Source organism: [Collinsella] massiliensis, assembly GCF_002161605.1.
In the GTDB taxonomy this organism is placed as follows: domain Bacteria; phylum Actinomycetota; class Coriobacteriia; order Coriobacteriales; family Coriobacteriaceae; genus Enorma.
The window spans coordinates 1-57,671 of sequence record NZ_NFIE01000002.1 but is presented as its reverse complement, the minus strand read 5'-3'; the positions used below and the strand labels follow the sequence as shown (position 1 = coordinate 57,671).

General features: G+C 65.6%; 51 protein-coding genes and 2 tRNA genes (1 of these 53 running past the window's edge). 33 read left to right on the top strand and 20 right to left on the bottom strand.

Going from position 1 to position 57,671, the window contains the following annotated elements:
* Together B5G02_RS01155 and B5G02_RS01150 are read left to right on the top strand one after the other, a co-directional pair.
* Positions 1-269: the final stretch of a SpaA isopeptide-forming pilin-related protein gene (locus tag B5G02_RS01155; RefSeq protein ID WP_094334850.1), read on the top strand. It extends 3,745 nt beyond the left edge of the window; only the last 269 of its 4,014 coding nucleotides appear in the window; its start codon lies off the left edge, out of view; it ends in the stop codon at positions 267-269.
* On the top strand, positions 269-1,078 hold the full coding sequence (locus B5G02_RS01150) for a class B sortase (protein WP_094334849.1): 810 nt from the start codon (positions 269-271) through the stop codon (positions 1,076-1,078). The genes B5G02_RS01155 and B5G02_RS01150 overlap by 1 nt, the downstream gene beginning before the upstream one ends.
* Here the strand turns inward: B5G02_RS01150 and B5G02_RS10110 are convergent.
* Together B5G02_RS10110 and B5G02_RS01145 are read right to left on the bottom strand one after the other, a co-directional pair.
* Positions 1,055-1,207, bottom strand: a complete 153-nt coding sequence (locus B5G02_RS10110; protein ID WP_164476328.1) for a hypothetical protein — start codon at positions 1,205-1,207, stop codon at positions 1,055-1,057. The two genes, B5G02_RS01150 and B5G02_RS10110, sit on opposite strands and share 24 nt — an antisense overlap.
* A gap of 80 nt (positions 1,208-1,287) precedes the next feature.
* Positions 1,288-4,341, bottom strand: a complete 3,054-nt coding sequence (locus B5G02_RS01145; RefSeq protein ID WP_094334848.1) for a hypothetical protein — start codon at positions 4,339-4,341, stop codon at positions 1,288-1,290.
* Between the two features lie 206 nt (positions 4,342-4,547).
* On the opposite strand from B5G02_RS01145, the gene B5G02_RS01140 reads away from it, so the two are divergent.
* Positions 4,548-5,573 (top strand): helix-turn-helix transcriptional regulator, encoded by a 1,026-nt coding sequence (locus B5G02_RS01140; RefSeq protein WP_094334847.1) that lies wholly within the window; start codon positions 4,548-4,550, stop codon positions 5,571-5,573.
* Positions 5,560-6,477 carry a helix-turn-helix transcriptional regulator gene (locus B5G02_RS01135; RefSeq protein ID WP_094334846.1) on the top strand — a complete coding sequence of 306 codons (918 nt, stop codon included), beginning with the start codon at positions 5,560-5,562 and terminating at the stop codon, positions 6,475-6,477. Before B5G02_RS01140 ends, B5G02_RS01135 begins: the two co-directional genes overlap by 14 nt.
* A 38-nt stretch (positions 6,478-6,515) precedes the next feature.
* Here B5G02_RS01135 and B5G02_RS01130 read toward each other — a convergent pair whose 3' ends face one another.
* Both B5G02_RS01130 and B5G02_RS01125 read right to left on the bottom strand, forming a co-directional pair.
* Positions 6,516-9,425, bottom strand: coding sequence for a helicase C-terminal domain-containing protein (locus tag B5G02_RS01130; protein ID WP_094334845.1), 2,910 nt, complete (start codon positions 9,423-9,425; stop codon positions 6,516-6,518).
* Positions 9,426-10,379, bottom strand: coding sequence for a D-alanine--D-alanine ligase family protein (locus tag B5G02_RS01125; RefSeq protein WP_241146111.1), 954 nt, complete (start codon positions 10,377-10,379; stop codon positions 9,426-9,428). It lies immediately after the preceding gene.
* Positions 10,380-10,509: 130 nt separating this feature from the next.
* Between B5G02_RS01125 and rlmN the strand changes: the two genes are divergently transcribed.
* On the top strand, positions 10,510-11,562 hold the full coding sequence (gene rlmN / locus B5G02_RS01120; RefSeq protein ID WP_019240123.1) for a 23S rRNA (adenine(2503)-C(2))-methyltransferase RlmN: 1,053 nt from the start codon (positions 10,510-10,512) through the stop codon (positions 11,560-11,562).
* A gap of 162 nt (positions 11,563-11,724) precedes the next feature.
* Here the strand turns inward: rlmN and B5G02_RS01115 are convergent, their stop codons facing one another.
* The 9 genes from B5G02_RS01115 to rpmH form a co-directional block, all read right to left on the bottom strand.
* Positions 11,725-11,988 carry a hypothetical protein gene (locus tag B5G02_RS01115; RefSeq protein ID WP_094334843.1) on the bottom strand — a complete coding sequence of 88 codons (264 nt, stop codon included), beginning with the start codon at positions 11,986-11,988 and terminating at the stop codon, positions 11,725-11,727.
* Positions 11,985-12,800: a ParB/RepB/Spo0J family partition protein gene (locus tag B5G02_RS01110; RefSeq protein WP_019240121.1), complete on the bottom strand. Its 816-nt coding sequence runs from the start codon at positions 12,798-12,800 to the stop codon at positions 11,985-11,987. The genes B5G02_RS01115 and B5G02_RS01110 overlap by 4 nt, the downstream gene beginning before the upstream one ends.
* Positions 12,801-12,837: 37 nt before the next feature.
* Positions 12,838-13,641 carry a ParA family protein gene (locus B5G02_RS01105; protein ID WP_019240120.1) on the bottom strand — a complete coding sequence of 268 codons (804 nt, stop codon included), beginning with the start codon at positions 13,639-13,641 and terminating at the stop codon, positions 12,838-12,840.
* Between the two features lie 191 nt (positions 13,642-13,832).
* Positions 13,833-14,567 carry a 16S rRNA (guanine(527)-N(7))-methyltransferase RsmG gene (rsmG, locus tag B5G02_RS01100; RefSeq protein WP_019240119.1) on the bottom strand — a complete coding sequence of 245 codons (735 nt, stop codon included), beginning with the start codon at positions 14,565-14,567 and terminating at the stop codon, positions 13,833-13,835.
* 102 nt (positions 14,568-14,669) lie between these two features.
* Entirely contained in the window at positions 14,670-15,266 is a 597-nt protein-coding gene (locus tag B5G02_RS01095; protein ID WP_019240118.1) for a protein jag, read from the bottom strand.
* Between the two features lie 66 nt (positions 15,267-15,332).
* Positions 15,333-16,103 carry a YidC/Oxa1 family membrane protein insertase gene (locus B5G02_RS01090; RefSeq protein WP_094334842.1) on the bottom strand — a complete coding sequence of 257 codons (771 nt, stop codon included), beginning with the start codon at positions 16,101-16,103 and terminating at the stop codon, positions 15,333-15,335.
* 26 nt (positions 16,104-16,129) lie between these two features.
* The gene (yidD, locus tag B5G02_RS01085) at positions 16,130-16,360 is read right to left on the bottom strand and encodes a membrane protein insertion efficiency factor YidD (protein WP_071784279.1); all 231 of its coding nucleotides are present in this window, start codon (positions 16,358-16,360) and stop codon (positions 16,130-16,132) included.
* Positions 16,353-16,685, bottom strand: a complete 333-nt coding sequence (rnpA, locus tag B5G02_RS01080; RefSeq protein ID WP_094334841.1) for a ribonuclease P protein component — start codon at positions 16,683-16,685, stop codon at positions 16,353-16,355. Before rnpA ends, yidD begins: the two co-directional genes overlap by 8 nt.
* Before the next feature lie 20 nt (positions 16,686-16,705).
* Positions 16,706-16,840, bottom strand: a complete 135-nt coding sequence (gene rpmH / locus B5G02_RS01075) for a 50S ribosomal protein L34 (RefSeq protein ID WP_019240115.1) — start codon at positions 16,838-16,840, stop codon at positions 16,706-16,708.
* Positions 16,841-17,162: 322 nt separating this feature from the next.
* Here rpmH and B5G02_RS01070 point away from each other — a divergent pair, with 322 nt between their 5' ends.
* The 7 genes from B5G02_RS01070 (at position 17,163) to gyrA (ending at position 28,485) form a co-directional block, all read left to right on the top strand.
* Positions 17,163-18,521, top strand: coding sequence for an ATP-binding protein (locus B5G02_RS01070; protein ID WP_019240114.1), 1,359 nt, complete (start codon positions 17,163-17,165; stop codon positions 18,519-18,521).
* A 42-nt stretch (positions 18,522-18,563) separates the two neighbouring features.
* Positions 18,564-20,252 (top strand): DnaA ATPase domain-containing protein, encoded by a 1,689-nt coding sequence (locus tag B5G02_RS01065; protein ID WP_094334840.1) that lies wholly within the window; start codon positions 18,564-18,566, stop codon positions 20,250-20,252.
* A gap of 375 nt (positions 20,253-20,627) precedes the next feature.
* On the top strand, positions 20,628-21,734 hold the full coding sequence (gene dnaN / locus B5G02_RS01060; RefSeq protein ID WP_019240112.1) for a DNA polymerase III subunit beta: 1,107 nt from the start codon (positions 20,628-20,630) through the stop codon (positions 21,732-21,734).
* A gap of 3 nt (positions 21,735-21,737) precedes the next feature.
* A complete protein-coding gene (gene recF, locus B5G02_RS01055) occupies positions 21,738-22,871 on the top strand; it encodes a DNA replication/repair protein RecF (RefSeq protein WP_094334839.1) in 1,134 nt (377 codons plus the stop codon).
* Entirely contained in the window at positions 22,858-23,427 is a 570-nt protein-coding gene (locus B5G02_RS01050) for a DciA family protein (protein WP_094334838.1), read from the top strand. The genes recF and B5G02_RS01050 overlap by 14 nt, the downstream gene beginning before the upstream one ends.
* Positions 23,428-23,553: 126 nt before the next feature.
* On the top strand, positions 23,554-25,575 hold the full coding sequence (gene gyrB, locus B5G02_RS01045) for a DNA topoisomerase (ATP-hydrolyzing) subunit B (protein WP_094334837.1): 2,022 nt from the start codon (positions 23,554-23,556) through the stop codon (positions 25,573-25,575).
* Positions 25,576-25,737: 162 nt separating this feature from the next.
* On the top strand, positions 25,738-28,485 hold the full coding sequence (gene gyrA / locus B5G02_RS01040; protein WP_094334836.1) for a DNA gyrase subunit A: 2,748 nt from the start codon (positions 25,738-25,740) through the stop codon (positions 28,483-28,485).
* A gap of 110 nt (positions 28,486-28,595) precedes the next feature.
* Here gyrA and B5G02_RS01035 read toward each other — a convergent pair whose 3' ends face one another.
* Positions 28,596-29,627, bottom strand: a complete 1,032-nt coding sequence (locus tag B5G02_RS01035; protein WP_094334835.1) for a hypothetical protein — start codon at positions 29,625-29,627, stop codon at positions 28,596-28,598.
* 78 nt (positions 29,628-29,705) lie between these two features.
* Positions 29,706-30,218: a bifunctional nuclease family protein gene (locus B5G02_RS01030; protein WP_094334834.1), complete on the bottom strand. Its 513-nt coding sequence runs from the start codon at positions 30,216-30,218 to the stop codon at positions 29,706-29,708.
* Between the two features lie 166 nt (positions 30,219-30,384).
* Between B5G02_RS01030 and purE the strand changes: the two genes are divergently transcribed.
* Positions 30,385-30,855, top strand: coding sequence for a 5-(carboxyamino)imidazole ribonucleotide mutase (gene purE, locus B5G02_RS01025; protein ID WP_094334833.1), 471 nt, complete (start codon positions 30,385-30,387; stop codon positions 30,853-30,855).
* A gap of 71 nt (positions 30,856-30,926) precedes the next feature.
* On the opposite strand, the gene B5G02_RS01020 is transcribed toward purE, so the two are convergent.
* Positions 30,927-31,001 (bottom strand) — tRNA-Gly (locus B5G02_RS01020).
* 231 nt (positions 31,002-31,232) lie between these two features.
* On the opposite strand from B5G02_RS01020, the gene B5G02_RS01015 reads away from it, so the two are divergent.
* From B5G02_RS01015 to B5G02_RS00995, 5 genes are all read left to right on the top strand, one after another.
* Complete coding sequence (locus B5G02_RS01015; protein ID WP_094334832.1) at positions 31,233-31,445, top strand: type II toxin-antitoxin system Y4mF family antitoxin; 213 nt, start codon at positions 31,233-31,235, stop codon at positions 31,443-31,445.
* On the top strand, positions 31,445-32,737 hold the full coding sequence (locus B5G02_RS01010; protein WP_094334831.1) for a HipA domain-containing protein: 1,293 nt from the start codon (positions 31,445-31,447) through the stop codon (positions 32,735-32,737). Before B5G02_RS01015 ends, B5G02_RS01010 begins: the two co-directional genes overlap by 1 nt.
* A gap of 179 nt (positions 32,738-32,916) precedes the next feature.
* Positions 32,917-34,263: an adenylosuccinate lyase gene (gene purB / locus B5G02_RS01005; RefSeq protein WP_094334830.1), complete on the top strand. Its 1,347-nt coding sequence runs from the start codon at positions 32,917-32,919 to the stop codon at positions 34,261-34,263.
* 109 nt (positions 34,264-34,372) lie between these two features.
* Positions 34,373-34,645 (top strand): TIGR03905 family TSCPD domain-containing protein, encoded by a 273-nt coding sequence (locus B5G02_RS01000; RefSeq protein ID WP_094334829.1) that lies wholly within the window; start codon positions 34,373-34,375, stop codon positions 34,643-34,645.
* Positions 34,642-35,853, top strand: a complete 1,212-nt coding sequence (locus B5G02_RS00995) for a hypothetical protein (RefSeq protein WP_094334828.1) — start codon at positions 34,642-34,644, stop codon at positions 35,851-35,853. Before B5G02_RS01000 ends, B5G02_RS00995 begins: the two co-directional genes overlap by 4 nt.
* Before the next feature lie 3 nt (positions 35,854-35,856).
* Here B5G02_RS00995 and B5G02_RS00990 read toward each other — a convergent pair whose 3' ends face one another.
* Complete coding sequence (locus tag B5G02_RS00990; RefSeq protein WP_094334827.1) at positions 35,857-36,450, bottom strand: GNAT family N-acetyltransferase; 594 nt, start codon at positions 36,448-36,450, stop codon at positions 35,857-35,859.
* A gap of 157 nt (positions 36,451-36,607) precedes the next feature.
* On the opposite strand from B5G02_RS00990, the gene B5G02_RS00985 reads away from it, so the two are divergent.
* The 6 genes from B5G02_RS00985 to B5G02_RS00960 all read left to right on the top strand — a co-directional run bounded on the left by B5G02_RS00985 (position 36,608) and on the right by B5G02_RS00960 (position 42,770).
* Positions 36,608-37,339 carry a response regulator transcription factor gene (locus B5G02_RS00985; protein WP_019240098.1) on the top strand — a complete coding sequence of 244 codons (732 nt, stop codon included), beginning with the start codon at positions 36,608-36,610 and terminating at the stop codon, positions 37,337-37,339.
* A gap of 9 nt (positions 37,340-37,348) precedes the next feature.
* A complete protein-coding gene (locus B5G02_RS00980) occupies positions 37,349-38,887 on the top strand; it encodes a sensor histidine kinase (protein ID WP_094334826.1) in 1,539 nt (512 codons plus the stop codon).
* Between the two features lie 105 nt (positions 38,888-38,992).
* Positions 38,993-39,871: a phosphoribosylaminoimidazolesuccinocarboxamide synthase gene (locus B5G02_RS00975; RefSeq protein WP_094334825.1), complete on the top strand. Its 879-nt coding sequence runs from the start codon at positions 38,993-38,995 to the stop codon at positions 39,869-39,871.
* Positions 39,872-40,549: a hypothetical protein gene (locus B5G02_RS00970; RefSeq protein WP_206383723.1), complete on the top strand. Its 678-nt coding sequence runs from the start codon at positions 39,872-39,874 to the stop codon at positions 40,547-40,549.
* Positions 40,550-40,679: 130 nt separating this feature from the next.
* Entirely contained in the window at positions 40,680-41,960 is a 1,281-nt protein-coding gene (locus B5G02_RS00965) for an aminopeptidase (RefSeq protein ID WP_094334824.1), read from the top strand.
* A 51-nt stretch (positions 41,961-42,011) separates the two neighbouring features.
* A complete protein-coding gene (locus B5G02_RS00960) occupies positions 42,012-42,770 on the top strand; it encodes a transposase (RefSeq protein ID WP_241146110.1) in 759 nt (252 codons plus the stop codon).
* Positions 42,771-42,879: 109 nt separating this feature from the next.
* On the opposite strand, the gene B5G02_RS00955 is transcribed toward B5G02_RS00960, so the two are convergent.
* Positions 42,880-42,955 (bottom strand) — tRNA-Lys (locus B5G02_RS00955).
* A gap of 208 nt (positions 42,956-43,163) precedes the next feature.
* Here B5G02_RS00955 and B5G02_RS00950 point away from each other — a divergent pair.
* Positions 43,164-44,858, top strand: a complete 1,695-nt coding sequence (locus tag B5G02_RS00950; protein ID WP_094334822.1) for a phospho-sugar mutase — start codon at positions 43,164-43,166, stop codon at positions 44,856-44,858.
* A gap of 160 nt (positions 44,859-45,018) precedes the next feature.
* Here B5G02_RS00950 and B5G02_RS00945 read toward each other — a convergent pair whose 3' ends face one another.
* Entirely contained in the window at positions 45,019-45,456 is a 438-nt protein-coding gene (locus B5G02_RS00945) for a hypothetical protein (protein ID WP_094334821.1), read from the bottom strand.
* 316 nt (positions 45,457-45,772) lie between these two features.
* On the opposite strand from B5G02_RS00945, the gene B5G02_RS00940 reads away from it, so the two are divergent.
* Complete coding sequence (locus tag B5G02_RS00940) at positions 45,773-46,201, top strand: Hsp20/alpha crystallin family protein (RefSeq protein WP_019240090.1); 429 nt, start codon at positions 45,773-45,775, stop codon at positions 46,199-46,201.
* A 134-nt stretch (positions 46,202-46,335) separates the two neighbouring features.
* Here the strand turns inward: B5G02_RS00940 and B5G02_RS00935 are convergent, their stop codons facing one another.
* Positions 46,336-47,154, bottom strand: coding sequence for an MBL fold metallo-hydrolase (locus B5G02_RS00935; protein WP_094334820.1), 819 nt, complete (start codon positions 47,152-47,154; stop codon positions 46,336-46,338).
* 148 nt (positions 47,155-47,302) lie between these two features.
* Here B5G02_RS00935 and tilS point away from each other — a divergent pair, with 148 nt between their 5' ends.
* The 7 genes from tilS (at position 47,303) to B5G02_RS00895 (ending at position 57,429) form a co-directional block, all read left to right on the top strand.
* Positions 47,303-48,868 (top strand): tRNA lysidine(34) synthetase TilS, encoded by a 1,566-nt coding sequence (gene tilS, locus B5G02_RS00930; RefSeq protein ID WP_241146109.1) that lies wholly within the window; start codon positions 47,303-47,305, stop codon positions 48,866-48,868.
* A gap of 34 nt (positions 48,869-48,902) precedes the next feature.
* Positions 48,903-49,469, top strand: coding sequence for a hypoxanthine phosphoribosyltransferase (gene hpt, locus B5G02_RS00925; protein WP_094334818.1), 567 nt, complete (start codon positions 48,903-48,905; stop codon positions 49,467-49,469).
* A 1-nt stretch (position 49,470) separates the two neighbouring features.
* Positions 49,471-51,780, top strand: a complete 2,310-nt coding sequence (gene ftsH, locus B5G02_RS00920) for an ATP-dependent zinc metalloprotease FtsH (protein WP_275080500.1) — start codon at positions 49,471-49,473, stop codon at positions 51,778-51,780.
* 279 nt (positions 51,781-52,059) lie between these two features.
* Positions 52,060-54,126 carry an elongation factor G gene (locus tag B5G02_RS00915; RefSeq protein ID WP_094334817.1) on the top strand — a complete coding sequence of 689 codons (2,067 nt, stop codon included), beginning with the start codon at positions 52,060-52,062 and terminating at the stop codon, positions 54,124-54,126.
* 345 nt (positions 54,127-54,471) lie between these two features.
* On the top strand, positions 54,472-55,401 hold the full coding sequence (locus B5G02_RS00905) for a transporter substrate-binding domain-containing protein (RefSeq protein ID WP_241146108.1): 930 nt from the start codon (positions 54,472-54,474) through the stop codon (positions 55,399-55,401).
* Between the two features lie 123 nt (positions 55,402-55,524).
* A complete protein-coding gene (locus tag B5G02_RS00900; protein WP_019240082.1) occupies positions 55,525-56,676 on the top strand; it encodes an amino acid ABC transporter permease in 1,152 nt (383 codons plus the stop codon).
* A 24-nt stretch (positions 56,677-56,700) separates the two neighbouring features.
* Positions 56,701-57,429, top strand: a complete 729-nt coding sequence (locus B5G02_RS00895; protein ID WP_019240081.1) for an amino acid ABC transporter ATP-binding protein — start codon at positions 56,701-56,703, stop codon at positions 57,427-57,429.
* The last annotated feature ends 242 nt before the right edge of the window (positions 57,430-57,671 follow it).

Here is a 57,671-nt window from a genome sequence, read left to right as displayed (position 1 = left end):
CGCTCGTCCTCCACATGCAGGTGACGGATGAGTACGTGGAGGGTGCACCGCTCCATAACGGCGTGCGCCTCGACCTCTTCAGAAACGGTGGGAACACCGCGGAGACCACCGGTCTCGAAGATCATGATGAAGACGAGGTGGTGCAGGAAGCCCGATCACGCATCGAGCGCCTCGCGCAGACCGGTGCCGCCATCGCCACGCCGACGCTCACGACCGGCGCTTTCGCCCTCATGCTCTTCGCGGCCTGGCGCACCCTGCGGCGGCGGTGATGATGGGGCGGAACGGGGCGGGCGCGCGGGCGTCCGCCCTCGCCCGGGGCGGCGCACTGCTCGTCGGCCTCATCTGCCTGGGGACGACGGGTGCGCTCGAGGCGAGCCGCGCGTTGAGCGCGCATCGATACGACGGGCTCGCCGCCAAGCATGAGGAGGTATCTTCTGGTGCTTTGAATGATGAGCAGCCCACCGTGTCGTACGCCGCATGGCTCACCGTCGAGGGAACCCCGATCGACCTCCCCGTCGCCGTCGTCGCCGACGGCATGCCCGCCGACTTCTACCTCTCGCACGACCTCTGGGGCAATCGCAGCGCGCTCGGTTGCCCCTACCTCGATGAACGCTGCAGTGAGGACGGTATGCACATCCTCGTGTACGGGCATCGCATCGGTTGGACGGACGAGGTCTTCACGCCCCTCGCCGATTGCTATCACCAGCAGCGATTCGACGCGCTCGGTCAGGCGCGCTGGGAATCGTCCGATGGTGCAGCCACGGTATTCCACCCGCTCTGTGCCCTCCGCGTCTCCGCATCCTTTGCGGCCATCCAGCGCTTCAGTTTCGACGACCTCGATGACCTGCGCTCTTGGCTCAACGGTATCGCAGCGCAGGCGGATGCACGGGTCTCGGACTGGGAGGAGCGCATCGCGCGAACGGGGCGCGTGCTCACGCTCGTCACCTGCTCGGAGGCGAACGGCCACAGCGCCACGCGCACCCTGGTCATATTCGTTGCAAATACCCCGGCGAGCACACGGCAAGCAACGGCGCTGCCGCTTTGGGAAACCGGCCTAGAACACCCGGACTGCCGCTGAGGCGGCATCATCGGTCGTGCCGACGGAATACACGAAGTACGCTGCACCGAAACCTATGGTGAGCGCGATGATCGCACCCACGAGGTATGCCTTCCAATGCTGCTTCACGAACGAGATAAAGTCACCCACGAAACCCTCCGGTCACCCTTCGAGTCCAATCAAAAAGCCCCGCCCTCCCGTTCTGCCCGGGAAGGCGGGGTGAGGCGTTGCTACGACCGGCGAATCACCTCGGTCACCACATCGGCGACCATGTTCACATTCTTCGCGTTCACGCGGTACGGCAGGTCGTCCTCGGTGCGGGCGCATGCGAGGCGGCCGTCCTCGACGCCGGCGATCGTGAGGGAGCGCAGGCTCCGTTCCATGGCACGGTACGCGTCGGTGGCCATGTACCCCATCTCGACCTCGCCGAACTCCTCGTGGAACGCACCGGACACGCGGCGCACGAGGTTCATGATGCGCTTGTCGCCCTTGAGCACGCGGCGCTCGCCCTCGGTCGCGAGCATGCACGGCTCGCCCGCGCCGATGCTCTCGAGGTTGATGAGGAACACGCCGCGGAGCTTGTCGCGATGCGTGTCGAGGAACGCGTCGATGCCGGCGTTGTCGAACTCCGATGCGCCCGTCGCCACGAACCAGATGTCGTGCCCGAGCAGCTCGTCGTCGCCCAGCGAGGTCACGGCGTCGCGCATCTCGTCGACGGACACGCCGTCGGCACCCGTGGCGCCACCCTTCCAGTCGTCGCCCTCGAAGTTATCCCACGAGCCGATGTCGCGACCGGACCGCTTGGCATCGAAATCATCCTCGACGCCGAGCCAGTCGCTCATGCTCTCCTCCTGGCGCTTCTTGCGCCCGCCGAACAGCTTGCCGAGCCCCCGCTTGCGCGCAGGAGCCGCAGGCGCCGGGGTGATCGGCGCGTCGGCGCTGATGGTCTCGAAGACGCTCTCGGTCGGCGCAGGCGCATCATACGACACGGGTTCGACCGCATCGTCGGGGCCGATGACGCTGAAGCCACTCGCAGCGGCACGCGACGGCGCGGGCTCCATCGGCGTCGAGACTGACGCGTCCGCAGCCGGGTTCGGCGCGGCGGGGATGGAAGCGAAGGGATCGACCGGCTCCGAAGCGGGATCGGGGAGGTCGAACAGGGACGCGCGGCTCGATGCGTTCACCTGGCTGATCGAGGGGATGGCCGGGTCGGGAACCGAGGTGAAGGTGCGCTGCGGGGCGCGCGGGGGCGTCGCGGGACGCGGCGGGTTGATCTGCGCCATGAGCGAGTCGACCGTCTCTACCTGGTCGGCCGCGGCCTGCGGCTGCTGCACGGGGGGCTGGGCGACCGTGGCGCCAAGATCCACCACGGGCTCCTCCCGCACCGGGGCGCTCGCAGCCAGCTCGGATGCATCGAAGGCGCGCGTCGCGCCCGCAGCCGGCTCCTCAGCCGGAGCCGCATCCTGTGCGGCGGGGTCGGGTTCCGCGGCAGGCTCAGGCTCCGCCACGGGCTCGGCATCGTCGGAAGCCTCGGCCACCGTCTCGGTGACGACGTCGACTTCCTCGACATCGACAGGAGCCTCCGCCACCGCCTCGTCCTGCGGGGTCTCAACATCCTCCGCCGGCTCGACGGCATCGTCCGCATCCTCGGCCTTGGCGGCATCGTGGCTGCTGAGCGAATCGAGCATGTCCTTGCCGCGGCGCTTCATGTCGTTCAGCAGGCGCGCGGCACCCGAGCTCACCGCAGAGAGGGCGCTCGCGAAGCCCGCTTGGGCGGCGGAGTGATGCACGTCGAGGTCGCCCTCATACTCGAACCCCTCGTCGTCGTACTCGTACTCCTCGTCATCCGTCGGCGCGCCACCCAGATAGGAGGCGTCCTCCTCAACCTCGACATCGTCCGCTTCATCCTCGTATGCGGGCTCCGCCGCATCGCGGGAACCCGCGGGGACGGCCTCGTCAGCAACGACAGCCTCGGCCATAGCCTCCGCGTGCGGGGGCTCTTCGACCTCGTACTCGATGACACAGGAATCCGGCAGCATGCCGATGGCGCGGATGACGTCCGCACCGAACCGGTAGTTGCCGTAGGCGTTCACGAGCTGGGGCTCGTCCGCAACAGGCTCCTCGACGACGTCGACGACGGCCTCGTCCTCAGCGTCGGCCGCGCCATCCTCGGCGTCGTCCTCGACCTCTGCGGCCTCGACCTCGGCTTCGGAAGCCTCGTCATCGCGCGCCTTCGCGTCGCCGGTCTCCTCCTCGTCCACCGCATCCGCGATCGCCGAGGTGGCACCGATCACGGTCTCCATGTCCATAGCGGCCGTGGCGCCGAGGTCGACCGAAGCGTCCTCGTCGACGGCGGGCATCGTCGCAGTCCCGCCGAGCGCCTCGTCCTGGACATCCTCAGCGGCCGCCTCGTCTTCGGTAGCTGCCTCGGCATCCTCCGCGGCATCCTCGGCGAGCTCGCCCGAAGCGATCGCGGCGGCGAGCTCCTCTTCCTCGGCACGACGAACCTGCTCGGAGAAATACTCATCGAAGGGAACGTCCCGCGGGAACTCGTTCTCACCCGCATACGGGGCGACCGCGTCCATGACGCCGAGCATCGCGGCGACGGACGACTTGTTGCACACGGAACCCGAGGTGTACGGGAGCACGAAGCGGTTCGCGATCACGCCCACCGCGTGCGCGAGCGGCACGAGGGCGGCGACGATCGCGAGAATCCACAGCACCGCCTTCGCGGCGGGCGGGAACGGGAAGAGCCGGAGCACCGCGAGAATCGCCGGAACGACCATCGCGTACGGCAGGAGCTTCGTGATGATGGGGCGGTACGTCGCGTACGGCAGGTTGGCGAAGAGGTCAGCGCGCGGCGAATCGTAATGCGCCACCACGACCACCGGGCGGTTGCGCGGGGACGCGAGGGGGCCTTCCGCCTTGTGATAGGCGATGACGTTCTGCGACACGCCCGCCCCACCGAAACCGGGCAGCGTGATCTTCCCCATGCGCTCGAGCACGTAGAGCACGGTCATCGCGACGGCGATGAGGGTGCCGATGATGCCCACCGCGCCGCCGATACCCATGAGCACCGCGCCCAGGAACAGGCCGATGCCCAGGACGGCGCGCACGACGCGCGGCATGGGCGAGGCGTTGAACTCCTGCACCTCGGGGTTGAACCCGTGTGCGGTGAAGATCGCCGCGAGATCCTCGGCGGCGGCGCGCTCTTCCTCGCTGCATGCAGGCGTGATGCCTGTGTTCTGCAGCAGGTGGCCAAGGTATTTCCGGGTAGTAGCCATCGGGTATCCTATCCCTGTTCGTATCGAGCATTCGCCCGCGTATGCGTAACGTGCGGTTTCTATTCAGGAAAGTATACCGCTCCTTGGCACATTCTGTCGTGTTGCCGCAGGTTATCTGCATGTCGCATACGAATTGCACCTTTCCGTCCCCGCGCGGACGAAACCGCGCGCTCGGGTAGAATGGGTGCACGGAGGGGGTGAGAGGGATGCCGACGAAACGCGACCGCATCGCGGAGGACGCCACCGCGCAGCGGCTCCTCAACCTCGCCTTCATCTTCAACACCACCACGCGCCCGCTCACCACGGACGAGATCATCTCGGATACCGACCTGGGCTATGGCTCCGGGAACCGGGAATCCGACGTGCGGAAGTTCCGGCGCGACCGTCAGAAGCTCGCGGAACAGTGCTTCGAGATCGTTTGCGCGGATGGCGACGGCACGGCGGAGAACGAGGCGTCCTCGTGGGTGCTCGACCGCGCGCGCACGTTCGCCACGGCCGGCATCATCACCAACGACGACGCATCCATCCTGGCAGACGCCATCGACGAATACCTCTCCGCATCCCTGACGCCGCTGCGCGCGCCGCTCATGCGCGCCCGCGCGAAGATCCTCGAGCTCGTGCGCGCAGGCGACGCTCCGCAGCAGCAGGCCGCCGGCGGCCCCGCGGCGCAGGACGGCGCCGAGCAGACCATGCTCGACATCGTCTGGCTCGCCTTCTCCCTGCGGCGCGCGCTTACGTTCTCGTATACGAACGGGCACGGCGGGCACTCGCGGCGCAGCGTCGCCATCTACGGGATCTTCTCGCATGAGGGCGCGACCTACATCGTCGGCTTCGACGATGCCGCGCAGGCGGTTCGCACGTTCCGCGTCGACCGCATGGAGCGCGCCCTGCGCCCCGGCAAGCGCTACGAGATCCCCGCGTCCTTCGACATCCACACCTACCTCTTCCTCCCCTTCGACTTCGGCGACGGTGAGGCCGTCGAGGCATCGTTCAGCTTGCCCGGCGCGTACCTGCCGGAAAACCTCATGCCCATCACCCATGGACGGGGCGCGCTCACGCGCGCGGAGGACGGCTCGCTCGTGTGGACGGTCTCCGTCCGCGACCTCGATGCCGCCGCGGCGCTCGCGTTCGGCCATGCGCGCGACGGCATGCGGCCGGTGGCGCCCGTGGAGCTCATCGCGCGGTGGAACGCCCTGATCGAGAAGGCGGTGGCGAACCATGTCGCACGATGACCGCGTCGCAAACGGCCTCCTGCTCCTTGAGGCCCTCGCTGCCGCGCCCGGCATGCGCGTGCCGCGGGATCGCGCCCAAGCGCTCCTCGGATGCAGTGATGCCGAGCTCGAGAGCTATGCCGCCCTCCTCTCGACCCTTGCCGACCGCGAGGGCGGTGGCCGCGCGATCGTGACGGTGGACGACCGCGAGGTCGCCCTCCAGGGGGATGCGGCGGCGCTTCGCCCGGTACGGCTCGACCTGGGCGAGAGCCTCGCGCTCGCGCATGTTTTGGGCGCGTTGAGCATCGATCCCGCCGTCGCCGCGCGCGTCGCAGAGGCGCTCCTGCACCGCGACCGCACCGGTGACGACGCCGCCTTTGAGCCCCTCATCGCCACCACGACATCCTACGGTGCCTGCTACCAGGTGCTTTCCGAGGCCATCGAGGACGGTGCTCGTTGTCGCATCACATACCGCGCGCATGACGAAGCCGCGCCCGCACCGCGCCTCGTCGACCCGTACCGCATCGCCGCGACGCCCGAAGCCGCCTACCTCATCGCATGGAACGTGGAGAAGGATGCGGAGCGTCGCTACCGCCTCGACCGCATCGAACGCGTCGAGCTCACCGACGATTCGGTCGTACCCCATGCATGGCGCGCGGCCTCCCCCGCCACGAGCCTCGGCGCCCAGGGCACGCTTGCGACCGTCGCATACACCGCCGATTGCGCGGCGCAGCTCACCTGGGCGGGCATCGCGGGCGCACGCCCCGCTCCCGATGACCCTGAAACGACGCTCGTGGATGTCTACGTGGGGTCTGAGCGCTGGCTCTTCGACGAGGTTCTCGCATCGGCGGGCGCCATGCGCATCACCGCGCCGGACGACATGGTCCGCCGGTTCGTCTCCTATGCGAAGGGGCTCCGCGCCTAGCCCGCGCATCGAGCATCCGCACGGCGCCCCCCATCTCGTCACTCGTGCGAGGCGCGCCAGAGCTCGAGGTAGCGCCCCACCTGCCGCGCGTCCATGCGCTGGTAGGCCTGCGTGGGCAGCGACGACAGAAACTTCTTGCCGTACCCCTTGCTCACGAGGCGGGAATCGGCGAGGACGAGCACGCCGGTGTCGCTCGACGAGCGGATGAGGCGGCCGGCGGCCTGCTTCACCTCGAGCACGGCGTCCGGCAGCGAGTAGCGCGCCCAAGCGCGGTCCTCACGCTGGGAGCGCTCGCAGGAGAGCGGGTCGGTGGGGCTCGCGAAGGGCAGCTTGGGGATGATCACGCAGCGGAGCGTCTCGCCCGAGGCGTCGAACCCCTCCCAAAACGCCTTGAGGGCGAAGAGCGACGAGGTGCGCTCCTGGATGAAGTGGTCGCGCAGGCGGCGCGCGGAACTCATCCTGAGCTGGCAGGCGAGCTCGAGGCCGCGCGCAGCAAGCCGGGGCTGCAGGCGCTCATAGAGCTCCTCCATGTCGCGCCGGTTCGTGAAGAGCGTGAGCACCGAGCCCCCCATCGCCACGTGCACGTCGAAGATGAGCCCCTCGAGCGCGTCGATGTACGCGTCCCGGTTGCGCGGGTCGGGCAGGTCGGAGGCGACCACGACCGACATGTGCGCGTCGAAGTCGTAGCTCGAATCCAGGTGCAGCGCCTGCGACGAGCGCGCGGGCAACCGGTCGAGGCCCACCGCATGCTCGAAGTGCTTGAAATCCCCCGAAACGGAGAGCGTCGCCGAGGTGAAGATCGCCGTGTGCAGCTCCGGAAGCCATTGCTCGGCAAGCGCTGCGCCGATGTCGAGCCGCTCGGCCGTGAGCACCTCGCCGCCGGCGCGCATGCGGCGGTTGACCTGCAGGGAGTACACGTAGCGGTCGTCCTCGCCACGCGCGATGAGCGCGAGGCCGTCCTTGAGCTCGCGCAGCTGGCGCGCAGGGTCGGCGATGTCGGCGGCGCGCTCCGGCGCATCCTGGCTCACGGTCTCCGCGAGCGCCTGGAGCGCCTTGCCCGCCTCCTCGAGGGCATCCACCGCGCCGAGGGCGACCGGCAGGAAGACCGACCACCCATCGCTCGCGCGCAGCTCCTCCCCGATCCAGATGTTCAGCTGGTCGTACCCGCCCGTGCGCACGGTGCGCGAGAGGTCGCGCGCGGCGTCGAACATGTCCGCCATGGCGCGCGCCGCACGGTTCGCGCAGGCAGATGCCCGCGCGCAAAGCCCCAAGTAGAGCGTTCCCGCCTCATGGTGCGAGAACTCGCGGCGCACGGAGCCCAAGACGCCCGCATCGTCTCCGCCCAAGCGCTCGAACACCGTCCGCACGTCATCAGCCGCGACGGTGATCGCCCATTGCTTGCGCGCCTCCCGCTCCACGGAATGCGCCTCGTCGACCACCCAGTGGCGGATCGGCGGCAGGATCTTCCCCTCGGCGGCGACATTGCGGAACAGCAGCGAGTGGTTCGTCACCACCACGTCCGAGCGTGCCGCTCGCCGGCGGGCACCATGCACCAGGCAGGCGTCGGGGAAGAACGGGCAGAGCCGGCGGGCGCACTCGCGCGAGCCCGTGGTCAGGTCCGCGCGGTTCACGCTCTTCCAGCGAATCCCCAGCGCATCGAGGTCGCCGCTCGGGCTCTGGCAGGCGAACGCGTAGATCACCGCGATCGCCGTGAGGGTGTCCGCGGGGTCGCGATCGGTCTTGATCTCCGACGTGCTGCGCGCAAGGCGCTCGAGCTTCCGCAGGCACGGGTAGTGGTCGAAGCCCTTGAGCGCGCAGAACGACACGCCGCCGTCCATGACCCCGGCGAGCCTGGGCAGCTCGTGGTACATGAGCTGGTCGGCGAGGTTATTCGATTTCGTGGCGACGCCCACGGTGATGTGGTTGCGCTTCGCCGCCTCGATGAGCGGCACGAGGTACGCCACGGACTTGCCCACACCCGTGCCCGCCTCGATGGCGCGGTGCGTCCCCGTGGCCAGGGCATCGCGCACCTCGCAGGCCATCTCGACCTGCTCTGCACGCGGTTCGTAGGCGTCGTACATGGTGTCGACGAGGCCGCCGGGCGCGAAGTCGCGCTCGATGTCCTCGCGGCTCGGCATCGAGAGCCCCACGAGCTCGTCCGCATCGAAGCGCTCCTCGCCGGGTTCGCCGTCGAGCACACGGACACGTGCCGTGCGCAGCGAGAACGGCTCGTCGGGGAGGTTCTGGGCGAGGGCGGAGAAGATGGGACGGTATGCCCAGGGCACATCGGGGTGGGAGTCCGCGAGCAGGCGCAAGAGCCCCGCCGGCAGGTCGCAGAGGGCGCCGAGCAGGATGTGCCACACGCCGGCCAGGGCGTCGACGTCGTCCGTCGCGCGATGCGAGACCGACGCGCAGCCGAAGAGCTCCGCCATAGATGAAAGCTTGTGGGAGATGAGGCGCGGCAGCGCGATGCGCGAGAGGGCAAGTGAGTCGATCCACAGGTCGCTCACGGCCACGCCGCCCTTCACCGCCTCGATGAACGAGCGGTCGAACGTCGCGTTGTGCGCCACCACAGGACGGCCGCCCACGAAATCGGCAAGCTGCGCGACAGCGTCGCGTGCGCTGGGCGCATGGGCCACGTCGGCGTTCGTGATCCCCGTGAGCGCGACGATCTCCTCGGGGATGGGGCCGGTGGGGTGCACGAACGTATCGAAGCGCTCGGTGATCCCCTGGCGCGAGAGCACAGCGGCCGAGATCTCGATGAGCTCGTTGTCGCGAACGGAAAGGCCCGTGGTCTCGGTGTCGAGGATGATCACGTCCTCCTCGAGCAGGCCGAAATCCATCTCGCGGGCGCGCTCGGCGAGCGTGCGGTACGCCTCGATCACGAAGTCGGGCGTACCGGGCAGCACCGCCTCGTCCATCGCCGCCCGCGGCGTCTGGTCGGCCACCTACTCCTCCACCTCGGTTAGGGCGATGTGGATGAGCTCGTCGCACACCTCGGGGAAGGAGATGCCCGCATGGCGCGCCTCGTCGGGGAAGAGCGAGGTCTCGGTCATGCCGGGGATGGTGTTCGTCTCCAGGATCACCGGGCCGTGCTTCGTCACGATGAAGTCGCTCCGCGAGAAGCCGATGCAGCCGAGCGCCTCATGCGCCCGCACCGCGAGCTCCTGGGCACGCTCGTAGTCTTCCTTCGAGATCTGCGCAGGGATGCGGTGCACGAGCGAGGGGTCGATGTACTTCACGTCGAGGCCGTAGAACTCGGAGTTCTTCTGGGGCAGGATCTCGACGATGGGCAGCGCCTGGGGCGGGAAGCCGAACACGCCGACGGTGATCTCGGTGCCCACGAGACGCTCCTCGATGAGCGCCTTCGTATCGTGCTCGAACACGAGCTCGAGGGCATCGGGCAGCTCGGACTCGTCGTGCACGAGCGTCACGCCGAAGCTCGAGCCGTTCACCGCGGGCTTCACGAAGCACTCCGAGCCCACCGCGTCCACGATGTCGGCGATGCACACGTCATCGTCGTCGCGCAGGACCACGTCGCGCGCGATGGGGATGCCCGCGCGGGCGTAGAGCGCCTTCGAGACCGTCTTGTCCGCAGCGGACGCGCTCGCGATGACGCCAGATCCCGTGTAGGGAATGCCCAGGTACTCGAGGATGCTCTGAATCATGCCGTCCTCGCCGCCGCGACCATGGAGGGCGATGAAGGCGACATCGTACGCACCGCCCGCAAGGCGCTCGAGGAAATCATCTTCGTTGGGGTCGAGCTCGTCGATCACGCCGTAACCGGCATCTCCCAGCGCCCGAGCGACCGCGTGACCGGAATTGAACGAGATGTCCCGCTCGTCGGAAATGCCTCCCTCGAGCACTGCCACGCGCATTGCGGCACGGTCGATAGTAGCCATGGTCTGCTCCTTTATTGTTTGCCACCAAACCTAGCGGATTCGCGATTCCCTTATTGTATATATGAATGATGCACCCGCATCAGGACAGATCCAAAACCCTAGGGTCTTTTACACGGCAGGAAAGGTCAACATGGAACAGGCGAAGCATCCCATCGATATCCGTTCGCTCTCGCTCGCCGAGTTGCAGGAAGCCTTCAGCGAGCTCGGGCAGCCGGCGTTTCGCGCCAAGCAAGTCCACGAATGGCTCGTGCAGAAGAACGCGCGCTCCTTCGAGGAGATGACGAACCTTCCCAAGGCCTTGCGCGCCGAGCTTGCCGAGCGCTATAGCATCGCGGCGCCCGTCGAAGTCATGAAGCAGGTTTCCCGCGACGGGTCGCGCAAGTACCTCCTGCAGTTCGCCGATGGCGTCGCGGTCGAGACCGTGGGCATGCCGTCGCGCAACCGCCTTGCCGTGTGCATCTCCACCCAGGCGGGCTGCGCCATGGGCTGCGCCTTCTGCGCGACCGGGCTCGCGGGACTCACGCGCTCGCTCACCGCGCAGGAGATGGTCGACCAGGTGACGCATGTCGCCCAGGATTTCGGCGAGCGCGTGACGAGCGTCGTCCTCATGGGGCAGGGCGAGCCGTTCGCGAACTACGACGCGTCCATCCGCGCGCTCCGCATGCTCAACGATCCCGAGGGGCTCAATATCGGCGCACGCCATCTTACGGTCTCTACCAGCGGAATCATTCCGCGCATCCGCGACTTCGCGCGCATACCCGAGCAGTTCACGCTCGCCGTGTCGCTCCACTCCGCGGTGCAGTCCACGCGCAACCAGCTCATGCCCGGCGTAAAGAAATACACGCTTCTTCGCCTACATGAAGCGCTTCAATTCTATACGGAGACCACCGGTCGCCGCCCCACGTACGAGTACGCGATGATCGAGGGCGTGAACGACACGAACCCTGAGATGCAGGCGCTCTGCGATTTCTGCGAGGGAACGCTCTGCCATGTGAACCTCATCCAGCTGAACGACATCCCGGACAGCCCCTTCCGTCCATCGCCGCTCAAGAAGGTCGAGGATCTGCAGCGCCGACTCGCATCGCGCGGCGTGGAGACGACGATCCGAAACTCTCGCGGCGCGGACATCGATGCCGCCTGCGGCCAGCTCAAACAGCGTCAAATCCGTCTGCGCAAAGCGTAGGGTAATTGGGTTTTTACAACCGCCACTACTTGCATCAACTCAGTACGCACATGAAGAGCCTCTCCGCAAAACCGCGCGGAGAGGCTCTTTTGGTACTTGTAGGCAGGGAAGCCCTTTTCAGATAAGAAGCTTCTCAAAAGATTTACTAAGGTACCTAAGTAGTTAATACCCGATGCTTTCCCACTGATGCTCGACCCAATCCTGGTTGACCTTCGGGTTCTTCGTAAGCTGCGCGGTGCGGAGCGCGACATCTTCGCTCATGTCCGCAGCATTCTTATAGACGGCACCAACTGCTTCACGCACACTCTGCACGATAGTGTTTCGCAGATCATCATCTGTCGCAAGCTTATATCCGATAGCTGCGCCTAAGGCGATCGCAGCCCCTCCGATGATGCCGCGCGCGACCGCAGACACATTGAGCTTCATTCCTGATCACCCACCATACGCTCAAGGATGCTCGCAAGCTCTTCCTCATCCTTGAACTCGATCTCAATCTTATTCTTGCCGCGCGTGTTCTTCACGCGAACGTTCGTGTTGAGCGCCTGACGCAGGATGCGCGCCGCCCGCTTATAGGATTGCGGGGTGATGACTTTCGTCCGCTTAGGCTCCTCTGTGACAGAAAACAATGGAGCAAGATGTTCTGTCGCACGAACCGACAATCCATCCTTGACAACCTTCTCGGCGAGCTTAATGCGGGCGTCCTCATAGGGCACCGCAAGGATAGCGCGCGCATGGCCCGCAGTGAGCTTCCCCTCGAAAAGCATGGTCTGAACCGACTCCGGAAGATCAAGCAGGCGAAGCGCATTGGTAATCGCCGAACGAGATTTCGACACCGCCTTGGAAAGCGCTTCCTGGGTCATGCCGCTTGCATCGATGAGCTGGCGGTACCCGCGCGCCTCTTCGATGGGATTCAGGTCGGAACGCTGGAGGTTCTCGATAAGGGCGAGCGCGAGCACCTCAGTCTCATCCACGTCCTTGACGATAACGGGGACCTCTTTAATCTCAGCGATCTTCGAAGCCTGATAGCGGCGTTCGCCCGCAATGATCTGATATCCGTCTCCATCCTTGCGCACGAGGAGCGGCTGCAGCACACCGTGCTCGCGAATGGAGTCCGCCAGCTCCTGAAGCTCCTTCTCATCGAAATGAACACGCGGTTGGTTGGGATTCGGATGAATCTTCTCCAGTGAGACGTTGGTTTCGCTTGAAGAATGTCCTGTCTCGTATTGAGCTTCACTCACGAGTGCGGACAGACCTTTTCCTAATCCGGATTTTCTTTTAGCGGCTGGCACGATCAATCACCTCATCCGCAAGGCTGAAATACGCTTCTGCACCCTTATTTTGCGGTGCATATGTTGTAACCGGCATTCCAAAGGAGGGAGACTCCGAAATCTTGACAGTTCGGGGAATGAGCGTATCGAATACGACATCCCCAAAGTAGTTTCGAACCTCTTCCACAACTTGATTCGCAAGCGATGTACGCGAATCGTACATTGTCATGAGCACACCGTATACATCAAGATCTCGGTTGATGCGCTCTTTCACCATCTTCATCGATTCAAGAAGCTTTGTAACGCCCTCGAGCGCGTAGTACTCGCATTGAATGGGGATGAGCACACTATCAGCTGCTGCGAGCGCATTGATCGTAAGCAATCCCAACGAAGGCGGACAATCGATGAAGATGAAATCGAACTCATCCTTCACGGGCGCGATAAGTTCTTTAAGACGCGTCTCACGTGCCATAGCGGAAACAAGCTCGATTTCAGCTCCTGCAAGCTGAATCGTCGCGGGAATCACATACACGCCCGGGGTTTCCGTCTCATGGATGATCTCTGAAGCCTTCACATCGCGAATCAGCGCATCATAGATGCATTGTTCGAGCTCTTCCTTCTCGATTCCAAGACCACTCGTGCTGTTACCCTGCGGGTCGAAATCGATAAGCAACACCTTCATACCACGCTCACTGAGTGCAGCAGATAGGTTAACCGCCGTAGTGCTTTTTCCAACACCGCCTTTTTGATTGATTATCGCGATAACACGCGGTGTTCCGTCCGTTTTCCGCTGATACTCGGTATAACCCATCTGACCCCCTTCGTTCGTTTCAGCTTCATTGGTGCAAAAGGTCAAAGAGTGTATAACTATGGTTCTTGAGCACCTGGCTCTATTATGTTTCACGTGAAACACTCTGACAAGATGTAAACAAGAAGAGTCCCATGTTTCACGTGAAACATGGGACTCAACATAAGCTTACAAATATATAAGTACAAGCCGAATTACGCGCCCAACGGATGTTTCTTGGCAACACCCACCTTACGAGGCAAACCGAGCTTAGCCTCATGTAGCTTATCGAAGCGCAGAATCGTCCGCTCACCCAAATCATCAGGCAGCGTAAGGTGGCGAACAGTTCCAAATTCAAAACCACAAAGTGAAGCAGCGTGCAACCCGGCGGATATTTCCTCGTCAGAGGGAACACCCTTCGTCACCACAAGCGAGCCGCCCTGGGCGAGCAACGGGGACGCATACTCGATGAGCACAGGAAGCCCTGCAACGGCACGGGCAACAACACAAGTGCAGGATGCACGATGCTCACGAGCATACGTCTCGACACGCTCGGAAGAAACCTGAGCATCCGCGATCTGAAGCTCATCGATGAACCCTGCCACAGCCTTGACCTTCTTAGCAACCGAATCAATCAGCACGCTGGGGCGACCGGTCGCAAGCGAGAGCGGAATCCCCGGATACCCCGCGCCGGTACCGATATCGAGGAGCGTTCCATACGGCGTAGAGCGAACCTCGGGAAGCAGGAGCAAGGAATCAAGGATGTGCAGAATCAACCCATCGTGCTCATTCGTGATCCGCGTGAGGTTCATAGTCTTATTCGTCTCAACCACAAGCAGGAAGTGCTCGACGCATCGGCGCGCAAGCTCCCTATCAACATCAAGTTCGTACGCATCGCAGTATGAGCGGAGCTCGGCAACGAGCTCATCGACATGCACCATCTCATCCATGGCAAACCTCCTGTTCTGACAAGAATGGGTTATGCAAGGACTCTTGTCAAAAAGAAGGGCGCAGCAAAGCCGCGCCCCAAACCAATCTATACAAAGCAACCACTACGAGACAAGCGTGATCACAACACGACGCTCAGGATCGACGCCCTCAGAGTGCGTATCGACCGCATCATTATCACGCAGGGCAATGTGCACGAGGCGGCGCTCGTACGCGCTCATAGGAGGCAGCTTGACCGAGGTGTGCTGGCGGATAGCACGGGCAGCGGCGGAGCGCGCCATCGTGGCGACCTTCTCGTTGCGACGGCTCTTGTAGCCCTCAATGTCAACCACGACAGGATAGCGGAAGCCGAGCTGGCGGCTCACGATGAGCGAGACCATCGTCTGCAGCGACTCGAGCGTGCGGCCATGGCGGCCGATGAGCACAGCAAGGTCGGGAGCCGTCACATCAAGGATAAGCTCACCCTCGTCACCCTCATACTCATCGATGGGGGCGTTCTCGGCATCGAACTGGGCGAGAATGTTGCGCACCACGGTGAGCGCGACGTCCGCGATCTGGTCGAGCTCATCATCCGAGAGCTCCTCGCCAGCCTTGTATTTCGCGGCGAGCTCAGGGAACGCGCCCGCATACTCCTCGTTCTCGGTCTCCACGACAGCTACCGTATCCTGGGATTCCATATCGATCTGGGACTCTTCGCTCATACCAGGCTCCTCACAAATAATAAGGTACCTAATTAAATATCAGACGCGAACAGGATTGCTCGGACGCTAGTTCTTCTTGTGCGGACGAGCCTTGCGCTCGCGACGCACGACGTCGACCTCGATGGGCGCGTTCGCCAGACGGGCCTCTTCCTCGGCCTTCGCCTTCTCCATCACGTGACGGGTCACGAACACCTGCTGGACGACCTGCCACAGCGTGGAGACATCGTAGTAGAGCAGCACGCCGGCGGGAAGGTTCCAGCCCATCCAGAGCATCATGGGCGACATCACGATGGACATGGTGCGCATGCTCGACGCCTGCGCGCCGGTCTGGTTGCGCGACTGGTAGAGCGTCGGGATGATCGTGAGCAGGGCGAACAGCACGAGCGAGATGAGGTACGGCAGGGCGGCCATGAAGCCCTGCGACCACATCGCGCCCGGGGTGGTCGTGAGGTTGGGCAGGATGTTGTAGAACGAGAACGTCTGACCCTCGAAATACGTGTCAAGACCGCGCAGAAGCGTGAAGAGCGCGATGAGGATGGGCATCTGGATGAGCAGGGGCAGGCAGCCGCCGAGCGGGTTGAACTTGTTCTCGGCGTAGAACTTCTGCATCTCCTCGGCCTGGCGCTGGGGATCGTCGGCGTAGCGCTCCTGGATCTCCATGAGCTTGGGCTGGAGCACCTGCATGCGCGCGGTCGACTTCGTCGACTTCAAGACGAGCGGCGTCAGGATGAGGCGCACGATGATCGTCAAGATGATGATCGAGAGACCCCAGTCCGTGGCGAAGCTCTGAATGAACTTCAGGATCTGGAAGAGAATGTTAACGATTGCATCCCACATGTAAGGTTTCCTCCGAATATCGAGCCTTACGGCACCGGATCGTATCCACCGTCGTGAAACGGATTGCACCGAACGATGCGCCTCACGGCGAGCCAGCAGCCACGAACGACGCCGTGCTTGCTGATGGCTTCGACCGCATATTGGGAGCACGTCGGCGTATAGATGCACGCCGGTGGGAGCAGCGGGGAGATGAAGCGTTGGTACACGCGGATCGGGGCGATGGCGCACCGGCGCGCGAACGAACCCAACCTACCCATCGCGCCGACCAGCCCGCTTCAGGAGACCCGCGAGCGCCTCGGCGAGCTCCTCGGGTCGCGCATCGCGCGTCTTGGCCGTAGCGAAGAGGATCAGATCCGTCCCGGGTACCGGGAGCGCGCAGGCGCGGGCAGCCTCGCGGAGCTTGCGCTTCGAGCGGTTGCGCACCACAGCGTTACCCAAGCGCTTAGCAGCAGCGAAGGCGACCCGCCCGGAGCCGCCTTCGCATTCGCCATCGCATATAACCATGCGCACCAACGGGTGGTTGACCCGCCGCCCATGCTTGAATACGCGCTCAAAATCCAATCGGGACTTGATGGTCCTCATACGCAGACGCGCGCCGGCAACTAGACGGTGAGACGCTTGCGACCCTTGGCGCGACGACGCGCGAGCACGGCACGACCACCCTTGGTCGCCATGCGGGAGCGGAAACCGTGGGTCTTGGCACGCTTACGCTTGTTGGGCTGGTATGTACGCTTCATTTCTATCCTCCTGTTGCTAACAAGCAAACGTATAAGGCTCGTGAGCTTCAAAATTGTAGGGAACTGGAGGGAGCTATGTCAATAAGCAGGTGAGATATAGTCGAAAACTCACCACACGAGGGAAACGGGCGCACGGCTTATGAACGCCGCAGAGCAAGTTTTCACCGTTTATTTCATTCCATTCCAGACTTTTCAACACGTTACGCACGGGTGTTGATAACTTTTCGTTAGATTTCTCAAGTTTTCAACATCTTTTGAAACCTTGTGGAAAGTTCGAAACGGAGCCGAGTTGCGGTACCATCGACGCGTGGAACTTTCCCACATGATACGCACCACCTATACGCAGCAGGGACGGCTCTTGATGGCGGATGATTTCTACCCCTTTGTCGACTCGGGCGACCCCGCGCCCGACAACAGGCACATCACGGGAGCGGCGGAGGAGGAGCTGCCCGGCGTGCGCGGCGCGGTAGATGCCGAAGCCGCAGCTCAGGCAGAGGGTGTCGAGAGCACCGTGTACGCGACGCGCATCTCTATATATGATGACCTGTTTTCCACGCCCCGCATCCTCGTCATCCAGCCGAGCGACCCGCGCACCTATCTCGAAGAGGTGACGAACACCGTCTACCGCTGCATGAAGGAGCAGGGCGGCTCGCTTCCCCTCATGATCATCCGCGAGCTTGTGGAAAACTTCATCCATGCCCATTTCACCGAACCGATCGTCTCCATCCTCGACGACGGCAACACGATACGCTTCGCCGACCTGGGACCGGGCATCACCGATAAGGAGCGCGCGTTCGAGTTCGGCGTGACCTCGGCCGACCGCTCCATGAAGCGCTACATCCGCGGGACGGGCGCCGGCCTGCCCATGGTGCAGCAGTACCTCGAGCACGCGGGCGGCGCGGTGTCCATCGAGGACAACCTCGGCTGCGGGACGGTCGTCACCGTGAGCGTCGACGCGGCGCGCGTGCGCGAGATCGAATCCCACGCCCGACGCGGCGCGGCGGTGCGCGGGCCGGCGTTCACATCGGAGGAGGCCGCGCTCGCTGCACGCGGGGGCGCGGCGCCGGTCGGAGCGGCGGTGCCGGGGATGACCCCGCAGCAGGCGGCTTTGGGCGCCGTGCCGGGGGCAGCCATGGGCGGCATGCCCGCGCAAGCAGAGGGCGCCGTCCCTGGAGCATATCCGAACACCATGCCCTACCAGCAGGTTCCCGGCTGGTATCCCTGGCAGGGGTACCCGGGTGCAGGGGAGGCACAGGCCGCGGCGGCAGGCGCGTACCCGAGTGTCGCCTTCACGGGCGCCGTGCCGGGGTACGCCCCGGCCTACGCCGGCATGCCCGCGCAGCCCGCCATGCAGGGCGCCCCGACCGCAGCCGGCTGGCCGGCCATGGGCATGACCCCGCAGGCGGTACCCGGCGCGCAGCAGGCTGTCGCGTCCGCGGCACCTGCCAGCGCGCAGCCGTTCGTCGACGAGCGCGGCGCGCAGGCGCTCACCTACATCGCGGACAACGGCCAGGGCGGACCCACGGACCTCGTGAACACCTTCGGCAGCTCGGCGCCCACCTGGTCGCGTGTCCTCGCCCAGTTGAGCTCGCTCGGCCTTGCCGAGAAGCACGGCCGGAAGTACACGCTTTCCGAACGGGGCGCCGCCTGGGTCGCCGACCATCGCGGCAACCCCCGCTAACCCCGCCGATCCGCCGCATGACAGCACGCACAGAGGAGTGACATGGACACCGAGGCGAAAATCATCCTGGACGACACCATCTCGTTCTGCGAGCGCGATGGCCGCGACGCGCGCCTGATCCAGATCCTCAAGCAGTCCCGCCCGCTTGAACTCACCGACACATCGCTCTCCATCGAGGCGCCCACGCGCTTCGCCTACGCCTACCTCATCAAGCAGCGCGACATCGTGGAGCGCTACCTCGAGGACATCGCCTTCATCCCGCTCACGCTCAGCATCACGGTGCCGGCCTCCATCACCGCGCCCACGGAGACCGAGCCGCAGCGCTCGACGGAGCGCGCCGCGAGCGACCATGCGCCCGCGGGCGCCACGCACGCGACGGCTACTGCCCACGAGCCCGCAGCCGAGCCGGCGCCGAGCCCCGCTTCCATCCCCATCCCCGCGCCGAGCTGGGATGGCGCGCCCGCGGGAGGCGAGGAGCGCGTGAAGGTGACGAACATCATCTCGCCCGACGAGCTCCAGCGGCTCACCGCAAGCGTCGGAGGCCACGAGGTCCCCCGGAAGGTGAAGGCCGAGCCCGTGCGCAAGGAGCCCGCGGCGAGCGGGCCCGCCGTGCCCATCAACTCGAAATTCACGTTCGACAACTTCGTCTACGGCGACGAGAACAAGCACGCCTACCAGTCCGCTGTGCGCTTCGCGCTGCTCGCCGACGAGCCCGGCATCTACACGTCGCTCTTCATCTACGGCAAGTCCGGCCTGGGCAAGACGCACCTGCTGCTCGCCATCGAGAACTACCTGAGCGAGCACAGCCCCGGCATCCGCGTGAAGTACGCGAACTCCCAGACCTACGTCGAGGACTACATCAACGAGCTCAGGGTCCAGAAGGCCAACGGCGGGCGCATCCTGCGCGAGTACCACGACGCCGACGTGCTCATCATCGATGATATCCAGAACATCATCGGCAAGACGCAGAGCATCGAGAACTTCTTCTCGCTCATGGACGAGTTCATCCGCAACAACAAGAAGATCGCCATCGCGAGCGACCGCGCGCCCAAGAACCTCGGCATGGACGAGCGTCTCACGAGCCGCTTCAACGCCGGCATGCTCTGCCTGGTGTCGGAGCCCGGCTTCGAGATGAAGTACGAGATCTTGAAGCGCTACTACGAGCACGCGGTGCTGCCCGATGCCGAGGCCCGCGATGCCGCGGCGGGGCTCGACGCCTCGGGTTCCATCCTGAGCGCCCTGCGCACGGGCGGCGGCACGCTCACCGACGCGCAGCTCAGGCACATGGCCGAGGTGTCCGGTACGAACATCCGCGAGCTCGAGAGCTTCTGCGAGCGGTGCGCAGGGGCGTCCTATGAGTGCGAGCAGAAGGGCGAGACCCTCGAGGCCGAGGAGATCGACCGCATCGCCGACGAGTACTTCGACCGCGCGCACAAGCGCATCCAGATCTCCACGGTGCAGGCCGTGGTCGAGGAGTTCTACCACGTGAGCCATGAGGACCTGTGCGGGCAGAAGCGCCGCAAGGACATCACGCAGGCGCGGCACATCGCGATCTACCTCGCCTACGACATGTGCGACATGACGAACGTCGCCATCGGCGCGGAGTTCGACGGGCGCGACCACTCGACCGTGCACTACTCAATCAAGAAGATCGAGAAGCAGCTTGCCCACGACAACGCCCTGTGCAAGGAGCTCCAAGCGCTCCGCAACAAGATCATCCTGGCGTCATAAGCTGCCCGGGCTGAGGGACGTAAAATTACCCCAGGGGTTATTTTACATTGATGCTTTTCGAGGGCTTCCTCGTCCTACAGACAGGCAATGTAAAATAACCCCTGGGGTAATTTTACGTCCCCAACCAACCCATCGGGGCGGGGCGTTGAAAAGCTGTGGGAAAGTATGGGAAAGGGCGTGGGCGCGACGAGGACGCCGAGGGGAAAGCTTCGTGCACACCCGGTTCCCCGACGCCGCCAACCGGTTATCAACGAGCGGCTGTCGAGATATACGAACGCCCTGACCTGATAGAATGGTGGCTCTCAACACCATCAACGGCCTTATTATTACTGTAAGGATATATATATCTAAAGATATAAGAATAAGGAGCGGCCCATGAAGTTCACCGTAAGCCAGGACGCGCTGTCGAACGCGCTCGCCGTCGTGTCGAAGGGCGTCTCCGGAACCTCGACGCTCCCCATCCTCTCCTGCGTGCTCATCAAGGCCGGCGACGGCCTCATCGAGCTCCAGACGTCGAACTACACCACCTCGGTGCGCCACCGCATCGCCGCGCACGTCGAGGAGGAGGGCGAGCTCGTAGTGCCCTGCAAGCTCCTCACGAACATCGCCAAGACCCTGCCCGACGCGCCGGTGCACATCGAATCCGTCGACCGCCAGACGGTCGTGTCGTGCGAGAAGAGCACCTTCACGCTCGCCACGCTCGACCCGCGCGATTTCCCGGAGTTTCCCGCCTACGCCATCGAGGCCGGCGTGGAGCTGCCCACGGGCATCCTCTCCGAGATGGTCGGCCGCGTGTGGCGCGTGACGACGAAGGACACCGCCCGCCCGATCCTCGAGGGCGTGCACACCACGGTGGGGAACAACACGCTCACCCTCGCCGCCACGGACTCCATGCGCCTGGCCATGTGTGACACGAACGTCGAGACCTCCTCGCTCGAGGGCAACTTCGAGCTCAACATCCCCGCGACGGCCCTCAACGACGCGCTCTCCATCATGGCGTCCTCGCCGTCCATCTTCGTGGGCGTCTCGGGCAAGCAGATCGTGTTCGAGGCCGGCAACACCTGCTACGTGGCGAGCCGCCTCGAGGGCGAGTACCCCAACGTCCGCCAGCTCATCCCCCAGGACTGCGTCGTGCGGGCGAAGATCGACGTCGAGGCGTTCTCCGCGGCGTTCAAGCGCGTCGCCGTCATCGCGAAGCCCGACGGCCCGGTGCGCTTCACCATCGACGTCGATGCAGGCACGCTCACGCTCGCGGTCATCTCGGCCGACCAGGGGCGCGCGAGCGAGACCATCGATATCGAGGTGGAGGGCGAGAGCGGCACCATCGCCTTCAAGAACAGCTTCATCCACGATTGCCTCTCCGCGCTCGGGCACCAGGAGAAGGAGATCTCGCTCGAGCTGCAGAGCTACACGAAGATGGGCGTGTTCAAGTCGTACGACAAGGTGAACTACCTCTACCTCATCATGCCGATGTGGGTCTAGCGCATGGCGATCCTCGCGACGAACCTCATCGTCGAGAACTACCGCAACTTCCCCTCGTTCGAGCTTGAGATCGACGAGCGCCTCACCATGCTCGTGGGGCGCAACGCGGTGGGGAAGACGAACCTCGTCGAGGCGCTCCAGCTGCTCACGGCGGGTCGGTCGTTCCGCCGACCGTCGCCCGCCGAGCTCGTGCGCGAGGGCGCCTCGTCGTGCTCGCTTTCGCTCAACCTCACGGGTGAGGGCCGCGTCATCGACCATGCCTGCCGAGTGGCCGAGGGCAAGCGCACGTTTTTGCGGAACGGGAAGCGCTGCCGGGCCGCCGGGATGCGCGGCGTGGTGCCCTCGGTGCTCTTCTGCCCGGACGACCTCGACATGGTGAAGCGCGGGGCGAGCGTGCGACGTGCAGCGCTCGACGGCTTCGGCGTGCAGCTCAACGAGAGCTACGCGCGGCTCGAGGGCGCCTACGAGCGCGTGGTGGAGCAGCGAAACGCCCTACTCAAAGACGGCGCGCTCGCCCGCGACCTCATCGGCGCCTGGGACGAGGCGCTCATCGCGAACGGGGCCGCGCTCACGGTGCACCGCCTTGCGCTCCTTGCGCGCATCCGCGCCTACGTGCGGGAATTCTACGCTGCGCTCGCCGGTGGCGAGGAGGCCGACGTCTCCTACGAGCCCACCTGGGATACGGAAGGCGCGGACGTCATCGCCGAGCTTTCCGCCCCGGCCGAGCGCGCCTCCGCGATCGAGCGGGTGCACGAGCACCTGGCCCGCGCGCTCGCTACGCATGAGGACGAGGAGTTCCGCCGCGGCATCACGCTCGCAGGGCCGCACCGCGACGAGGTGCGGTTCAGCATCGCCGGCCGCGACGTGCGCACCTTCGCCTCGCAGGGGCAGCAGCGCAGCCTCGTGCTCGCGTGGAAGCTCGCTGAGGTGGCGGTGACGCGCGACATCCTGTCCCGCCCGCCGCTGCTGTTGCTCGATGACGTGATGAGCGAGCTCGACGCGGAGCGCCGCGCGGCCTTCATCGCGGGCATCGAGGACGGTGTGCAGACCGTCATCACGACGACGAACCTGGGGTATTTCGATGACGAGGCGCTCGCGCGCTCGAAGGTGGTGACGATCGGCCATGGCCAAGCGTAGAGGTCAGGACCGCGTGGGCACGGCGTCGTTCGCGAGCCTGGTGAGCGCCGAGCGCTCGCGCATCGTCTCCGGCGCGACGCCCGAGCAGCGGGAGCGCATGGCCGCGGCCGAGCGGTCGCGTGCGGTCTACCACGCGTGGAACACGGTGTGCGGCGGCACCCGTGAGGGCGAGCACGTGACGGGCCTGAAGTTCCTCCCCGACACGAACGAGCTCCTCGTCTACCTCGACGGCGCGTCGTGGACGCAGGAGATGACCATGCTGCGCGAGATCATCCGCGCCCGCATGGAGCGCGCGGGCGTGCGCATCGACGGCTTCGTGTTCCGCACCTCGCCGGAGGGGTATCGCGCCAAGCAGGCCCAGAAGCGCGTCGAGCACGTGGGCGCCCCGCGGCAGGCGGCCCCCGTCCCGCACGCGGACCTCACGGCCGCCGAGGAGCGCGCGATCGACGCGGATGTGGCGCCCATCGGCGACGACCATCTCCGCAAAGCCCTCAAATCGGCTATTTCGGCCTCTATGGAGTGGAAAAAGGGTAGGGATGCCAAGAACGGGGCGTAAATCGAATCTGATAGCCTTGTAGAGGTATTCATTGGGGCGTATGAGAGCCCCCACATTCCGCTATCATATATAAGATTGACCCTTGGCTGCGTGCGCGGGCGCACGGATGCGAAAGGAAGAGTACACGTGGCAAAAAAGCAGCAGTATGACGGCAGCGAGATTAAGATTCTCGAAGGCCTCCAGGCGGTGCGCAAGCGCCCCGGCATGTACATTGGCTCGACGAGCTCGAGCGGCTTGCACCACCTCGTGTGGGAGATCGTGGACAACTCCGTCGACGAGGCGATGGCGGGCTTCTGCACCAAGATCGAGGTGACCGTCCACCCGGACAACTCGATCACGGTCGTCGACAACGGCCGCGGCATCCCGGTGGACAAGCATCCCGTGAAGAAGATCCCCACGCTCGAGGTCGTCATGACGATCCTCCACGCGGGCGGCAAGTTCGACAACAACGCCTACAAGGTCTCCGGCGGCCTGCACGGCGTGGGCGTGTCGGTGGTGAACGCACTCTCGAAGAAGATGATCGTGCAGGTCAAGCGCGACGGCAAGATCCACGAGATGCAGTTCAGCCGCGGCGAGACCACCCAGAAGATGAAGACCGTGGGCACGGCGAAGAGCACGGGCACCACCACGACCTTCTGGCCGGACGACGAGATCTTCGAGACGACGGTCTTCGACTACGAGACGCTCCGCAACCGTCTGCAGGAGACGGCCTTCCTGAATAAGAACCTGAAGATCATCCTACGCGACGAGCGTGAGCTCACGCCGCGCGTGGACGAGTTCTGCTACGAGGGCGGCATCATCGACTTCGTGAAGTTCCTGAACGAGGGCAAGGAGATTCCCGACGGCCTCAAGCGCCCCATCTACCTCTCGGGCAAGAGCGAACCCGACGCGCCGCTCGAGAAGACGGGCGAGGTCGAGGTAGCCCTGCAGTGGAACACCTCGTACTCCGAGAACGTCATGAGCTTCGCGAACGACATCTACACCCCCGAGGGCGGCATGCACCTCGAGGGCTTCCGCACGGCGCTCACCCGCGTCATCAACGACTACGCGCGCAAGCAGAACATCCTGAAGGAGAAGGACTCCAACCTCACCGGCGACGACGTGCGCGAGGGCCTCGCCGCGGTCATCTCCGTCAAGCTCTCCGACCCGCAGTTCGAGGGCCAGACGAAGGCTAAGCTCGGCAGCTCGTTCATGCGCACGCTCGTGCTCAAGGTCGTGACCGACGGCCTCACGGACTACCTCGAGGAGCATCCCAAGGCCGCGCGCGAGATCGTGAAGAAGGCGCAGCAGGCATCCAAGGCGCGCACCGCCGCCCGCAAGGCGCGCGAGGCCACGCGCCGCAAGAGCCTGCTCGAGACCGCCAGCCTGCCCGGCAAGCTCGCCGACTGCTCCGTGCGCGACGCCGAGCTCACCGAGCTCTTCATCGTCGAGGGTGACTCCGCAGGCGGCTCGGCCAAGGACGGCCGCCGCCGCGACATCCAGGCGATCCTGCCCCTGCGCGGCAAGATCCTGAACGTCGAGCGCGTGGGCGACCACCGCGCGTTCTCGAGCGACACCATCCAGTCGCTCATCACCGCCATCGGCACCGGCGTGACGTCGAGCTCGGGCGACGGCGGCGACTTCGACATCACGAAGGCGCGCTACCACAAGATCATCATCATGACGGACGCCGACGTCGACGGCGCGCACATCCGCATCCTTTTGCTCACGTTCTTCTACAAGTACATGCGCCCGCTCATCGACGCGGGGTACGTGTACGTGGCGTGCCCGCCCATCTTCGGCGTGAAGGTGCGCAACAAGATCCACTACGTCTACCCCAACGGCCGCCAGCCCGAGGAGGAGATCCTGCGCGAGACCATCGAGCGCCTGGGGCTCAACCCCGACGACGGCGACGAGGCCGAGGGCGGCAAGGTCACCAAGAAGCGCCGCGGCTACACCGTCCAGCGCTACAAGGGTCTGGGCGAGATGGATCCCAAGCAGCTCGCGTCGACCACCATGGATCCCAAGACGCGCATCCTGCAGCGCGTGACCATCGATGACGCCATGGCTGCCGACCGCGCCGTGCGCGAGCTCATGGGCAACCAGGTGGAGTACCGTCGCGAGTACATCGAGAAGCACGCGCACGACGCCCGCTTCCTGGACGCATAGCGAACCCGGTCTGGCGGTCCTGCCGGAGGGGTTGGTTGGGGACGTGTTCCTTTCAACCCATCCCTGGGCATGGTGGCCGCCGGACTCATCCCGTCACGGGATGGGTTGAAAGGAACACGTCCCCAACCAACCCCTGCAAGGAGGTAGTACGTGGCTGAAGATATGAACAACACCCCGGGTGCCGGCGAGGGTTCGGAGGGCTTGCCCGACGACCTGAAGCGCCTGCTCGCCCGTGCCGAAGCCGACGACGAGGGCGCCGACGTCTACGTCGAGGACGAGGACGCCGACGAGGAGGAGGTCGACGACGAGGAGCTCGAGGAGAGCTTCGGCGAGGTCGACCGCGGCGAGGCTGCCGGCGAGGACATCAACGGCGGGTCGCTCCAGATCTCGGAGTTCGGCCGCGAGATGCGCCAGAGCTTCATCGAGTACTCCATGTCCGTCATCACCGCCCGCGCCCTGCCGGACGTCCGCGACGGCCTGAAGCCGGTGCACCGCCGCATCCTCTACGCCATGAACGAGAGCGGCATCTACCCCAACCGCCCGCACAAGAAGTCGGCCTGGACGGTCGGCGAGGTCATCGGCAAGTACCACCCGCACGGCGACTCCGCGGTCTACGACACCATGGTCCGCCTCGCGCAGTGGTTCAGCATGCGCACGCCGCTCATCGACGGCCACGGCAACTTCGGCAACATCGACGGCGACGGCGCCGCGGCCATGCGCTACACCGAGAGCCGCCTCGCGCGCCCGGCCATGGAGCTCCTCCGCGACCTGCAGAAGGACACCGTGGACTGGCAGCCCAACTACGATGAGTCGCTCGCCGAGCCCCAGGTGCTGCCCGCGCGTTTCCCCAACCTGCTCGTGAACGGCTCGTCGGGCATCGCCGTCGGCATGGCCACGAACATCCCGCCGCACAACCTCGGCGAGGCCGTCGAGGCCACGTGCTACCTCATCGACCACCCCGACGCGACGGTCGACGAGCTCATGCAGATCATGCCCGGTCCGGACTTCCCCACGGGCGCGGTCATCATGGGCTCCGATGGCATCCGCCAGGCCTACGAGACCGGCCGCGGCTCCATCACCGTGCGCGCCAAGGCGCATGTGGAGTCCACCAAGACCGGCCGCAACCGCCTCGTCTTCACCGAGATTCCCTACCAGGTGAACAAGGGCACGCTCCAGGAGAAGATCGCCCAGCTCGTGAACGAGAAGCGCATCGAGGGCATCGCCGACATGCGCGACGAGTCCACGCGGAAGGGCATCCGCCTCGTCATCGAGCTCAAGAAGGGCGTCATCCCGCAGGTCGTCCTCAACAACCTCTACAAGTTCACCTCGCTGCAGACCACCTTCGGCGTGAACAACCTCGCGCTCGTGGGCGGCGTGCCCAAGTGCCTCTCGCTCACCGAGATGCTCCGCCACTACATCGACCACCAGGTCGACGTCGTGACCCGCCGCACGCGCTTCGACCTCAAGAAGGCGCAGGCGCGCGCCCACATCCTCGAGGGCTACCTGCTCGCCCTCGACCATATCGACGAGGTCATCCACATCATTCGTTCCTCGCAGACCGACGCCGAGGCCAGCCAGCGCCTGATCGAGCGCTTCGGCTTCACGCCCGAGCAGACGAACGCCATTCTCGAGATGAAGCTCCGCCGCCTCACCGGCCTCGAGCGCGACAAGATCGAGGAGGAGCTCGCGGGCCTGCGCCGCGCCATCGCCTACTACGAGGACCTGCTCGCGCACGAGGAGAAGATCCTCGGCGTCATCAAGGACGAGATGCGCGAGATCTCGAAGAAGTACGCCGACAAGCGCCGCACCGAGATTGCTGCCGCCGAGCGCGACCTCGACGTCGAGGACCTCATCGCCGACGAGGACATGGTCGTCACCATCACCCACACCGGCTACGTCAAGCGCATCCCCGTGGCCGCGTACCGCTCGCAGAAGCGCGGCGGCAAGGGCGTCTCGGGCGTGAGCCTCAAAGAGGACGACGTCATCTCCGAGATGTTCATCGCGAGCACCCATGAGTACGTGCTCTTCTTCACGAACCGCGGCAAGGTGTACCGCCTGAAGGTGCACGAGCTGCCCATCGGCACGCGTCAGGCGCGCGGCACGGCCATCGTGAACCTCCTGCCCTTCGAGGAGGGCGAGAAGATCGCGAGCGTCATCTCCTGCCGCGAGTTCCCGGACGACGAGTACCTGCTGTTCGCCACGAAGAGCGGCATGGTGAAGAAGACCGTGATGAGCGCCTACGACCGCAGCCGCCGCGACGGCATCATCGCCATCAACCTCAAGGCGGGCGACGCCCTGCTCGACGTGCGCCGCGTGCGCGAGGGCGACCGCGTCATCATGGCCACGACGGCCGGCAAGGCCATCGTGTTCGAGGAGGAGCAGGTGCGCGCGACCGGCCGCGATACGAGCGGCGTGCGCGGCATCACCCTCAAGGACGACGCCGAGGTCCTGGGCATGGAGATCTCGAACGGCAAGGGCGACCTCTTCGTCATCACCGAGCGCGGCTACGGCAAGCGCACGCCGGTGGCGGACTACCCGCTGCAGAACCGCGGCGGACAGGGCGTCTACACCATCCAGATGACGCCGCGCAAGGGCAAGCTCGCCGCCATGAAGACGGTGGGCCCGCAGCACGAGCTCTTCATCATCACGGAGGGCGCGACGGTCATCCGCGTCAAGACGAGCGAGATCTCGCAGACCGGCCGCGCGACCCAGGGCGTGAAGATGATGAACGTCGCGGACGGCGACCGCGTGACCGCCGTGGCGCGCATGACGAGCGCGAAGAAGAAGCCGAAGGCCCCGGCCGACGAGCACCAGGGCACGCTTCCGCTCGGGGACATCGCGAACAACGAGGACGAGCGCGTGGACATCGGCGCATCCGATGAGGCGCTCGAGGACCTGATGGACGAGTAACCATTACGAAGCGAGGGGGCTTTCGAGCCCCCTCGTTGCGTATGCGCCCCTTTGCTGCGCGGCGATAAAATGGTGTCAGTCGCCTTTTTATCACCGCGCGCAGAGCGCCGTTAGATGAACGGCCGGCGGTCGAGGACGAGCTTGAGCGGCTTGTCGCTCGCGAGGTAGCCCGGCAGCGCCGCCTGTAGCTCGGCGAGCGCGCAGATGCAGCCGAACAGCGTGTGCAGGTCGTTGAAGTTCTCGTGCGTCGCGGGGTCGAGCTCAAGCAGGAAGCCCACGTACTCGTCCGCGAACGCGCGCAGGGCCTCCTTCGTCTCCGCGAAGTGCGTGCCCGTCTGGCGCTGCGCGCGGTTCAGGGTGTAGACCCAATCGACCTCGGCGAAGGTGACTGCGTGCCCCAAGGTGGGCCAGCGGTGGTTCGCGTAGATGTCCAGGCAGGTCTCGACTACCTTCTCGGGGTAGTGCAGCGGCCGGTGGGCGTACTCATGGTTGAACAGGTAGTGGAACGATGCCGCGAGGTGCGGGAAGACCGTCGGCTCGGCGAGCGTGCCCGAGAACGAGTCGCCCTGGCACGTGGGGACGACGTGCCCCTTGCGCCAGAAGCCGGTCGCGGGGTCGGCTTCCTCGTAGAGCCACGCGAAGTACCAATCCTGCCACGCGCGCGGCGCCTCGCCCGCAAGCACGAGCGCGGCGTAGATGCCGGCTCCTTGGTGCGAGGCGATCCACGGGTCGTCCTGCCAGTGCAGGCCGTCGAGGAAGCGGTAGAGCTCGTCCCGGTCGAGGTAGTGGTGCAGAGCGGTCAGGGGGTGGCGCGGCCGCGCGTCGAAGAGCTCGAGCGCCGCGATGCAATGCGCCGTGGTGTGATAGGGGTGGTGCGTCGCCTCGGTGAAGAGGCCGGTTGCGGGATCCTGGAAGCCCTGGAGCGTGTCGATCCACGCCTGGCGCTCGCGCGGATCGGAGGGGAACGCGCCCACCATGTAGAGGATGTTCGCGGCGTCCGCGCAGCCGTATTCGTTGAGGCCGAGCTCGCGCCCGCCTGCCGCATCCTGCCAGATCCAGCGCGCGTAGGCGCCCGTCCGGTCGAGGCGGTGCGTCTCGAGCACCTGCAGGGCGCGATCGATGATGGGTCGGATGTCGTGCACGGTTTCCTCCGCTCCCGATATAAAACGAGGGTGCCGCGGGATCGCGACACCCTCATCATCATAGCGATTGCGGCGGGCTTAGAAATCGTCGGGGGAGAGCGTCTGGACGAACTTGTCGAACTGCTCGAGCTCGTCCTCGTCGGCTTCCTCGCGCTTTCGGGCGGACACGGTGCCCACGCGGTTCATGACGTCGTCCTCGATGTAGATGGGGGCGTTGGCGCGCACGGCGAGGGCGAGCGCGTCGCTCGGGCGCGCATCCACGGACACCTCGCTCAAGCCGCCGTCCGCCTCGTGCACGAGCACGACGTTCGAGAAGAAGACCGGGGCGTCGTAGCGGTTGATCTCGACGCGCTCGATCTTGACGTCGAGCTTCGAGAGCACGTTGAGGAAGAGCTCGTGCGTGATGGGCCGCGGCAGCTCCGTGCCGTCGATGCCCTGGCTGATCGACGCCGCCTCGAAGGCGCCCGTCTGGATGGAGAGCGTGCGGAGCGGCGCCTCCGTGGCGCTGGCACCCGAGCGCTCGCGCAGCACGATGAGGGAGGGGCCGCCACCGGAAGCCATGATGATGGTCTCGATGTCCGCTCGAATCATGATGGCACCTCCTGATGGTCGATGGGTATCGGTTGCCGGCCAGACGTTGGAGTCTAGCGTACTTCGGCTAGTATTACTACCCAAAAGGCCCGCGCGTAACCGCATTGATGGCATAATCGCATGGAGGGTACCGTGCGGGCTTGGACCGCGGAGAGGGAGGAACGCAATGGCAGACCAGCAGGAGACGCCGCTCGTCGGCATCATCATGGGCTCGAAGTCGGACATGCCGACCATGGAGGGCTGCACGGCCGAGCTCGAGGCGCTCGGGGTTCCGTACGAGCTCGTCATCGCGAGCGCGCACCGCACGCCCGACAAGGTGCACGAGTGGGCGGAGACCGCTGCCGACCGGGGACTTCGCGTCATCATCGCGGCGGCGGGCAAGGCGGCGCACCTGGGCGGCGTCGTCGCAGCGTTCACCCCGCTGCCCGTCATCGGCGTGCCCATGAAGACGAGTGATCTGGGCGGCCTCGACTCGCTGCTCTCCATGGTGCAGATGCCCTCCGGCGTGCCCGTGGCGTGCGTGGCCATCAACGGCGCCAAGAACGCGGCCATCTACGCCACGCAGATCCTCGGTGCGACGATGCCCGAGTACCGCGAGGTCATCGCGAAGATGAAGCAGGAGATGGCCGAGGCGTAGGGGCGCGGTTCGTTCCGCTATCGCATCGTTAATGAAACAAGGCTCCCATCGCTGGGAGCCTTTTCATTACCTGGAGCGGGCAACGGGACTCGAACCCGCGGATGTCAGCTTGGGAAGCTGATGCCTTACCACTTGGCGATGCCCGCGTATGTCGCGCCGGGCAAACCGGCGTAGGGGACAGTATACCGCGTCGGTTTTCGGCGGACAAGTCGCGTCGTCGGCTGCCCGCGCGAGGTGATAAAAAGGTGTCAGTCACCTTTTTATCATCTTGTATGCGAACGCATACATTAGAAGCATGTATCAACTAATTTATGCGTACGAATAAAAATGAGCTATACTTGCAATGATATATGCGAACGCATATCTGGGAGGCGCCTATGGTCATCACCGATATGTCCGAGCTCGGGTCACTCATCAGGACGGCGCGCCGCGAACAAGGACTGACCCAGACAGAGCTCGCCGGCCTCGCGGGCGTCGGCGTCACGTTCGTCTCCCAACTTGAGAACGGCAAGCAAAGCGCCGAGGCGGGCAAAGTCATTGATGTGCTCCTGACACTGGGCATCGACCTCATCGCGGAACGGAGGGCGTGATGAAGGACATCCTCATCGCCCGCCTCGCGCTTGACCAGATGGTGCCTGTTGGGCGCATCTCCCAAGATGGGTCACGCTTTACATACGACTCCGCATATCTGGCGCGAGGAGATGCCATACCTCTTTCGCTTTCCATTCCTCTTCGCGATGAGGCTTTCGACGCCCCCTCGTTTAGGCCGTATTTCGAGGGGTTGCTCGCCGAGGGCATGGCGCGCCAAGAGCTTGCGGCAGAGCTTCAGATATCGGAGGACGACTACCTCGGCATTTTGGTGAGCTGTGGACGGGAGTGCATCGGGGATGTGGTGGCCTATCATGTCGACGATGCACCAAACACTCGCTACTCAGGATATGATCCCATTTCGTACGAGGAACTATGCTCCATGTTTCGCAGTCGTTCGGAGTTGGCTGCCGAGAATGCGGCATCACGCCTATCGCTCGCGGGGACGCAGAACAAAATCGGCCTCGCCCTTCCCCCACAAGGGGACTGGGCGCACGGTTGGCTACGTCCTCGAGGATTCGCTGCCACCACCCATATCCTCAAGACCAGCTATCTTCGGGATCTGCCTGAAATCGAGTACCTCTGTATGCAAGCTGCCCGCGCCTGCGGCGTTACGGTTCCCGATTGCCAACTGCTCGATTTGGCGCAACCGGTGCTCGCCGTCTCACGCTTTGATCGCACGGCGGAAGTCCGGGATGGTTTGTTGAGGGTCATTCGGTTCCATCAAGAGGATCTTGCCCAGGCGCTTGGATGCACTCCCGGTTCGAAGTATGCCGAGCTACCAGGGGGTACCGTACGGTCTATCGCTCGTCTCATCCGGCGTCGGAGCACACGTCCCGCGCACGACATCAGACAGGTTGCCGCTACCATTCTGTACTCATATGTCATCGGCAACTGTGACGCTCATTTGAAGAACTATTCGATTCGGCTGAGCCCGGCGCGCCCCGGTCGACCAGCATCGTTCATGTTGATGCCCGCGTATGATTTGGTTTCAACCACATATTTCCCCAGGTTCAGCAGAGATATGGCGATGGAGGTCGGGGGAGTGCGCGATATTGATCAAGTGACACCGGATGCGCTTGCCATGCTTGCCGACGATCTGGGCGTCTCCTCCGCTGTGCTCAAACGTTTGGCGAAGTCGATTGTCACGAACATCGAAGCGACAATTCGTGATGCAGGCGATGGCGCTTTCGGAGCAACGCTTGCATCGACTCCGTATATCGCGATCGATCTGATCGAGGACATAGAGCCGCGCCTCGGGGTTCTTGCGGCGTTCTGCGATGCCGCTCGGTGATAAAAAGGTGACTGACACCTGTTTATCACCCAGGTGACGGGCACCGACGCATCGCCAACGCCCGCCGCAGCTGAAATACCCCATTCTTGCGAAGGACATGGGCAGCGTGCACGCATGCGGTAGAATCGGGTAGGAAGCGCATAGGCCGCGCCCTGCGCGCGGGGAACGAAGGAGCTCGCATGATCGATCGCTACACCCGTCCCGAGATGGGCCACATCTTCTCGCTCGAGAACAAGTACGCCATCTGGCAGGAAATCGAGGTGCTCGCCTGCGAGGCGCACGCGGAGATGGGTGTGATCGGCATCACGAAGGAGGAGGCCGCGTGGATCCGCGAGCATGCCGCCTTCAACAAGGATGAGGTCGATGCCATCGAGGCCGTCACCAACCACGACGTCATCGCCTTCCTCACCAACATGGGCGAGTACATCGACCGCGACGTCCCGGAGGGCCAGCCCAAGCCGTCGCGCTGGGTGCACTTCGGCATGACCTCCTCCGACCTCGGCGACACCGCCCTGTGCTACCAGCTCGTTCAGGCCACGGACATCCTCATCGAGGACTGCCGCAAGCTCGGCGAGATCTGCCTGCGCCGTGCCTTCGAGGAGCGCGACACCCTGTGCGTCGGCCGCACGCACGGCATCCACGCCGAGCCCATGACCTTCGGCATGAAGTTCGGCAGCTGGGCGTGGGAGCTCAAGCGCGATTACGACCGTCTCAAGGACGCCCGCGCCAACGTCGCCTTCGGCGCCATCTCCGGCGCGGTGGGCACGTATTCCTCCATCGACCCCTTCGTCGAGGAGTACGTCTGCGAGCACCTGGGGCTCGTGCACGACCCGCTCTCCACGCAGGTCATCTCGCGCGATCACCATGCCTACCTCGCCGGCGTGCTCGCCACCACGGCGGCCACCTGCGAGCGCATCGCCACCGAGATCCGCAACCTCCAGAAGACCGACACCCTCGAGGCCGAGGAGCCGTTCAAGAAGGGGCAGAAGGGCAGCTCGGCCATGCCGCACAAGCGCAACCCCATCACCATGGAGAAGGTCTGCGGCCTCTCCCGCGTGGTGAAGGCCAACGCCCAGGTCGCCTTCGACAACGTGGCGCTGTGGCACGAGCGCGACATCTCCCACAGCTCCGCCGAGCGCGTGGCGCAGGCCGATAGCTTCATCGCGCTCGACCACATGTTCCAGTGCCTCATCCGCGTGGTGGACGGCCTCATCCTCTACCCGGAGCAGATGAAGGCGAACCTCAACAAGACGCGCGGCCTCATCTTCTCCTCCAAGGTGCTGCTCGCCCTCGTGGAGACGGGCATCACGCGCGAGGAGGCGTACGCGATCGTGCAGGAGAACGCCATGGCCACGTGGCGCGAGGTTCAGCAGTGCGTGGCGGGCACGACGTTCCGCGAGAAGCTCGAGGCGGACCCGCGCTGCACCGTGAGCTCCGAGGAGCTCGACCGCATCTTCGACCCGTGGAGTTTCCTCACGCGCGTCGACGTGGTGTTCGACCGCCTGCAGCAGCTGAGCCTCGACTAACCCGGGGAGGGGGCGTTCCCGACCCGCCCTGCGGGACGAACGAAAAAGGGGTTGAAAGGAACACGTCCCCAACCAACCCATTGCGTAAGAAGATTGAAAGGGAAGAGATATGGTCGCAATCGATTTCAAGCCGCGCGGCGTGTGCTCCAAGAACATCCACGTCGAGCTCGACGATGCGGGCGAGGTCATCGAAGGCGTCGCGTTCACCGGCGGCTGCAACGGCAACCTCAAGGCCATCAGCAAGCTCGTCGCCGGCCATCCCGTCGCGGAGATCGCCGCGATCCTGCGCGGCAACACGTGCGGCCCGCGCTCCACGTCCTGCGCCGACCAGCTGTGCTGCGCGCTCGATGCGGCGCAAGAGCAGGCAAGGGCGCAGGCATGATCTTCGACCGGTCCCTCTCCCGTCGCTCGTTCGCGATCGGCAGCGCTGCCGCCGCGGGCGCGGGCATGGCGGCGATCGCGCTCACCTCGTGCTCGTCCAACGAGAACCACACCCAGACCGGCGAGCCGCAGGTGGTTACTGATAGCTCGCTCATCATCAACGTGCTCGACGGCGACTACGAATACACCGACGCGACCCTCACGCCGAGCGCGACCTGGACGCTTCCCCTGGGGACCCTGCTTTTCCACACGGGCAACGCGGCGTGGTCCGCGGCGATGCTCACACCGGAATCCGCGGCGCACATCAACACGCTCGGCGCACTCAGTCTCTCGAGCGGCAACCTCGTCACCGTCAAGGAGGACGCGACGCAGGGCTCGCCCTACACGTACTTCGACGTGCGCTGCTCGGACAGCGTGTACGCGTGGATCGAGATCAACTACACGGACCGCTCCTGGGCGCTCTTCGGCCAGCAGTTCGCCGACGGCTCGCTCGTGGGCGACCCGGTGAAGCTCGACGAGGGCGACGAGAACTGGGAGCCGCCCCGCATCACGGTGTGCGGCGACAGCGTGATCTGGCAGCGAATGCCGCTCTCGACGGGATCATCGGCGGGCGAGGATTCGCACTGCTACATCTGGAGCGTCGGCGCGGACGAGGGCATCGAGGTCTGGACCTCCCACGGCCGCTTTGCGACGACCCCGCGTGTTTCCGGCAACGTGCTCACCATCACCCCGCGCGTGCGCGAGGACGAGGGAACCTACTACGGCCTCACCGCGCTCGATCTGACCAGCAAGGACTACGACCAGGTGGACCAGCTCGTCATGCCGAGCCCCGTCGCGCCGCTCGATGCCGAGTACCTGGGCGACCGCTTCGCGTTCTCGGTCGAGGCGTCGTACGACGGTGCGGGCAGCCTCGGCAGCATGGGCTCGTTCCTGGGCGTCTCCGGCGGCCCCTACCTTTACGTTCGGCGCGAGCCGCTTTCGCAGATCTCGGGCAACGGCAGCACCTACCTCATCAAGACGCAGTCGTCGCACCTCATCGTCGATACGGACGCCCAGACCTACGGCGTGCTCTACTCGCCCGACCGCGCCACCGAGTACGGCGACTTTCCCGCCACGGAGGGGCAATCGAGCCAGTTCCTCACCTTCGGCACGGTGCGCGGAACCACGGGCATCCCGGAGAGCGTCACCGCTCGCGTGTTTCAGCTGTAGAGGCTAGCGCGCACGCAGCCGCTCGTTCGCGGCGGCGAGGATGCGCGCAGTCTCTTCCGCGGGAACGCGCCGGCGCGGCGCGGGCGGCGTGAACGGCTCTGCCAGCTGCTTCTCCATCCACGTCACGTCGAGCCACGAACCCAGCTTGAACCCGCAGGCGTGGTGCTCGCCGCATAGCATATAGCCATGTTTCGCGTGAAACTCTATCGAGGCGGCGTTGCTCGACGTGATGCACGCCTCGCTCATGACCACGCCCTGCGCCCGCATGAGCTCCTCGAGCACGCGGAGCAGCTCCGAGCCCAGCCCGTGCCCCTGATGGCCGGGCGCGAGGTAGATCGAGATCTCGGACGCCCAGTCGTAGGCCGGGCGCTCCCTGAACTCCCCGTTGTAGGCGAAGCCGACGACAGCCCCGTCAACACCGTCTGTGACCACGAGAAACGTCGCGCATGCGAGCTTGTGCGCGATGCGCGCGGCGTATTCCTCGACCGTGGGCGGCTCGAGCTCGAAGCTCACCGTGGTCTCGGTGACGTACGGGGCATAGACCGCGAGCGCGCCCGCGGCGTCGGCGGGCGTGGCGGTGCGGATATAATATGGCATGGCTTCCTCCGGAAAGAATGCGGCCGACATGGAAATAATAGGCGCAGAATCTGCCGGCGAACGGCCAAAGTCCGCCAGCGAGCGTCGTGCTTGCACCTCGCAGCGCGGTATACGCTACAATGTGATGGTTCGGTGAAAAGTGATAAGGAGGCCTGATATGGCTTCGGACGCAAGAAGGATTCTGCTCGTCGAAGATGAGAAGGCTATTCGCGATGCCGTCGCAGCGTATCTCGAGCGCGAAGGCTATTGGGTCGTCGGCGTCGGTGACGGTCAGTCCGCGGTCGAGGAGTTCGAGAAGCATCAGTTCGATCTCATCGTGCTCGACCTCATGCTTCCCAAGCTCTCGGGCGAGCGCGTGTGCCGCGCGATCCGCGACACCTCCGACGTGCCGATCATCATGCTCACCGCGAAGGGCGAGGTCGAGGACCGCATCATCGGCCTCGAGCTCGGCGCGGACGATTACCTCATCAAGCCGTTCAGCCCGCGCGAGCTCGTCGCGCGCGTGAGGGCGCTGTTCCGCCGCACGCATCTCACTGACGAGCCGCAGGTCGAGGTGCTCGACTTCGGCGACCTGGTCATCGACATCTCGGGTCACAAGATTCTCGTCGAGGGCAAGGAAGTCGACCTCACCGCTTCCGAGTTCAAGCTCCTTACCACGCTCGCCCGTCACCCGGGCCGCGTGTACAACCGCATGGAGCTCGTCGAGAAGGTGCTCGGCTATGACTTCGAGGGCTACGAGCGCACCATCGACAGCCACGTGAAGAATCTCCGCGCCAAGCTCGGCGACGACCCCAAGCACCCGAAGTGGCTCTTCACCGTCCATGGCGTGGGGTACCGCTTCGAGGCGCCCGCGAAGCCGGCGGAGGATGGCACCCAGGACGCGAAGTAGCGCGCTGCCATGTTGCCCGCACGCATCGAGACCGGGACAAAGCACAAGCAGACCGAGGAGCCGAGCTCCCGGGCGCAGTGGAACACGCCGCGCTCGGACACGCATCCGGGTATGAGCTATGCCACGCGCATGGCCGCCTCGTTCGCGCTCGCCTCGATCATGACGGTGCTCGTGCTCGTGGGCGTGGTCGCCGTGGTGTGGAGCGGCGCCTTCACCGATTACACGCGCACGAACATGACCGACATCGCCGAGGCCACGGCCTCGCGCCTCGCCTCGATGTACGAGACGAGCGGCAAGTGGAGCATCGCCACGCTCTCCGAGATCGCGGACTCGAGCATCGTCTCGGACGATATCGGCCTGCAGGTCATCGATGCGAGCGGCACCATCGTGTACGACGATTCGTGGCCGGCGGCGCCCGCGGTGGGCACGGCGGGCAGCGACGCACATGAGACCCATGGCCTCACCTCGAGCGCTCCGACCGATGCCTCGGCATCGGTGACGCGCGACATCGTCCTCGCCAACGGGACCGTGGTGGGCAAGGTGCGCCTCTGGGTCTTCGGATCCGATGCCCTGCTGGGCAAGGCCGACACCGCCTTCCGCGACCGCACCTTCAACGCCATGTTCATCGCCTCGATCGCGGCGGTCACCATCGCGGTCATCATCGGCATCTTCGTGTCGCGCATGCTCACGAACCCCTTGCGCCGCATCACCGGCACGGCGAAGCAGATCCGCGACGGGGACCTTTCCGCACGCACCGGCCTGCGCGGCGACGACGAGATCGACCGGCTCGGCGAGACCTTCGACGAGATGGCGACCTCGCTCGAGAAGGACCTGATGCACGAGCGGCGCATCACCTCGGACGTGGCGCACGAGCTGCGCACGCCCCTCATGGCGATGCTCGCGACGGTCGAGGCCATGCAGGACGGGGTCCTGCCCTGCGACGACGAGCACCTCGAGACGGTCGCCTCCGAGACGCGCCGCCTCGCGCGCCTCGTGCAGCAGATGCTCGACCTCTCGCGCATGGAGAACCGCACGACGCCGCTCAACCTGGAGCCGGTGGACATCGTGCCGTTCGTGCGGCGCATCGTGGACGGCCAGCAGCAGCTGTTCATCAAGCGCGACCTCAGGCTCCGGTTCTCGGACGACACCCAGGGACGTGCCGCGGTCATCGATGTCGACGCGGACATGATCACCCAGGCCGTCGTGAACCTCATGAGCAACGCGATGCGCTACACGCCCGAGGGCGGCTGGGTCGTCGTCTCCGTGCGCGCCGACCGCCGCACCGTGCAGATCATCGTCTCCGACACGGGCATCGGCATCGCCAAGGAGGACCTGTCGCGCATCTTCGGGCGCTTCTGGCGCGCCGATGCGAGCCGCGCCCGCGAGGCCGGCGGCCTGGGCGTGGGGCTCTCCGTGACCAAGCAGATCGTCGAGCGCCACCACGGCTACATCTCGGTCGAATCCGAACTTGGAAAAGGCACGACATTTACGATTCATCTGCCGCGCGAGCACATGACGGAGCCCGCTTCATCTACAATGGAACACTAGGATATAGCGGCTGGCGCCGTGATAAAAAGCAGACAGGCTGGTTTTTATCACGGTGTCAGCCGTGCCCGGTGTACATGCAAGAGGAGTTGATTCCACGTGGCAAACATGGAGCGTCGTCCGGATTCCCATGGCAAGGTGCGCGATATCTACCAGGCGGGCGAGAACCTGCTCATGGTGGCGACGGACCGCATCTCGGCTTTCGACTACATCCTGCCGGATGAGATTCCCTTCAAGGGCGAGGTGCTCAACCGCATCTCGGCGTTCTGGTTCGACAAGTTCGCCGACCTGGTCCCCAACCACCTCGTGTCCATTGATGTGGACGATTTCCCGGCGGAGTTCGCCGAGTACCGCGACTACCTGGCCGGCCGCGCCATGCTCGTGCGCCGTGCGGAGACCATCCCGGTCGAGTGTATCGTGCGCGGGTACCTCACTGGCAGCGGCAAGAAGACCTATGACGAGGACGGCACCGTGTGCGGCATCTCCCTGCCCGCCGGCCTCACCGAGGCGTCCAAGCTGCCCGAGCCCATCTTCACCCCGTCCACGAAGGCTGCGATCGGCGACCACGACGAGAACATCTCGTTCGACCGCTGCGTGGAGATCGTCGGCGCGGACATCGCCGAGCAGATCCGCGACTACTCGCTCAAGATCTACAGCGCGGCCGCGGAGTACGCCGCCACGCGCGGGATCATCATCGCCGACACCAAGTTCGAGTTCGGCATCATCGACGGCAAGGTGACGCTCATCGACGAGTGCCTCACGCCGGATTCGAGCCGCTTCTGGCTCGCGGCGAGCTACGAGGAGGGTGCCGTCCAACCGAGCTACGACAAGCAGTACGTGCGCGATTGGCTCCGTGCCAACTGGGATATGACCGGCGAGCCGCCGCACCTGCCTGCCGAGGTCATCGAGGGCACGTCCGCGCGCTACCGCGAGGCGTACCAGATCATCACCGGTACCGAATTCGCAAGCATGAAGGGAAACGAGTAAGTGACTATCCGGAGCGCAACCAACAAGCGCACCCAGGAACGTGATTTCGCGGGTGCTACGAGGAAGTCCGCCGCATCCGCCAAGCCCGCCCGCGCCGCCGCGGGTTCCGTGCGCGTCGTCTCCGCGAGCGCGAAGACCCGCCGCAAGGAGTACGAGCAGGGCGAATCGCTCGAGGGGCTTTCGAAGGCCGAGAAGAAGGCACGCAAACAGGAGCTGCGTGCCAAGGAGGACCGCATGTACTCCGCGGCCAACATCCTCATGCGGCAGGATGAGGAATATCGTTCGAAGCGCCGCCTCTTCTGGGTGATCGAGGGCGTGGGCATCGCGGTCATCATCATCGTGTGGCTCATGCTCACCGGCGTCTTCAACTCGTTCGTCCCCGCCGGGACCATCGCCGTGGGCCAGCTCGTGGGCCTCGGCATCGCGTACGCGTTCGTCATCGGCGGCTTCGTCTACGGCCTCGTGAAGATCCGCCCCCTGCGCAACTTCTACAAGGCGCAGGTGGCCGGCATGACCGACCGCAAGGTGATCGAGGTGCTCGAGGAGGAGGCCGAGCGCGAGGCGGCGAAAAAGGGCAAGGGCGCCAAGGAGAAGGAGCCTGCAGCCGCCGAGGAGCCCGAGCAGGCGCAGCCCGCGAAGAAGAAGGGTCCGAAGAAGAACCATCGCTCGCGCCACTAGCCGAGCTATGAGGGGGGGCGCACCATGCCGAGCCCGGCGGTGCGCCCCCATGCTGTGTAGCGGCGGCGCGCGCACATCTGCCCCTGAATATGTGGCGTCGTCCCGCCCGTGTTCGCTGTAAGGAGCCAAGATGATCAAAGTCGCCCTCACCGTGGAGGACGCCCGCGCGGGCATGATGGCCATCGCGCCGAAGATTGAGCGCTATGCGCAGCTCATCGTGCGCAAGGGGGTGAACGTCGAGCCCGACCAGGAGGTCGTGGTCATGGCTCCCGTGGAATGCGCCAAGTTCGCGCGCGTGCTCGTCCGGAGCGCGTACGAGGCCGGCGCGGGCCACGTGACGGTCATCTGGAGCGACGACGAGGTGTCGCGCCTCACGTACGAGCACGTCGAGACGGCGTATTTCGAGCAGACGCCGGAATGGCAGCGCGTGCAGCTCGACGGCCTCGCCGCGGCGGGCGCATGCTTCATCTTCATCGAGGGGTCCGACCCCGAAGCGCTCAAGGACATCGATCCCGCCAAGCCCGCGACCGCGGCAAAGGCCAAGAACAGCCAGTGCGTCGCGTTTCGCCGCGGCCTCGACTTCAACGTCAACCCGTGGTGCATCGCCGGCGCGCCGGTCGCAGCCTGGGCGCGCAAGGTGTTTCCCGATATCCCCGACGAGGTGGCGGTGTACCGCCTGTGGTGCGCCATCCTCGCCGCCGCCCGCGCCGATGGCGAGGACCCCGAGAGCGCGTGGGAGCTCCACGACGCGACCTTCGAGAAGAACCTGCGCTTCCTGAACGACCGGCACTTCGATGCCCTGCGCTACACCTCCGAGAACGGCACGAACCTCACCGTGGGTCTCATCGACCGCCATATCTGGGCGGGCGGCAGGAGCGAGACGCCCGAGGGTCACCCATTCTTCCCCAACATCCCCACCGAGGAGGTGTTCACCTCGCCCGACCGCCTGCGCGCCGACGGCATCGTGTACGCGGCGCTCCCGCTCATCCATCACGGGAGCAAGGTGGAGGATTTCTGGCTGCGCTTCGAGGAGGGTCGCGTGGTGGACTTCGGTGCGCGCACGGGCGTCGAGACGCTCAAGAGCATCCTCGACACCGACGAGGGCGCCCGACGCCTCGGCGAGGTGGCGCTCATCTCCAAGAACACGCCCATCCGCGAGAGCGAGACGCTCTTCTACGACACGCTCTACGACGAGAACGCGAGCTGCCACCTGGCGCTCGGCACCGGGTTCCCGGAGTGCTACGACGGCGGCTACGAGATGGATATGGACGAGCTCTGCGCCCGCGGCGTGAACGCATCGACGGTGCACGTCGACTTCATGATCGGCTCCGACGACCTCACGATCACCGGCATCCAGGCCGACGGCATCGAGCTCCCGGTGTTCGTGAACGGCCAGTGGAGCTGGGAATGATAAAATGGTGTCAGTCACCTTTTTATCAATCGCGAGGTAACGGAGCTGAGCATGTCCAGGCAACGGCGCATGGTTTCGGAATCGGGCTTCTATCACGTCGTGCTGCGTGGCAACGCGAAGCAGCTCATCTTCGAGGATGACGCCGACCGCGAACGGTTCCGCACGATCATGGCCGAGTCCGCCGAGGCGGCGGGCATCGGCCTCGTGGCATGGTGCCTCATGAGCAACCACGTGCACCTGGTGCTCGACGATCCCAGGCAGCAGCTCAGCCGTGCCATGCAGCGCATGAGCGGCACGTACGCGCGCGCCTTCAACCTGCGCCATGGCCGCGCGGGCAACCTCTTCGAGCAGCGGTTCGGGAGCTTCGCCATCGAGGACGACGCCTACCTCATGCAGGTGGTGCGCTACGTGCTGAAGAACCCGTCAGCCGCCGGGTTGGGCTCGTGGCAGGAGTATCCGTGGAGCAGCTACCAGGACGTGCTGCGCGGCGAGGGTTGCACGGACGTCGCGCGGGTGCTCGAGCTGTTCGACGGACGGGAGGGGCTCGACCGCTTCTGCGCGGAGGAGACGCCGTGCTTCGACGGGCGCATCGAGGGCACACCCGTGCCCGACGACCTCGCGCTGACCGTCGCCCGCGCGGCGCTGGCACAGGCGGGGGCTCCGGATGTCGCTAAGGTGAAAGCGCTCCCGCTGGCGCGCCGCGCCGAGGCGCTCAAGGCGCTTCGCGATGTGGGGATCACCGTGAAGCAGATGGCGCGCCTGACGGGTATCAGCGCCCCGAGCATCTACCGATCCCTGCGCTCCGCCTGATAAAATGGTGTCAGACACCTTTTTATCACCTAGGAGTCTGTGTACATCGCAGTGATATTCGCCCGGATATGCAAAAAGGCCGGGCATACCGCCCGACCTCGCGCATCGATGGTGGGCCGTTAGGGGTTCGAACCCTAGACCTTGGGATTAAAAGTCCCCTGCTCTGCCAGCTGAGCTAACGGCCCGCGCGAGCATTGTACCACGGGTTGCAGCCTCGTTCGACCCCGTGCGCCGCGCGAACCATCCCGTCACCGATGAATCCGCGCGCCTATCGCCTCGATGCGTCCCGCATCTTGTGCTTGTCGTATGATGCTTACCAAGACTGCGCTTCGGCGCCGCCCCGCCACGATCGCACGGGGAAGGACAGGGCTTTGCTCGAAAGGAAGGCTTCATATGGCAGACGTATACGCGCTCCTCGACGAATGGCTTGCCAACGTCAAGGATGACGAGCTCAAGGCCGAGCTCGTCGCGCTGAAGGAATCGGGGGACGAGGACGCCATCACGGACGCCTTCTTCCAGGACCTCGAGTTCGGCACGGCCGGACTGCGCGGCACGCTCGGCGCCGGCACGAACCGCATGAACATCTACACCGTCGGCCGCGCCACGCAGGGCTTCTCGGATTACCTGGTCGCGACCTACGAGCACCCCACGGTCGCCATCGCCCGCGACAGCCGCAACAACGGCGAGCTGTTCGTGAAGACCGCTGCCTCCATCTTCGCGGCGAACGGCGTGAAGGCGCTCGTGTACCCGAAGATCTCGCCGGTACCCACGCTGTCGTGGGCGGTCCGCGACCTCAAGTGCTCCGGCGGCGTGTGCGTCACCGCGTCGCACAACCCCGCGCAGTACAACGGCTACAAGGCCTACGGCCCCGACGGCTGCCAGATCGCATCCGAGGTCGCCGACGCCATCTCCGCCGCCATCGCGCGCGTGGACATGTGGGGCGGCATCAAGACCATGGACTTCGACGAGGCCATGGCCGCGGGCATGATCGAGTGGATTGACGACGACTGCCTCGACCGCTACTACGACGCCGTGCTCTCGAAGTCCGTCTGCAACCTCACGCCGGAGGAGGTCGCCAAGGCCCCGCTCAAGCTCGTGTACACCCCGCTCAACGGCACCGGCCTCATCCCCGTCACGACCGTGCTGAACCGCGCGGGCATCACGGACATCACCATCGTGCCCGAGCAGCGCGACCCCAACGGCGATTTCCCCACCTGCCCGTATCCGAACCCCGAGATCCGCGAGGCCATGCAGAAGGGCATCGACCTGTGCCGCGAGGTGCAGCCCGACCTTCTGCTCGCGACCGACCCGGATGCCGACCGCGTGGGCGTGGCCTGCGCCGACGGCGACGATTACACGCTCATCACGGGTAACGAGATGGGCGTGCTCCTGCTCGACTACATCTGCCGCATGCGCGCCGAGCGCGGCGAGGACCTCTCCCGCAAGGTCGCCGTCACCACCATCGTGTCCTCCGCGATGGCTGACGCGCTCGCCGAGGACTACGGCTTCGAGCTGCGCCGCTGCCTCACGGGCTTCAAGTACATCGGCGACATCATCACCTCGCTCGCCGACGCCGGCGAGGCCGACCGCTTCATCTTCGGCTTCGAGGAGAGCTACGGCTACCTCTCGGGCGACCACGTGCGCGACAAGGACGCCGTGAACGCGTCGCTGCTCATCTGCCAGATGGCGCAGGATTACCGCCTCAAGGGCAAGAACCTCGTCGAGGCGATGCGCGACCTGTACGAGAAGTACGGCTACTACCACAACAAGACCGTGTCGCTCAGCTACCCCGGCGCCGAGGGTGCGAGCAAGATGGCGGGCATCATGGCGGGGCTGCGCGCCGAGCCGCCCGCGCAGATGGCCGGTCTCGCCGTCGAGCAGGTCGTCGATTACGCGGAGGGCGTGAACGGCCTGCCCAAGGCGAACGTCCTCGAGTTCGACCTCGAGGGCGGTAACAAGGCCATCGTCCGCCCGAGCGGCACCGAGCCCAAGATCAAGATCTACATCTTCGCGAAGGGCGATGACGCCGCTTCCGCCGACGCGCTCATCGAGAGGATCGAGGCCGACGGCCGCGAGCTGCTGTCGTAGGGGCGCGCGGGCACACGGCCGCCGTGCGATTCGCGGCGCCCGGTTCGTTCCAGAATATGCAAAGTCGGGAGATAAGCGCCTCAAACGGGGCGCTTATCTCCTTGTTTTGCATAGTTTGGGAGATACGGGCGGCGAGGTTCGAGGATGCGCCGCCGCTCCGCTACCGCAGGAACACGAACCAGACGAAGAGCGCGACGGCGACGATGAGGATGAGCGCCACGGCAAGCAGCGTGCGGCGGCGCGACCGTTCCTGGCGAGCGGTGAAGATGGTCTTCTTCGACGTCGGGGTCTGCAGGTAGCGATCGTAGTGCAGGTGCTGCGACGGATCTCCAGGCTGGCTGCGCCGGGGATGCGCGGGACCGTTCTGGGGAAGGTACTGCGGATCGGATGTGGCGGTGCCCATGTGCCGCCGCCCGCCCCCGCTCGGCGTGCGCGTCGTGCCTGCAGCGTTTTGCCGCGGAGGCATGGAGAGGCTCTCGTCGGTGATGGGTGCCTGCGAAAGGTGCGGTACGGTGCGGCGATACGGGATCCTCGACGCGCCAGCGTTCACATGCGGCGCCGACGTTGTTTCGCTTCGCTTGGAGGTCACGTCATCCATAAGCCCTCGATTGCATATCGCCGTTAGATACATGATAAATCCTGAGCACCCGTCCCATCGCGCGCGCCGCCGCCCGAGGCGACCGTTCACGCTTCATGCATAAAAGCATCATATCGTACCTGGGGTTACATTTTGAAAGAGTACCCGCATGTGATGGATGGTTAAATCTAAGTGTAAGAGACTTAGATTTGATGATAATGTGACGCTTAAAAAATCTAATCAATCATGTTTAGAAGCGCGCCCAGCGGGCATAACAACAACGTCAAAAGAAGTCCCGGACACAGCGTCCGGGCAACCCACGAAGGAGTGGTTGATTATGGCTAGCTTGGTTCCGTATCGTTCGATGTTCGGCATTCGTCCCTTCAACACCTCGCTCTTCGATGCGTTCGACGACATGATGGACATGGCGTCCGGCGCTTCGTCGGCGGCGTTCCCCATGGACGTCGAGGACACCGGTGAGGGCTACGAGGTCAAGGCGTACCTCGCGGGCGTGAGCAAGGACGACATCGACGTCGAGCTCAACGAGGGTCGTCTCTCCATCTCGGTGAAGGTCGAGGAGAAGGACGAGGACAAGAACAAGAACTACCTGCAGAAGGAGTTCGCGGCGTTCAGCGCGACGCGCGGCATCTACCTCAAGGACGCCTCGAACGAGGGGCTTTCCGCCCGCTTCGCCGATGGCGTGCTGACGGTCACCGTCCCGAAGATCGTCGAGAAGAAGAACGTTACCAAGGTCTCGATCGACTAACACGCGCCCGCGCGCACAAACCTTGGCAGGGAGGCCCCTTCGGGGGCCTCCTTTTTGATAAAAACCAGACAGGCTGGATTTTATCATCCGAGAATCGGGAAAATGATAAAAACCAGCCTGTCTGGTTTTTATCACTAGAGGATGGTGAGGGGGCGATCTTGGCCGGCGGCGCGGATGTGGAGGGGCCGCGCCCCGCCCGCGCGTTCGAGCGTCGCTGCCGAGCCGATCTCGTTGTCGAGCGTGGCGCCGAGCGCCTCGGCGAGCGTCCGGACGGCGAGGCTCGGGCGGTTGTTCTCCTGCGAGATGTGCATGGCGATGAGCTGCTCGGTGCGTGCGGTGACGAGCGTCCGCACTGCCTCCGCCGCCTGGGCGTTCGAGAGGTGCCCCTCATCCGAGAGGATGCGCTCCTGCAGGAAGCGCGGGTAGCCGCCGTGACGGAGCATCGTCACGTCGTGGTTGCATTCGAGTGCCAGGATGCGCGCGTCGGCAAGGAGCCTCAGCGCGGGCGGGGTGAGCACGCCCGTGTCGGTCGCGAAGGCGATGGCGTCGCCGCCCGCGGTGAAGCGCATCCCCATGGGGTTCACCACGTCGTGCGAGGTGGGGAAGGTTTCCACGAGCACGTCGCCGATCTGCACGTCCTCCCCGGGCTCGACCTCGTGGAAGGGCAGCTCCTCGAAGCCGCGCCGCGCGGCGGGGGTGCCCGCGCTCGCGTAGAGCTCGCCCGCGAACCGCTTGCACCACACGGCGATGCCGCGGGTGTGGTCGCCATGCTCGTGGGTGAGCACGAGCGCGCGCACGCGGGACTCGTCGAGCCCGAGCGCATGCATGCGCGCGAGCGTCTCGCGGCGCGAGAACCCGTTGTCGATCATGATGAGCCCCTCGGGCGACTCCACGAGCGAGCAGTTCCCCTTCGAACCGCTGCCGAGAATGTGCAGGTGCAGGGCGTTCGTCATGGGCGACCTTCCGTGAGAGAATGAAATCCTGGGACGCTCCCGGAGGCGCGCGCATCGCGCGGCGCCCGCACGGGTACAAGCCCGGTGCGCTTTGGGAACGACAAGCGATATTGTACGAGACATGCGGCGAAGATGGTTCGGAGGGAACATGCCAACAGTTGCGCAGCGGTTCGCGCGGCATCACGCCGGTGGGGGCAGCCGCTCCCGGCAGCAGGCGGGGCCCGTGGTGCTCATGGTTTCCGGCGGTGCGGACTCCACCGCGCTGCTCGTGATGGCGTGCACGTCGCAGCTCGACCTGGATGACGGCCGGGGCGCGGCGCGCATCGCCCGCGAGCGGCTGCACGTGCTCCATGTGAACCACCACCTGCGCGGCGCGGCCTCCGATGCGGACGAGGCGTTCGTGCGGGAGCTCTGCGCGCGCTACGGCGTGCCGCTCTGCGTGGAGCACGCGTCGTTCACCGATCTGGGCGGGCAGAACCTCGAGGCCGCCGCCCGCGAGGTGCGCTATGCCGCCGCCCGCCGCTACGTGCGGGAGCTCTGCGCGGAGGCGGGCTGCTCGCGTGCGTCGGCGCGCATCGTGACGGCGCACACGGCGAGCGACCGGGCGGAGACGTTCATCATGAACGCCATCAAGGGCGCGGGCGCGGCGGGGCTCTCGAGCATCCCGCGCCGTCGCAACATCATCGTGCGCCCCCTCATCGACAGCACCCACGGGGAGCTCTGCCGCTTCCTCGAGGTCAAAGGGATCGCCTGGCGCGAGGATGAGAGCAACCAAGATACCTCCTACCTGCGGAACTTTGTGCGCCACCGCGTGATTCCCCTCATGCGCGAGCGCAACGCGAACGTCGTGCGCAACGTCGGCGCGGCCTGCGACATCCTGGGCGACGAGGACGCGCTCCTCTCGAAGCTCGCCGCGCAGGCACTTCGCGCCTGCACGCGCCGCCAGCAGGACGGGCTCATCGTGCTCGACGGTGCGCGACTCGCCTCGGCGGAGGTCGCGATAGCGCGGCGTATGGTGCGGCTCGCCGTGCGCCAGCTCGACGAGGGCGCCCGGCTGGAGCTGCGCCATGTGGAGGCGGTGCTCGCGCTCGTCGCGGCGGGGGCGGGCTCGACGACGCTGCCCGACGGCATCGACGTGCGCATGGAGTTCGGTGCCTGCGCCCTGCGCACGGCGGCGGCGCGCGAGGAGCTCGCGGCCGGCTGGCTCACCGTTCCCGGCCGCATGGTGCTTGCCGCCTCGCGCGTCCTCGAGGCGTCCGCCCTGCGCGTCCCGGCGGGGACGGATGCCGTGGCGCTCGCCCGCGACGCGGCGCGCGATGCCGCGGCGGACGAGGCGGTCGCGTTCGTGGACGCTGCCGCGCTCGGGTACGCCGAGCGGGACCTCGTGGCGCTGAAGGAAGCGGGCGACGGCTCGGCCACCCTGGCGCGCGGGGCGCGGCTCTGGGTCGATTCGCCCGCGCCCGGCGACCTCATGTGTCCGCTCGGCATGCACGGGCGGTCGAAGAAGCTCTCGGACATCCTGGGCGAGGAGCAGGTTCCCGTGGCGGAGCGCCAGCTCGTGCCGGTGCTGCGCACGGCCCCCGGCGGCTCCGTTGTGTGGGTTGGCGGAATTCGCCTCGACGACCGCTTCAAATGCACGGCGCTCAGCCGCGTGTTGATACAATTAACTATTCGCCCCCTCGATTCCGCGGTCGATGTCCGCTCGGTGGGGTAAGCTGCGTACAGAGACGGCGAGCAGGAGGGTTGCCATGGAGGAGAAGAGCGAGCTTTCGACGATGCATCCGGATGTCGAGACCATCCTTTTCAGCGAGGAGGACATCGCGCAGATCGTGCAGCGCCTGGGTGCGGAGATCACCCGGGACTACCAGGGCAAGGACCTGGTGCTCATCGCCGTCCTGCGCGGCGCCGTCGTCTTCATGGGCGACCTCATGCGCGCCATCGACCTGCCGCTCGCCATCGACTTCATGGCGGTCTCGAGCTACGGGAGCAACGCGAAGAGCTCGGGCATCGTCCGCATCGTGAAGGACCTCGATATGGACATCAAGGGGCGCGACGTGCTCATCGTCGAGGACATCCTCGACTCGGGCCTCACGCTCAAGTACCTCATGAAGAACCTGAGCAGCCGCAAGCCCGCCTCGCTCGAGGTCGCGGCGTTCCTGTGGAAGGACGTCGAGGGCAAGCAGGCGGCCATCGACCCGAAGTACGTGGGCGCGCATTGCCCGGACGAGTTCGTCGTGGGCTACGGTCTCGACTTCGCCGAGCGCTACCGCAACCTCTCCTATGTGGGCATTCTTAAACCGGAGGTTTACTCGTAACATGGCAGATCATACCGAAGAGCGCACGACCCCCGAGGTGAACCCCGGCGGTCGCGACGAGCATGCCGAAAACCGCGCGCCCGCTCCGCCGGACGCCGGCGACGCGGCCGCCCGCGAGGACGGCGGCGCCGATGCCGGCACCCGCGACGACAGCGCTACCGGCGGCGAGCCCGGGGGCGGCCGCCCGGGCAGCTCCCCGGAGCCGTTCGCGCAGCAGCCGCAGGGGGGCTCCCGCCAGGAGGGCGGACCCTCGTCGGGTCGTCCGCGCCGCGGCCCCTCGCGCGCCTCGTGGCTCTACATCCTCGTCGCCTGCGCGCTCATCGCGTACCTCGTCTTCAGCATGAACGGCGGCGCAGGCCGCCCGTCCGATTCCACGGAACTCGCGACGAGCGAGTTCGTGTCGGCGGTCGAAGACGGCCGCGTCGATTCGGTGACCTACACCATCGTGACCGGCGAGCTCGAGGGAACCTATTGGAAGGACGCCGCCGACGTGGGCAACCCCAAGGCGGCCGAGCCCTTCACCTCGACCTATATCGGCTCCGATGCGCTCGCCGAGCTCATGGCGGCGCACCCGGACACGAAATACGTCGTGGACACGAGCGATCCCAACGCGCTCATGGACCTGCTCTTGGGGCTCGCCCCCACGGTCCTGCTCGTGCTCATCATGGTCTACTTCATGCGCCAGATGATGGGTGCGAACAACAAGGCCATGCAGTTCGGCAAGACGAACGCCAAGATGAACGAGGCGACGCGCCCCAAGGTGAAGTTCTCTGACGTCGCCGGTATCGACGAGGCGGTCGAGGAGCTCCAAGAGGTGCGCGACTTCCTCTCCGACCCGGAGCGCTACCGCAAGCTCGGCGCGAAGATCCCGCGCGGCGTGCTGCTCGTGGGCCCTCCCGGCACGGGCAAGACGCTGCTGGCCAAGGCGGTCGCCGGCGAGGCGGGCGTGCCGTTCTTCTCCATCTCCGGCTCCGACTTCGTGGAGATGTTCGTGGGCGTGGGCGCGAGCCGCGTGCGCGACCTGTTCACGAAGGCGAAGGAGCAGGCCCCGTCCATCATCTTCATCGACGAGATCGACGCGGTCGGCCGCCAGCGCGGTGCCGGCCTGGGCGGCGGGCACGACGAGCGCGAGCAGACGCTCAACCAGCTGCTCGTGGAGATGGACGGCTTCGAGGAGAACGAGAGCGTCATCCTCATCGCCGCGACGAACCGCCCCGACATCCTCGACCCGGCGCTTTTGCGCCCCGGCCGCTTCGACCGCCAGATCACGGTCGACCGCCCCGACGTGAAGGGTCGCGAGCAGATCCTGCGCGTGCACGCCGCGAACAAGCCGCTCGACCCGGATGTGAAGTTCGATAAGCTCGCGCAGCTCACCGTCGGCTTCACCGGTGCGGACCTCGCGAACCTCATGAACGAGGCCGCCCTGCTCGCCGCGCGCCGGCACCGCGCGCGCATCGGCATGGACGAGGTCGAGGAATCCATGGAGCGCGTCATCGCCGGCCCGGAGCGCAAGACGCGCATCATGACCGAGACGGAGCGCCGCACCATCGCCGTGCACGAGAGCGGCCACGCCCTCGTGGGGCACGTGCTGGAGCACGCCGACCCGGTGCACAAGATCACGATCATCCCGCGCGGCCAGGCGCTTGGCTACACCATGCAGCTGCCCACGGAGGACCATTTCCTCAAGACGCGCAACGAGATGCTCGACGAGCTCGCGGTGTTTCTGGGCGGCCGCGTGGCCGAGGAGCTGCTGTGCGACGACGTGACGAGCGGCGCGTCGAACGACCTCGAGCGCGCGACCAAGATGGCGCGCGAGATGGTCACGCGCCTGGGCATGAGCGAGGAGCTGGGTACGCAGGTGTTCGGCGAGGCGCAGCACCAGGTGTTCCTGGGCCGCGACTACGCCGACCACCAGGATTACTCCGAGGAGACGGCGCGGCGGATCGATGCCGAGGTGCAGCGCATCATGCGCGAGGCGCACGAGCGCGCCAAGCGCATCCTCACGGAGCGCCGCGCGCAGCTCGAGCTCATGGCAGACGTGCTCCTCGAGCGCGAGACGGTCGAGGGGGAGGCGGTCGAGGCGCTGCTCGACGGCACCTGGGACGCCTACCTCGAGCGCGAGGCCGCGGGCGAGGTGAAGGGCGGCTCCAGCTCGACGAGCTCCGCCGCGCGCCGCAAGCCGCGCCAGAGCGACGAGGAGATCGCCGCCGAGGCCGCGCGCTTCGCCGAGGAGGCCATGGCGTCCGAGGGGACTCCGGGCGAGGGCGGCAGCGAGGCCGCGCCGCGCGAGGAGCGGGCGATCGAGGAGTAGCCGCGCCCGCGGCCGGCACGCGTCGGCAACGCGGCGGCCCAGCGCCTGTCCGAGACAACGAACCACGCAACGAGGCGGGGCGGGGTGCACACCAGATGCACCTCGCCCCGCTTTGCTGCCGTCTGGCGTTCCTGCGCGCGCACTGGTCGAAAACACGGTTAGCGCTTCCCGTGCCGGGGGTACGCTCATCTACAGCGTATGTGTTCGGTGCGCCGCGCGCCCCGGAGCTGGCCCCATGCTTGCCCGCGCGCGCCGCGCTCCCCAGACAAGGAGGCTGCTATGGGTGCGCCTAAGACAAGTGATGTGAGGAACGTGGTTCTCGTAGGCCAAGGCGGGGTGGGCAAGACCTCGCTCGCGGAGGCCATGCTCCACCTTTCCGGCAAGACCGCCCGCCTGGGTGGTCATGCGGGCACGAAGCCCACACTCGACTATGACGCCGAGGAGGTCAAGCGCGAGTTCTCCATCTCGACCTCCATCGCGCCCATCGATTGGAAGGGCGTGCGCATCAACGTGCTCGACGCGCCCTGCTACCCCGATTTCATCGGCGATGCCTACGCGGCGATGAGCGTGTGCGAGACCGCGCTCTTCGTGGTCGACGCCGCGGAAGGCCCCCAGCCCACGACCGTGAAGCTCTGGTACGCCGCCGAGGACCTGCGCCTCGCCCGCGCCGTGTTCATCAACCGCATCGATAAGGAGAACGCGGACTACGATACCTGCATGAAGGCGCTGCGCGACCGCTTCGGCGCGCGCCTGGGCGCCGTCACGCTGCCGTGGGGCACGGGCGACGACTTCGAGGGCGTCATCGACATCGTGCGCATGAAGGCTCGCCATTGCGAGGGCACCACGCAGACCGAGTTCGACATCCCCGACGAGTACATCGACGCCGCCGAGGAGGCGCGCGAGCAGCTGTGCGAGGCCGTGGCCGAGGCCGACGACGAGCTCATGATGAAGTACCTCGAGGGCGAGGCGCTCTCGCAGGAAGAGGTCGAGGGGCTGCTGTCCAAGGCCATCGCGAAGCGCCTGTTCGTCCCCGTGTTCGTGGGTTCGTGCACGCATGAGCTGGGTGTCCACTCCGTGATGGACGACATCGCCACATACTTCCCGAAGCCGACGGACTACGGCGAGATGCCGCTCGTGGACGGCGATACGCTCAAGATCTCGTCCGAGGACGACCGCCCCGTGGCCTTCGTCTTCAAGACCCTGAACGACCCGCAGCAGGGCCGCATCAGCTTCCTCAAGGTGCTCACCGGCACGCTCACGCCCGGCATCGAGCTCGTGAACGCCCGCACGCGCAAGGGCGAGCGCATCGCGCACCTCTACGTGATGTGCGGTAAGGAGATGACCGAGGTGGGCAAGGCCGAGGCCGGCGACATCATCGTCACCACGAAGATCGCCGCCGACACGGGCGACACGCTCTCGGTGACCGGCAAGGTCGAGGCCGCGGCGTTCCAGTTCCCGAACAGCCAGTACCGCATCGCCATCGAGGCCGAGAACCGCTCCGACGAGGACAAGCTCTTCACGTTCATCGACCGCGCCTGCGAGGCCGATCCCACCATGCGCATCGAGCGCAACGAGGAGACCGGCCAGACCATCATCTCCGCCGTGGGCGAGGCGCAGGTGAGCGTGCTGCTCAACCGCCTCGAGGAGCGCACGAAGGTCGTCGCGCACATCGTGCCCATCAAGATCCCGTATCGCGAGACCATCCGTCGCGTGGCGAGCGCGCAGGGACGCCATAAGAAGCAGACCGGCGGCGCCGGCCAGTTCGGCGACTGCTACCTGCGCGTGGAACCGCTGCTCGACGGCACGGACTACGAGTTTGTCGACGAGGTCGTGGGCGGCCGCATCCCGCGCGCGCTCATCCCCGCCGTGGACAAGGGAGTGCAGGAGACCATGAAGGAAGGCGTCATCGCCGGCTACCCGCTCACGGGCATCCGCGTCGCCTGCTACGACGGCTCCTACCACCCGGTCGACTCCAACGAGATGGCCTTCCGCGCCGCCGCGCGCATCGCGCTCAAGAAGGCGTGCACCGAGGCCGACCCCGTGGTGCTCGAGCCCATGGAGAACATCACCGTCACCATCCCGGAGAGCTACGCCGGCGCCGTGATGGGCGACGTCTCCGGCTCGCGCGGCCGCGTGACCGGCATGGATACGGACGAGCGCGGCAACACCGTGGTCACGGCCACCGTGCCGCTCGCCGAGCTCACCGACTACGCAACGCGCCTGCGCTCCATCACGCGCGGCACGGGCGACTTCCAGATGGAGCCCGCCGGCTACGAGCAGGTGCCCTACGACGTGCAGAAGCACCTCGTGGAGTTCTACGAGGAGTCCCGCGCCCAGGGCCGCTAGGTGAGTCATTGGGGACGGGTTCATTTGACTCACGCGGGAGGTGTTCTCGTCCCCATGTAAAATAACCCCTGGGGTAATTTTACATCCGCTGAAAAGCGCCGCAGGAAGCGACTCGCCTGCGGCGCTTTGCTATGCCGAACGGGCGCAACGGCCCGCCCGCCCGCGCCCGCGCATCGTTTCATGCATGTTTCGGCCAAAGTATTCTTGCCCGTGCAAGCCTTCCCGGCATATCCTTATCCACGTGCGCGGAACTTTCTCGCATTAAGTTGCAAGGGGGAGGGGAATGGGTCCCCTCCGGTTGCGCGTACGGAAGGGGTTATACAACACATCAGGGAAGGAACCATCATGAGGAAGACCACCCCCACCGCACTGTCATCTACGCAGCCCGCGTGCTCGCGCAGCAAGTTCTTGAAGCTCTCGGGGCTCTCAGCGGTAGGGATGGGGAGCATGATGTTCCTCGCCGGGTGTGGCCCCGCCGCCCAGGAGACGGACGATGCCGCGGGCAGCTCCGACGCGACCGCCGCCGCCGTGTCCTTCGGTGAGGACGGCGTGCTGCGCGTGGGCATGGAAGCCGCGTACGCGCCGTACAACTGGCAGGTCTCCGAGGAGTCCGAATACACCATCCCCATCGAGAACGTCTCGGGCGCCTATGCGGACGGCTACGACGTGCAGGTCGCCAAGCGCATCGCTGAGGAGTTCGACCTCGATCCCGTCGCGGTGAAGCTCGACTTCGCCGGCCTCATCGACGCGCTCAACAACGGCCAGATCGACATCATCTGCGCCGGCATGTCCGTCGACCCGGAGCGCGCCGCATCCGCCGACTTCTCCAACTCCTACATCGATGACGACATCGTGCTCATCACCACCGACGGCTCCGCCTACGCCAATGCTACGACGTTCGCCGACCTCGCGGGCGCGACCGTCCTGGGGCAGGCGGCCACCATGTACGACGACGTCATCGATCAGATCCCGGACGTCACGCACATGACGCCCGCCGAGACCGTCCCGCTCGTGGTCGAGAACCTCTCGAACGGCGCCTGCGACATCATCACGTACTCGATGCTCTCCGTGCCCAAGCTCATCGAGCAGTATCCCACCTTCGTCGAGATTCCCATGGAGGAGAAGTTCGAGGGTTCCGTCATGCCCGACAACGCCGCCATCGTGAAGGGTTCCGATACCGAGATCATGGACCGCATCAACGCGGTCATCGACGGTATCGACCAGGATGAGCGCCAGGAGATGTGGAACGCCTGCATGGATCGCCAGCCCGCGTAAGGCGCCGGCGCCGCAGAACCACGGGAATCAAGGAGCATCATGGATTCACATGAGTCTTCGCCTCAAGGCGGCCGTTCGCGCATCGGCCGCCTTCGGGCGTTTCTAACGAACGACCACAGGTACGTGCTGCTCGGCACGAGCGTCGTCGCGTTCGCGGGGATGCTGCTCTCGAGCCAGCCGCGCCCGGCGCTGAGCTTCCTCGCGCGGGCGTACACCCTCGAGGTCGTGATGTACTACCTGCTCGTTGCATGGCTTGTGCTCAGCGCGGTGGCGCTCGTGTTCAAGCTCACGCATTGGCGCACGTATGCGGAGCGTGCGCCCTTCGTGCGACCCGCCGTGCGCCGCGCGCTGCGCTACGCGTCGTACGTCGTGTGGCTCATCGTCGCCGTGCTCGCGGTCGACCGCCTCGTCATGGGGCTCGCCTCGGCCTGGGCGGTGGCCACCACCGCGTCCTCCCGCCCGGTGGACAACGCGCTCGAGAGCGCGCTCTACATGCTCTACCAGGGGCGGCAGACGTTCATCACCGGCATCACCACCACGATCGTGCTCGCGGTGTTCGGCACCATCCTGGCGTTTTTCCTCGCGCTGCTGCTGGCGTTCTGCCGCATCCAGGTGCCCGACCGCTCCGACAACGACTTCGTGCGGTTCTGGAAGGTCGTGGGGGCGGACTTCGCCCGCGTCTACAGCACGATCGTGCGCGGCACCCCCATGATGGTTCAGGCGGGCATCATCTTCTTCGGTGGCGTCGCCATCCTGCGCGGCGCGGGGCTCACGACGGCCAGCATCAACGTGGTGTGGTCGCCGTTCATCGCGGGCTTCGTGACCATCACGTTCAACTCCACCGCCTACATGATGGAGGTTCTGCGCGGCGGCATCGAATCGGTCGACCCGGGGCAGACGGAGGCGGCGCGCTCGCTCGGCCTCTCGCAGTGGCAGGCCATGCGCACGGTGGTGTTCCCGCAGGGCATCAAGTACGCCATCCCCGGCCTGTCGAACGAGCTCGTCGTGAACATCAAGGACTCCTCGGTGCTCTCGGTGATCGGCACGTTCGACCTCATGTTCGCCACGGACTCGATCGCCGGCATCTACTACCAGCAGTTGCAGGCGAACATGATCGCCGCGGTGGCGTACCTCGCGCTTACGATGATCGCGACGAAGCTGCTCGGGATGTTCTCGAAGCGCCTGAGCGCGCAGACGGGGCCGGTCGTGGTGATGTCGGATTCGACGGTGCAGGCGGAGATGCTCAAGCCGCAGCACGACCGAGGGGATGTGTAGTGCATGGATACGCAGGCTAAACCGATGGTGCGCATCGAGGGGCTGCGCAAGTCGTTCGGCTCGCTCGAAGTGCTGCGCGACATCAATCTCAACGTCATGCCCGGTCAGGTGGTGACGATCATCGGGCCGTCGGGCTCGGGCAAATCGACGCTCCTTCGCTGCATCAACCTGCTCGAGAGCCCGGACGCGGGGCATGTGTGGTTCCACGGGGCGAACCTCGCCGCGGACCACGTGAACGTGAACGCCCTGCGCGAGAAGATCGGCATGGTGTTCCAGGGGTTCAACCTCTTCAATAACAAGAACGTGCTCGACAACTGCACGCTCGCGCCCGTCCTGCTCAAGAAGATGACGCGCGACGAGGCGGAGCACGTAGCCATGGAGCACCTGGAATCGGTGGGGATGGCGGCTTTCGCGCACGCCGCGGTGAACACGCTCTCCGGCGGGCAGAAGCAGCGCGTGGCCATCGCGCGGGCGCTCTGCATGAACCCCGACCTCATGCTCTTCGACGAGCCCACGAGCGCGCTCGACCCCGAGATCGTGGGCGAGGTGCTCGAGGTCATGCGGCGGCTCGCGGCGGGCGGCATGACCATGGTGGTCGTGACGCATGAGATGTCGTTCGCGAAGAGCGTCTCCGACGAGGTGCTGTTCATGGATCGCGGCGTCATCGCCGAGCGCGGCACGCCCGAGCAGATCTTCACCGCCCCCAAGCAGGAGCGCACGCGCACCTTCCTCGCGCGCTACCTGGAGGATTAGCACCGGAATGGGTTGGTTGGGGACGTGTTCCTTCCAACCCATTTCCCGTTTTGCGCGAAACGAGCGGTTTATAGGCACCCTCGGAAGTAGCAAGGGGTCATGCGTTGAAGAAAGCGACGCTCCTATTGTTTGTCAACCCTGATCCGCGGGAATTGGAAACCCGTCCTCGACCCAGGCGCGGTACCGCTCGCGCATCGACGGGCTCCCGCCCCTCCCGAGCTCGATTAGCGAGATGAGCCCCC

Bases quoted from the DNA above. Each gene is read 5' to 3' on its own strand.
- B5G02_RS01150 (WP_094334849.1), top strand. From the start codon at position 269: ATGATGGGGCGGAACGGGGCGGGCGCGCGGGCGTCCGCCCTCGCCCGG.
- B5G02_RS01145 (WP_094334848.1), bottom strand. From the start codon at position 4,341: ATGGCTACTACCCGGAAATACCTTGGCCACCTGCTGCAGAACACAGGC.
- B5G02_RS01140 (WP_094334847.1), top strand. From the start codon at position 4,548: ATGCCGACGAAACGCGACCGCATCGCGGAGGACGCCACCGCGCAGCGG.
- B5G02_RS01135 (WP_094334846.1), top strand. From the start codon at position 5,560: ATGTCGCACGATGACCGCGTCGCAAACGGCCTCCTGCTCCTTGAGGCC.
- B5G02_RS01125 (WP_241146111.1), bottom strand. From the start codon at position 10,379: ATGGCTACTATCGACCGTGCCGCAATGCGCGTGGCAGTGCTCGAGGGA.
- rlmN (WP_019240123.1), top strand. From the start codon at position 10,510: ATGGAACAGGCGAAGCATCCCATCGATATCCGTTCGCTCTCGCTCGCC.
- B5G02_RS01115 (WP_094334843.1), bottom strand. From the start codon at position 11,988: ATGAAGCTCAATGTGTCTGCGGTCGCGCGCGGCATCATCGGAGGGGCT.
- B5G02_RS01105 (WP_019240120.1), bottom strand. From the start codon at position 13,641: ATGGGTTATACCGAGTATCAGCGGAAAACGGACGGAACACCGCGTGTT.
- rsmG (WP_019240119.1), bottom strand. From the start codon at position 14,567: ATGGATGAGATGGTGCATGTCGATGAGCTCGTTGCCGAGCTCCGCTCA.
- B5G02_RS01095 (WP_019240118.1), bottom strand. From the start codon at position 15,266: ATGAGCGAAGAGTCCCAGATCGATATGGAATCCCAGGATACGGTAGCT.
- B5G02_RS01090 (WP_094334842.1), bottom strand. From the start codon at position 16,103: ATGTGGGATGCAATCGTTAACATTCTCTTCCAGATCCTGAAGTTCATT.
- yidD (WP_071784279.1), bottom strand. From the start codon at position 16,360: ATGGGTAGGTTGGGTTCGTTCGCGCGCCGGTGCGCCATCGCCCCGATC.
- rnpA (WP_094334841.1), bottom strand. From the start codon at position 16,685: ATGAGGACCATCAAGTCCCGATTGGATTTTGAGCGCGTATTCAAGCAT.
- rpmH (WP_019240115.1), bottom strand. From the start codon at position 16,840: ATGAAGCGTACATACCAGCCCAACAAGCGTAAGCGTGCCAAGACCCAC.
- B5G02_RS01070 (WP_019240114.1), top strand. From the start codon at position 17,163: ATGATACGCACCACCTATACGCAGCAGGGACGGCTCTTGATGGCGGAT.
- B5G02_RS01065 (WP_094334840.1), top strand. From the start codon at position 18,564: ATGGACACCGAGGCGAAAATCATCCTGGACGACACCATCTCGTTCTGC.
- dnaN (WP_019240112.1), top strand. From the start codon at position 20,628: ATGAAGTTCACCGTAAGCCAGGACGCGCTGTCGAACGCGCTCGCCGTC.
- recF (WP_094334839.1), top strand. From the start codon at position 21,738: ATGGCGATCCTCGCGACGAACCTCATCGTCGAGAACTACCGCAACTTC.
- B5G02_RS01050 (WP_094334838.1), top strand. From the start codon at position 22,858: ATGGCCAAGCGTAGAGGTCAGGACCGCGTGGGCACGGCGTCGTTCGCG.
- gyrA (WP_094334836.1), top strand. From the start codon at position 25,738: ATGAACAACACCCCGGGTGCCGGCGAGGGTTCGGAGGGCTTGCCCGAC.
- B5G02_RS01030 (WP_094334834.1), bottom strand. From the start codon at position 30,218: ATGATTCGAGCGGACATCGAGACCATCATCATGGCTTCCGGTGGCGGC.
- purE (WP_094334833.1), top strand. From the start codon at position 30,385: ATGGCAGACCAGCAGGAGACGCCGCTCGTCGGCATCATCATGGGCTCG.
- B5G02_RS01015 (WP_094334832.1), top strand. From the start codon at position 31,233: ATGGTCATCACCGATATGTCCGAGCTCGGGTCACTCATCAGGACGGCG.
- B5G02_RS01010 (WP_094334831.1), top strand. From the start codon at position 31,445: ATGAAGGACATCCTCATCGCCCGCCTCGCGCTTGACCAGATGGTGCCT.
- purB (WP_094334830.1), top strand. From the start codon at position 32,917: ATGATCGATCGCTACACCCGTCCCGAGATGGGCCACATCTTCTCGCTC.
- B5G02_RS01000 (WP_094334829.1), top strand. From the start codon at position 34,373: ATGGTCGCAATCGATTTCAAGCCGCGCGGCGTGTGCTCCAAGAACATC.
- B5G02_RS00995 (WP_094334828.1), top strand. From the start codon at position 34,642: ATGATCTTCGACCGGTCCCTCTCCCGTCGCTCGTTCGCGATCGGCAGC.
- B5G02_RS00990 (WP_094334827.1), bottom strand. From the start codon at position 36,450: ATGCCATATTATATCCGCACCGCCACGCCCGCCGACGCCGCGGGCGCG.
- B5G02_RS00985 (WP_019240098.1), top strand. From the start codon at position 36,608: ATGGCTTCGGACGCAAGAAGGATTCTGCTCGTCGAAGATGAGAAGGCT.
- B5G02_RS00980 (WP_094334826.1), top strand. From the start codon at position 37,349: ATGTTGCCCGCACGCATCGAGACCGGGACAAAGCACAAGCAGACCGAG.
- B5G02_RS00975 (WP_094334825.1), top strand. From the start codon at position 38,993: ATGGAGCGTCGTCCGGATTCCCATGGCAAGGTGCGCGATATCTACCAG.
- B5G02_RS00965 (WP_094334824.1), top strand. From the start codon at position 40,680: ATGATCAAAGTCGCCCTCACCGTGGAGGACGCCCGCGCGGGCATGATG.
- B5G02_RS00960 (WP_241146110.1), top strand. From the start codon at position 42,012: ATGTCCAGGCAACGGCGCATGGTTTCGGAATCGGGCTTCTATCACGTC.
- B5G02_RS00950 (WP_094334822.1), top strand. From the start codon at position 43,164: ATGGCAGACGTATACGCGCTCCTCGACGAATGGCTTGCCAACGTCAAG.
- B5G02_RS00945 (WP_094334821.1), bottom strand. From the start codon at position 45,456: ATGGATGACGTGACCTCCAAGCGAAGCGAAACAACGTCGGCGCCGCAT.
- B5G02_RS00940 (WP_019240090.1), top strand. From the start codon at position 45,773: ATGGCTAGCTTGGTTCCGTATCGTTCGATGTTCGGCATTCGTCCCTTC.
- B5G02_RS00935 (WP_094334820.1), bottom strand. From the start codon at position 47,154: ATGACGAACGCCCTGCACCTGCACATTCTCGGCAGCGGTTCGAAGGGG.
- tilS (WP_241146109.1), top strand. From the start codon at position 47,303: ATGCCAACAGTTGCGCAGCGGTTCGCGCGGCATCACGCCGGTGGGGGC.
- hpt (WP_094334818.1), top strand. From the start codon at position 48,903: ATGGAGGAGAAGAGCGAGCTTTCGACGATGCATCCGGATGTCGAGACC.
- ftsH (WP_275080500.1), top strand. From the start codon at position 49,471: ATGGCAGATCATACCGAAGAGCGCACGACCCCCGAGGTGAACCCCGGC.
- B5G02_RS00915 (WP_094334817.1), top strand. From the start codon at position 52,060: ATGGGTGCGCCTAAGACAAGTGATGTGAGGAACGTGGTTCTCGTAGGC.
- B5G02_RS00905 (WP_241146108.1), top strand. From the start codon at position 54,472: ATGAGGAAGACCACCCCCACCGCACTGTCATCTACGCAGCCCGCGTGC.
- B5G02_RS00895 (WP_019240081.1), top strand. From the start codon at position 56,701: ATGGTGCGCATCGAGGGGCTGCGCAAGTCGTTCGGCTCGCTCGAAGTG.